The organism is Flavobacterium sp. FlaQc-48 (genome assembly GCF_044007335.1).
In the GTDB taxonomy this organism is placed as follows: domain Bacteria; phylum Bacteroidota; class Bacteroidia; order Flavobacteriales; family Flavobacteriaceae; genus Flavobacterium.
Genome location: NZ_JBIPCR010000030.1, coordinates 1 through 57,671, shown reverse-complemented (window position 1 = coordinate 57,671; position 57,671 = coordinate 1). Strand labels below are relative to the sequence as shown.

At 34.5% G+C, this 57,671-nt stretch carries 47 protein-coding genes and 1 pseudogene (1 of these 48 running past the window's edge); 35 read left to right on the top strand and 13 right to left on the bottom strand.

Annotation, left to right across the window (positions count from 1 at the left end; translation table 11 throughout):
• Together pyrE and ACHRWY_RS27270 are read left to right on the top strand one after the other, a co-directional pair.
• A protein-coding gene (gene pyrE, locus ACHRWY_RS27275) for an orotate phosphoribosyltransferase (RefSeq protein ID WP_395359131.1) crosses the window boundary here: on the top strand, positions 1–446 show its 3' portion. The gene continues 205 nt to the left of window position 1, outside the view; the window shows 446 of its 651 coding nt (coding positions 206–651); its start codon lies beyond the left edge, outside the window; it ends in the stop codon at positions 444–446.
• A 118-nt stretch (positions 447–564) separates the two neighbouring features.
• Complete coding sequence (locus ACHRWY_RS27270) at positions 565–957, top strand: SRPBCC family protein (protein WP_395359129.1); 393 nt, start codon at positions 565–567, stop codon at positions 955–957.
• 411 nt (positions 958–1,368) lie between these two features.
• On the opposite strand, the gene ACHRWY_RS27265 is transcribed toward ACHRWY_RS27270, so the two are convergent.
• The gene (locus ACHRWY_RS27265; protein ID WP_395359127.1) at positions 1,369–2,097 is read right to left on the bottom strand and encodes a biotin--[acetyl-CoA-carboxylase] ligase; all 729 of its coding nucleotides are present in this window, start codon (positions 2,095–2,097) and stop codon (positions 1,369–1,371) included.
• A 93-nt stretch (positions 2,098–2,190) separates the two neighbouring features.
• Here ACHRWY_RS27265 and rsfS point away from each other — a divergent pair, with 93 nt between their 5' ends.
• The 7 genes from rsfS to ACHRWY_RS27230 all read left to right on the top strand — a co-directional run bounded on the left by rsfS (position 2,191) and on the right by ACHRWY_RS27230 (position 7,817).
• A complete protein-coding gene (gene rsfS, locus ACHRWY_RS27260) occupies positions 2,191–2,562 on the top strand; it encodes a ribosome silencing factor (RefSeq protein WP_007809313.1) in 372 nt (123 codons plus the stop codon).
• A gap of 14 nt (positions 2,563–2,576) precedes the next feature.
• The gene (gene ftsH, locus ACHRWY_RS27255; protein ID WP_395359124.1) at positions 2,577–4,502 is read left to right on the top strand and encodes an ATP-dependent zinc metalloprotease FtsH; all 1,926 of its coding nucleotides are present in this window, start codon (positions 2,577–2,579) and stop codon (positions 4,500–4,502) included.
• A gap of 114 nt (positions 4,503–4,616) precedes the next feature.
• Positions 4,617–5,222, top strand: coding sequence for a lactate utilization protein B/C (locus ACHRWY_RS27250; RefSeq protein WP_395359122.1), 606 nt, complete (start codon positions 4,617–4,619; stop codon positions 5,220–5,222).
• 1 nt (position 5,223) lies between these two features.
• A complete protein-coding gene (locus ACHRWY_RS27245) occupies positions 5,224–6,114 on the top strand; it encodes a phosphatidate cytidylyltransferase (protein ID WP_395359120.1) in 891 nt (296 codons plus the stop codon).
• On the top strand, positions 6,104–6,757 hold the full coding sequence (locus ACHRWY_RS27240) for a phosphatidylserine decarboxylase family protein (RefSeq protein WP_395359118.1): 654 nt from the start codon (positions 6,104–6,106) through the stop codon (positions 6,755–6,757). The genes ACHRWY_RS27245 and ACHRWY_RS27240 overlap by 11 nt, the downstream gene beginning before the upstream one ends.
• Positions 6,757–7,026, top strand: coding sequence for an acyl-CoA-binding protein (locus ACHRWY_RS27235; protein WP_395359116.1), 270 nt, complete (start codon positions 6,757–6,759; stop codon positions 7,024–7,026). Before ACHRWY_RS27240 ends, ACHRWY_RS27235 begins: the two co-directional genes overlap by 1 nt.
• 8 nt (positions 7,027–7,034) lie before the next feature.
• Entirely contained in the window at positions 7,035–7,817 is a 783-nt protein-coding gene (locus ACHRWY_RS27230; RefSeq protein WP_395359114.1) for a superoxide dismutase, read from the top strand.
• A 101-nt stretch (positions 7,818–7,918) separates the two neighbouring features.
• On the opposite strand, the gene ACHRWY_RS27225 is transcribed toward ACHRWY_RS27230, so the two are convergent.
• Entirely contained in the window at positions 7,919–9,790 is a 1,872-nt protein-coding gene (locus tag ACHRWY_RS27225) for an alpha-amylase family glycosyl hydrolase (protein ID WP_395359112.1), read from the bottom strand.
• A gap of 282 nt (positions 9,791–10,072) precedes the next feature.
• Here ACHRWY_RS27225 and ACHRWY_RS27220 point away from each other — a divergent pair, with 282 nt between their 5' ends.
• The 7 genes from ACHRWY_RS27220 (at position 10,073) to ACHRWY_RS27190 (ending at position 19,127) form a co-directional block, all read left to right on the top strand.
• A complete protein-coding gene (locus tag ACHRWY_RS27220) occupies positions 10,073–11,743 on the top strand; it encodes an OstA-like protein (protein WP_395359110.1) in 1,671 nt (556 codons plus the stop codon).
• A 63-nt stretch (positions 11,744–11,806) separates the two neighbouring features.
• Positions 11,807–13,003 (top strand): aspartate aminotransferase family protein, encoded by a 1,197-nt coding sequence (locus tag ACHRWY_RS27215; RefSeq protein WP_395359108.1) that lies wholly within the window; start codon positions 11,807–11,809, stop codon positions 13,001–13,003.
• A gap of 164 nt (positions 13,004–13,167) precedes the next feature.
• Complete coding sequence (locus tag ACHRWY_RS27210) at positions 13,168–14,565, top strand: tetratricopeptide repeat protein (protein ID WP_395359106.1); 1,398 nt, start codon at positions 13,168–13,170, stop codon at positions 14,563–14,565.
• Positions 14,565–15,314 (top strand): shikimate dehydrogenase, encoded by a 750-nt coding sequence (locus ACHRWY_RS27205; protein WP_199000126.1) that lies wholly within the window; start codon positions 14,565–14,567, stop codon positions 15,312–15,314. Before ACHRWY_RS27210 ends, ACHRWY_RS27205 begins: the two co-directional genes overlap by 1 nt.
• A 72-nt stretch (positions 15,315–15,386) precedes the next feature.
• A complete protein-coding gene (locus ACHRWY_RS27200; RefSeq protein WP_395359104.1) occupies positions 15,387–16,136 on the top strand; it encodes a lipid A phosphoethanolamine transferase in 750 nt (249 codons plus the stop codon).
• A 248-nt stretch (positions 16,137–16,384) separates the two neighbouring features.
• Entirely contained in the window at positions 16,385–18,376 is a 1,992-nt protein-coding gene (locus tag ACHRWY_RS27195) for a DUF349 domain-containing protein (protein WP_395359102.1), read from the top strand.
• Positions 18,377–18,707: 331 nt separating this feature from the next.
• Positions 18,708–19,127: an OsmC family protein gene (locus ACHRWY_RS27190; protein WP_395359100.1), complete on the top strand. Its 420-nt coding sequence runs from the start codon at positions 18,708–18,710 to the stop codon at positions 19,125–19,127.
• A 77-nt stretch (positions 19,128–19,204) separates the two neighbouring features.
• Here the strand turns inward: ACHRWY_RS27190 and ACHRWY_RS27185 are convergent, their stop codons facing one another.
• Complete coding sequence (locus tag ACHRWY_RS27185) at positions 19,205–20,473, bottom strand: tetratricopeptide repeat protein (protein WP_395359098.1); 1,269 nt, start codon at positions 20,471–20,473, stop codon at positions 19,205–19,207.
• A gap of 40 nt (positions 20,474–20,513) precedes the next feature.
• Complete coding sequence (gyrA, locus tag ACHRWY_RS27180; protein ID WP_395359096.1) at positions 20,514–23,156, bottom strand: DNA gyrase subunit A; 2,643 nt, start codon at positions 23,154–23,156, stop codon at positions 20,514–20,516.
• A gap of 258 nt (positions 23,157–23,414) precedes the next feature.
• On the opposite strand from gyrA, the gene ACHRWY_RS27175 reads away from it, so the two are divergent.
• From ACHRWY_RS27175 to ACHRWY_RS27150, 6 genes are all read left to right on the top strand, one after another.
• A complete protein-coding gene (locus ACHRWY_RS27175) occupies positions 23,415–25,961 on the top strand; it encodes an ATP-dependent Clp protease ATP-binding subunit (protein ID WP_194615559.1) in 2,547 nt (848 codons plus the stop codon).
• 142 nt (positions 25,962–26,103) lie between these two features.
• Complete coding sequence (rimK, locus tag ACHRWY_RS27170; protein ID WP_395359094.1) at positions 26,104–27,474, top strand: 30S ribosomal protein S6--L-glutamate ligase; 1,371 nt, start codon at positions 26,104–26,106, stop codon at positions 27,472–27,474.
• 103 nt (positions 27,475–27,577) lie between these two features.
• Positions 27,578–28,093, top strand: a complete 516-nt coding sequence (locus ACHRWY_RS27165) for a DUF421 domain-containing protein (RefSeq protein ID WP_395359137.1) — start codon at positions 27,578–27,580, stop codon at positions 28,091–28,093.
• 106 nt (positions 28,094–28,199) lie between these two features.
• Complete coding sequence (locus ACHRWY_RS27160; protein ID WP_395359092.1) at positions 28,200–28,535, top strand: PadR family transcriptional regulator; 336 nt, start codon at positions 28,200–28,202, stop codon at positions 28,533–28,535.
• The gene (locus tag ACHRWY_RS27155) at positions 28,532–29,149 is read left to right on the top strand and encodes an HAAS signaling domain-containing protein (RefSeq protein WP_395359090.1); all 618 of its coding nucleotides are present in this window, start codon (positions 28,532–28,534) and stop codon (positions 29,147–29,149) included. Before ACHRWY_RS27160 ends, ACHRWY_RS27155 begins: the two co-directional genes overlap by 4 nt.
• A complete protein-coding gene (locus ACHRWY_RS27150; protein WP_395359088.1) occupies positions 29,146–30,456 on the top strand; it encodes a serine hydrolase domain-containing protein in 1,311 nt (436 codons plus the stop codon). The genes ACHRWY_RS27155 and ACHRWY_RS27150 overlap by 4 nt, the downstream gene beginning before the upstream one ends.
• 82 nt (positions 30,457–30,538) lie before the next feature.
• Here the strand turns inward: ACHRWY_RS27150 and ACHRWY_RS27145 are convergent, their stop codons facing one another.
• The 4 genes from ACHRWY_RS27145 to hutH all read right to left on the bottom strand — a co-directional run bounded on the left by ACHRWY_RS27145 (position 30,539) and on the right by hutH (position 35,663).
• Positions 30,539–31,912 (bottom strand): SMI1/KNR4 family protein, encoded by a 1,374-nt coding sequence (locus ACHRWY_RS27145; RefSeq protein WP_395359086.1) that lies wholly within the window; start codon positions 31,910–31,912, stop codon positions 30,539–30,541.
• A gap of 170 nt (positions 31,913–32,082) precedes the next feature.
• Positions 32,083–33,423 carry an anion permease gene (locus tag ACHRWY_RS27140; RefSeq protein WP_395359084.1) on the bottom strand — a complete coding sequence of 447 codons (1,341 nt, stop codon included), beginning with the start codon at positions 33,421–33,423 and terminating at the stop codon, positions 32,083–32,085.
• A gap of 32 nt (positions 33,424–33,455) precedes the next feature.
• Positions 33,456–34,100: a DUF47 domain-containing protein gene (locus tag ACHRWY_RS27135; protein WP_056250900.1), complete on the bottom strand. Its 645-nt coding sequence runs from the start codon at positions 34,098–34,100 to the stop codon at positions 33,456–33,458.
• 48 nt (positions 34,101–34,148) lie between these two features.
• Entirely contained in the window at positions 34,149–35,663 is a 1,515-nt protein-coding gene (hutH, locus tag ACHRWY_RS27130) for a histidine ammonia-lyase (protein WP_395359081.1), read from the bottom strand.
• Positions 35,664–36,390: 727 nt separating this feature from the next.
• On the opposite strand from hutH, the gene thrA reads away from it, so the two are divergent.
• The 7 genes and pseudogenes from thrA to ACHRWY_RS27095 all read left to right on the top strand — a co-directional run bounded on the left by thrA (position 36,391) and on the right by ACHRWY_RS27095 (position 45,063).
• Complete coding sequence (gene thrA, locus ACHRWY_RS27125) at positions 36,391–38,838, top strand: bifunctional aspartate kinase/homoserine dehydrogenase I (protein WP_395359079.1); 2,448 nt, start codon at positions 36,391–36,393, stop codon at positions 38,836–38,838.
• Positions 38,839–38,987: 149 nt separating this feature from the next.
• Positions 38,988–39,920: a homoserine kinase gene (locus ACHRWY_RS27120; RefSeq protein ID WP_395359077.1), complete on the top strand. Its 933-nt coding sequence runs from the start codon at positions 38,988–38,990 to the stop codon at positions 39,918–39,920.
• Positions 39,921–40,170: 250 nt separating this feature from the next.
• Positions 40,171–41,460 carry a threonine synthase gene (gene thrC, locus ACHRWY_RS27115; RefSeq protein ID WP_395359075.1) on the top strand — a complete coding sequence of 430 codons (1,290 nt, stop codon included), beginning with the start codon at positions 40,171–40,173 and terminating at the stop codon, positions 41,458–41,460.
• A 147-nt stretch (positions 41,461–41,607) separates the two neighbouring features.
• Positions 41,608–41,958: a hypothetical protein gene (locus tag ACHRWY_RS27110; protein ID WP_395359073.1), complete on the top strand. Its 351-nt coding sequence runs from the start codon at positions 41,608–41,610 to the stop codon at positions 41,956–41,958.
• A 178-nt stretch (positions 41,959–42,136) separates the two neighbouring features.
• Positions 42,137–42,394 carry a hypothetical protein gene (locus ACHRWY_RS27105; protein ID WP_395359071.1) on the top strand — a complete coding sequence of 86 codons (258 nt, stop codon included), beginning with the start codon at positions 42,137–42,139 and terminating at the stop codon, positions 42,392–42,394.
• A gap of 161 nt (positions 42,395–42,555) precedes the next feature.
• Positions 42,556–42,792: pseudogene (locus ACHRWY_RS27100) on the top strand (threonine synthase); the annotation flags it as partial.
• Between the two features lie 156 nt (positions 42,793–42,948).
• On the top strand, positions 42,949–45,063 hold the full coding sequence (locus tag ACHRWY_RS27095; RefSeq protein ID WP_395359069.1) for a hypothetical protein: 2,115 nt from the start codon (positions 42,949–42,951) through the stop codon (positions 45,061–45,063).
• A gap of 125 nt (positions 45,064–45,188) precedes the next feature.
• On the opposite strand, the gene ACHRWY_RS27090 is transcribed toward ACHRWY_RS27095, so the two are convergent.
• Positions 45,189–45,578: a helix-turn-helix domain-containing protein gene (locus tag ACHRWY_RS27090; protein WP_395359067.1), complete on the bottom strand. Its 390-nt coding sequence runs from the start codon at positions 45,576–45,578 to the stop codon at positions 45,189–45,191.
• A gap of 292 nt (positions 45,579–45,870) precedes the next feature.
• Between ACHRWY_RS27090 and ACHRWY_RS27085 the strand changes: the two genes are divergently transcribed.
• From ACHRWY_RS27085 to ACHRWY_RS27075, 3 genes are all read left to right on the top strand, one after another.
• Complete coding sequence (locus ACHRWY_RS27085; protein ID WP_395359065.1) at positions 45,871–47,403, top strand: S10 family peptidase; 1,533 nt, start codon at positions 45,871–45,873, stop codon at positions 47,401–47,403.
• Between the two features lie 47 nt (positions 47,404–47,450).
• Positions 47,451–47,957 (top strand): GNAT family N-acetyltransferase, encoded by a 507-nt coding sequence (locus tag ACHRWY_RS27080; protein WP_395359063.1) that lies wholly within the window; start codon positions 47,451–47,453, stop codon positions 47,955–47,957.
• A gap of 186 nt (positions 47,958–48,143) precedes the next feature.
• A complete protein-coding gene (locus ACHRWY_RS27075) occupies positions 48,144–48,692 on the top strand; it encodes a HutD family protein (RefSeq protein WP_395359061.1) in 549 nt (182 codons plus the stop codon).
• Between the two features lie 249 nt (positions 48,693–48,941).
• Here the strand turns inward: ACHRWY_RS27075 and ACHRWY_RS27070 are convergent, their stop codons facing one another.
• On the bottom strand, positions 48,942–49,511 hold the full coding sequence (locus ACHRWY_RS27070) for a Crp/Fnr family transcriptional regulator (protein ID WP_395359059.1): 570 nt from the start codon (positions 49,509–49,511) through the stop codon (positions 48,942–48,944).
• 227 nt (positions 49,512–49,738) lie between these two features.
• Here ACHRWY_RS27070 and ACHRWY_RS27065 point away from each other — a divergent pair, with 227 nt between their 5' ends.
• Entirely contained in the window at positions 49,739–50,854 is a 1,116-nt protein-coding gene (locus ACHRWY_RS27065) for a polysaccharide lyase family 1 protein (RefSeq protein WP_395359057.1), read from the top strand.
• Between the two features lie 312 nt (positions 50,855–51,166).
• Here ACHRWY_RS27065 and ACHRWY_RS27060 read toward each other — a convergent pair whose 3' ends face one another.
• From ACHRWY_RS27060 to ACHRWY_RS27050, 3 genes are all read right to left on the bottom strand, one after another.
• Positions 51,167–51,550: a DUF3037 domain-containing protein gene (locus ACHRWY_RS27060; RefSeq protein WP_395359056.1), complete on the bottom strand. Its 384-nt coding sequence runs from the start codon at positions 51,548–51,550 to the stop codon at positions 51,167–51,169.
• Positions 51,540–52,322 carry a HipA family kinase gene (locus ACHRWY_RS27055; RefSeq protein WP_395359054.1) on the bottom strand — a complete coding sequence of 261 codons (783 nt, stop codon included), beginning with the start codon at positions 52,320–52,322 and terminating at the stop codon, positions 51,540–51,542. The genes ACHRWY_RS27060 and ACHRWY_RS27055 overlap by 11 nt, the downstream gene beginning before the upstream one ends.
• Before the next feature lie 405 nt (positions 52,323–52,727).
• A complete protein-coding gene (locus ACHRWY_RS27050) occupies positions 52,728–53,588 on the bottom strand; it encodes an NAD(P)H-hydrate dehydratase (protein WP_395359052.1) in 861 nt (286 codons plus the stop codon).
• A 645-nt stretch (positions 53,589–54,233) separates the two neighbouring features.
• Between ACHRWY_RS27050 and gcvT the strand changes: the two genes are divergently transcribed.
• Complete coding sequence (gcvT, locus tag ACHRWY_RS27045) at positions 54,234–55,316, top strand: glycine cleavage system aminomethyltransferase GcvT (protein ID WP_395359050.1); 1,083 nt, start codon at positions 54,234–54,236, stop codon at positions 55,314–55,316.
• A gap of 198 nt (positions 55,317–55,514) precedes the next feature.
• Positions 55,515–57,545: a S41 family peptidase gene (locus ACHRWY_RS27040; protein ID WP_395359048.1), complete on the top strand. Its 2,031-nt coding sequence runs from the start codon at positions 55,515–55,517 to the stop codon at positions 57,543–57,545.
• Positions 57,546–57,671: the final 126 nt, after the last annotated feature.

Below are 57,671 nucleotides of genomic sequence, written 5' to 3'. Positions count from 1 at the left end.
GAAAACCGGATGTTATTGCCGGTGTTGCCACTGGAGCTATTGGAATTGGGATTCTTGTTGCCGAAAGCCTTGGATTACCTTTCGTTTACGTACGCCCGGAAGCAAAAAAACACGGAAGACAAAATCAGGTCGAAGGTTTTTTACAAAAAGGACAAAATGTTGTAGTTGTTGAAGATTTAATTAGTACCGGAAACAGTAGTTTATTGGCTGTTGAAGCTTTACGCAATGAAGGGGCTAATATTAAAGGGATGGCAGCAATTTTTACCTATGGTTTTAATGTTGCCGAAGAAAACTTTAAAAACGCCAATATCGATTTGTATACGCTTAGCAATTACGAAAACCTATTAGATCTCGCAGTTCAGAAACTATATATTACTGAAGAGCAACAATCTACCCTGCTAGAATGGAACGAGAGTCCGACTACCTGGGGTCAGGAAGAGGAGTAATTTTAGATTGCAGCTTCCTGAAATTTGGAATTTCCGGATATACAATTTTGTGTTTATAAACATCAGTAAATAAAAAAAGCGCCCTTTGCGGTTAAATTATAAAATAAAAAAATAATATATGAACTTAGAAAGTCCAAAAGTTACTGTTCAGAAATCAGCTCAGGATTTATTTGATTTATTGACTGATGTAAAGAATTTCGAGAAATTAATGCCTGACAATATTGCTAAATTTGAAGTAATTGGCGAAGACGCTTTTATTTTTGGACTGAAAGGTATGCCGGAAATAAAACTTAAAATGAAAGAAAAAGCAGCCCCAAACAAAATTGTGTTGGGAGCAGCAAGCGATAAGCTTCCATTTACTTTAACGTCAAATATTGATAGTCTTTCTGATTCAGAAAGTGCAGTTCAATTATTCTTTGAAGGCGAATTCAACGCTATGATGGCCATGATGATCAAAGGACCAATTAGCAAGTTTATTGAAACTTTGGCTAATAACATGACCAAGCTATAATTAATTATCAATGGAAAATTGTTAATCCTTAACTATAAAAAAAGCCTGATTTTCACGATCAGGTTTTTTTTTGATTAGCACGAAAACACAAAGTTTCTTATCCTGCTGCAACCTGCAAACAATTCATGCTGAGGCACGAAGAATTGCACTCGAAGCCCAGCAAAGACCAAAAAAACCAAAACAGTTTTTTTTGTGACCGTTAATATCTCAGGATGAGAAAAAGAAAAAAAAACCAATATCCTAGTAGCAAACCTTTCAACCCTTGCACCTTTGCCCCCTTGCACCTTTAACCCTTTGAACCTTTAACCCTTTGAACCTTTGTAACTTTGTACCTTTGTACCTTTGTACCTTTGAACCTTTGTACCTTTGAACCTTTGAACCTTTTGCACCTTATAACCCTTTGCCCCTCCCCTAATAAAGCATCTGAACTTCTTTGATATCGAATTCTGAAACAGAATCGTCTTCTAGCAAAATTTGAATTTTCCCTACAGGAGAAACCCCCTGAATGATTCCCATGAAGTTTTGATGCTGCAGGTTTTTAAAAGGCATTGGAACTCCTTTTCGAAATAATGAATTAAAATATTCATCCCATAAATCAGCTGAATTCTTTTCCCAGGACTGGATTTTCTCTTGTATTTTTTCGATAATTAACAAGGGCAAAGCATTTTTATCAAATTGAGTTTTACAAATCACTGCCAAAGATGACGCATTTGGCAATTCGTCAAAATTAGTCTGATTGACATTCAGTCCCAATCCAGCTACTGACACGATCCTGCCATCACTTTTTAAGGTATTTTCGATTAGTATGCCACCTATTTTTTTGGTGTATGACATAATGTCGTTAGGCCATTTTATACTTAAATCAGGAATATTTAAAGTTTTTAAGGCATCAATCACACTTAAAGAAATGATTATGCTTAGGTTAAAAACCTGTTCGTGATCAAAAACGAAATCCTTTACCAAGACACTCATAATTAAGTTTTTACCTGACTCTGACTGCCACTTCGCTCCCATTTGACCTTTGCCTTTTGTCTGATTTTCAGCTGTTACCACAGTAAAATTATCAAGTTCTTCCTGACTTGACAATGCTTTAAGAAAGTCGTTTGTCGAATCTATGGCATCGAGTTTGATTAGTTTCATCTAAATAATTTAAATAACTTAATTTAATATTTTGTTAAGGTTCAAAAATAATCACAAATTTTGGTAACTTTACAAATTCATATAAAATAATTCATGGCGAAAAAGACTATTAATAATGATGTTCTATTGGCGAACATAATCAAAGGAATTGAAGAAGTAAAAGGAAATGATATCGATATTCTTGACTTAAGAGAGATTGACACTGCTGTTTGCGACTATTTTGTTATCTGCAACGGAAGTTCAAATACACAAGTTAACGCCATAGTAAACTCCATTCAAAAAACTGTATCAAAAGATCTTAAAGATAAACCCTGGCACGTAGAAGGAACCGATAATGCAGAATGGGTCCTAATGGATTATGTGCATATTGTGGTACATGTTTTCCAGAAACACATTCGTGAATACTATAATATCGAGAGCCTTTGGGGTGATGCCAAAATAACTACAATCGAAAACAAATACTAAAGAAAATTTTTCTAATGGCTAAAGATAATAATCCAAATCCGAGTAAATTTAAAATAAGTCCCTGGTTAATCTATACTGCAATACTTTTAGTTTTTTTATTTATAAGCTTTGCAACCGGAGGATCTAACTTAAGCGAACCTGCTCAATTAACTTCTTCTAAATTCAATGTATTATTAGAAAAAGGGCAAATTGAAAAAGTAATCGTTTATAATAAAGCTGAGGCTGAAGTATATTTAAACGCTGCGGCTCTTAAAGATGCTGCCAATAAAAAAGTAGCTAAAGATATTTTTGAAAGACCTAACAAAGGCCCTCATTATACTTTAGAGATTGGTAACGATCAAATTTTTCAAACTAAATTAGAGAAAGCAGTTGGCGAAGGCAAACTGAAAGATTTTAATTTCCTGCAGAAAAATAATTGGAGCGACATCCTAATTAGTCTTCTTCCAATCATCATCATTATTGGAGTATGGATTTTCATTATGCGTAAAATGTCAGGTGGCGCTGGTGGCGGTGGCGGACAAATTTTCAACATAGGAAAATCTAAAGCTAAATTGTTTGATGAAAAAACAGACATCAAAACAACATTTAAAGATGTTGCAGGTTTAGAAGGCGCAAAAGAAGAAATACAGGAAATTGTAGAATTCCTTAAGAACCCGGAAAAATACACCAATTTAGGAGGTAAAATCCCTAAAGGAGCACTACTGGTAGGACCTCCTGGAACTGGTAAAACATTATTGGCTAAAGCTGTTGCAGGTGAAGCCCAGGTACCGTTTTTCTCTTTGTCAGGTTCTGATTTCGTAGAGATGTTCGTAGGTGTTGGTGCTTCACGTGTTCGTGACTTATTCAAACAAGCTAAAGAAAAATCCCCTGCTATTATCTTCATCGACGAAATTGATGCTGTTGGTAGAGCAAGAGGAAAAAGCAATATGTCAGGCGGAAACGACGAAAGAGAAAATACTTTGAACCAATTGCTGACAGAAATGGATGGTTTTGGTACAAATTCTAATGTCATTGTTCTGGCTGCAACCAACAGAGCTGATGTTCTGGACAAAGCATTAATGCGTGCGGGTCGTTTTGACAGACAAATTTTTGTTGACTTGCCGGATATTCGCGAAAGAGCTGAAATATTTGCAGTTCACTTAGCTCCTATCAAAAAAGTAGAAGGTCTTGACCTTGATTTCTTAGCCAAGCAAACTCCGGGGTTCTCTGGTGCTGACATTGCCAACGTTTGTAACGAAGCCGCTTTAATTGCTGCCCGTAACAACAAGACTGCAGTTGACAGACAAGATTTCCTTGATGCCGTTGACAGAATTATTGGCGGTCTTGAAAAGAAAAATAAAATCATCACTCCGGATGAAAAAAGAGCAATTGCTATTCACGAAGCTGGTCACGCAACTGTAAGCTGGATGTTAGAGCACGCTGCACCGCTTATTAAAGTAACCATCGTACCTCGTGGACAAAGTTTAGGAGCTGCATGGTATTTACCGGAAGAAAGACAAATCGTGAGAACAGATCAAATGTTAGACGAAATGTGTGCTACCATGGGCGGAAGAGCTGCTGAAAAAGTAACTTTTGACAGAATATCAACCGGTGCTTTAAGCGATTTAGAAAAAGTTACCCGTCAGGCCCGTGCTATGGTAACGATATACGGATTGAATGAAAAAATAGGTAATGTTACTTATTATGATTCAACAGGACAAAGCGAATACAATTTCTCTAAACCATATTCTGATGAAACAGCAAAAATCATCGACAAAGAAATTTCAGAATTAATTGAAGGCCAATACAAAAGAGCTATTCAAATTTTAGAAGAGAATAAAGACAAGCTAAATCAACTTGCTGATATATTAATAGAAAAAGAAGTTATTTTTAAAGATGACTTAGAAAATATTTTCGGAAAACGTACTTTTGATAAAAATTTAGAAGAAGTGGTTTCGTAAATTATTCAGCAAATATGTAATATTTTTTAAAATCTTAATTCAAAATAGCCTTTTGAATTAAGATTTTTTTATCTTTGAACGTTTTCAATTAACATGTAAAGTATTTCATATAAAATGAATTTTTTCAAAAAAATATTTGGTTCCAGCGATGCCGCTTCTGATGAAGAGAATGAAAGCCAATATGGAGGAAATCCAATTCAGGATAGTCATCTTTCTATAGACGAAAGATTCATTTTTAACTTTAAGAAAAATGGCGGGAAATTTTTGTATTGTGAAAACAAACAAGAAGTTGCAGAACAATTTGAAAACATCCTGGAAGAAAACGATTGGTTCGAAAACGAAGTTTTATGTTATGAACCTGCCCTTTTCAGTTTATTGGAAGAAAATAAATTACTATACATTTCTCCCAGAAATCCAAAATTCCTGCTTGCTACCTGCGAGAATTTAATTGCCGATGAAGGTTCTATTTTATTTTCATCAAAACAAATCAGACAAGACAAACCCAACGAATTACCGGCAAATATTGTTATAATAGCTACAACAAGCCAGATTCTTTCTATAAAAAGCGACGGCCTTAGTGCCATTAAACGCAAATACGAAAGAGATTACCCAACTAATATCACCACAATAAAATATTTCGAAAAAGCAAAAGAAGAAGATTTTACGCAATACGGAAGCGTTGCCAAAAATTTATATTTATTGCTCTTAGAAGACCTTTAAGATGAATGAAACACTCAAGAGGACCATTTCTGGTGCTGTTTATATTGCTTTACTACTAACATCTATTCTGTTTTCTACTGAAAGCTTTATTATTCTTTTTGGTATTTTTCTAATTATTACAATCTATGAATTTTCCAACTTAGTAAACCTCAATAAAATCTTTTCGATTTTGTTTGGGACTTTATTATATTCGGTGACAATACTGGTTAGCCACTACAATAAACAAACAACTTCGTATCTAAACAATTTGTTTCAGTCAAATTTTGATTTCGAAATTAATATCCAGCAACTGGATCTGGTACTTTTGGCTGTGACTATAGTGGTATCTATCAAATGTATTTTATTTCTTTTTTATGACTCTGTTCAAAAAATAAGTATTTCCTCTAAGTATTTATATCTTTTAGGATACATTACTCTTCCGTTTATTTTTATTGTAAAAATTTCATTCGGAACTAATAATTACAATCCCAAAATCATTCTTGGGTTGTTTATCCTGATCTGGACAAACGACACCTTTGCTTATCTTGTTGGAAAATCCATCGGAAAACATAAGCTATTTGAACGTGTATCTCCTAAAAAAACAATAGAAGGTTTTCTGGGCGGAGCAGTATTTGCTGCCTTTGCGGGTTTTCTAATTTCAAAACTTTACATTCAGCCCAATCCGGCTTTTAGCGGTAAATCTATTTTAATATGGACTATTATTGCTCTAATTGTAAGTGTTTTTGGAACGATTGGTGACCTGATCGAATCAAAATTTAAAAGAATTGCCGGAGTAAAAGACAGCGGTTCTATCATGCCCGGACATGGTGGTATCCTAGATCGACTAGATAGTGTTATATTTGTAGCACCAATTATATTTTTATTTTATCAAATTTTATATTATGTTTCATAAAGAAGGAGGCCCATCCATTTTATTAGGTACTGTATTTGCGGTAGCCGTATTATTAATTGCTGACAAATTTATTGATATTACCTGGCTAAGAATGCTCGTTCAAATTGCCGGCCTGGTTGTATTGGTTATTATTCTACAATTTTTTAGAAATCCTAAAAGAATTGCGATCAGAAACAGCGATCAGATTCTTGCCCCTGTTGACGGAAAAGTAGTTGTTATTGAAGAAGTTTATGAAGGTGAGTTTTTTAAAGATAAACGTTTACAAGTTTCAATCTTTATGTCGCCAATCAATGTGCACGTAACTCGTTACGCTATGGACGGAATTATAAAATTCAGCAAATATCATCCCGGGAAATTCTTAGTAGCCTGGCATCCAAAAGCAAGCGAAGAAAACGAAAGAACTACTGTAGTAATTGAAAACGAGAGTTTCGGACAGATATTATACAGACAAATTGCAGGTGCATTAGCCCGCAGAATTGTAAATTACGCAAAAGAAGGCATGCAGGTGGTACAAGGTACAGATGCCGGTTTTATAAAATTTGGTTCAAGAGTAGATTTATTTTTACCTTTAGGTACTCCTATTAATGTAGTATTAAACCAAAAAGCAATTGGTGGAAAAACCATCATCGCTACAAAAGCTTAATGATCGAAAAAGATTTAGATACTCGTTTTACTGAGGCTGTTGAAAACGCTCTAAAAATGACTCAGGCCTCGCTGCCACAAGATGTGCAGCTAAGACTTTATGCATATTATAAACAAGCAACTTTTGGAACAGCTATATACAATCAATCTGAAAATTTTGACTTAAGAAATGCTTTCAAAACAAATGCCTGGATGCAAATTAGTCATATATCGGTAGATGAGGCCAAAGAATGTTATATTGAAATCATTAATTCACTAACAATAAAATAACTACTATTATGAAGAAAAACATTGTTCGTTTCAGCATTTTAGCTTCATTTTTTCTATTATTTTCTTGTAATGACAACAATAAGCTAACTGAAGTAGTAGAAGTTCCTTTACCAACCAAAGAAGAAAAAATAACCATTGGTTCACCAAATGATGTAAAAGCAGATCCGGGTTCTTTTGAGATGACAAAATTACCTTTTGCATACGATGGTTTGGCTCCGGCGATAAAAACCCTTACTTTAGAAACGCATTATTCGAAACACTATTTAACGTATACGAATAATTTCAACAAAGAAATCCTAAATACTGAATTTGAGAATTCACCTATTGAAGACATCCTGAAAAAAATGGATCTTAGCAATGCTAAACTTCGTCAAAATGCCGGTGGATATTACAATCATACGCTTTATTTCAATATTCTGACTCCAAAAGAACAAACTCCATCAGATACTCTGGCAGGCTCTATAAATAAAGAATTTGGTTCTTTTAATAATCTTACCACGCAATTTAAAGGTCAGGCAGAAAAACAGTTTGGCTCAGGCTGGGTTTGGTTAGTTGTAGACAGATACGGAAAACTGCAAGTTACAACCACAGAAAACCAGGACAATCCTTTAATGAAAAACGCTCTGATTCCCGGTACACCAATATTAGGAATCGATTTATGGGAACATGCTTATTATCTCGATTATCAAAATAGAAAAGGAAGTTATATTGATGCCTTTTATGAACATATCAATTGGGAAAAAGTAAACGAAAACTATATAGCGGCTTTGAAGAAAGTCAAAAAAGTATAAAAACAAAAAGCTGATACAAATTAAGTATCAGCTTTTTTTTTCGTCTATTTTCATTTTTACATTGCGAACCAAATCAAATATGACTTATAAACCGGCAATCCTTATTTCAATTCATAAATAAACGATTCTGAAGGCCGTATTTTTATTCTCGACATTCCTGTTCCATTCTCTACTTTTAACTTCACTGAGCTCTTTTGATACAATTGATCCGTAAGTGTATATTCACCATCTTTCAGATTCCATTTTGAGATCACATCAGCAGGAATTTTCAACTCAAAATCACTTGTTTTCTCAGAAGAAAAATTCACAACAACGACCAATTTTTGATTTTCAGACCAACGAACATAGGAATAAAGCAATGCATCGTAACCCGCATTATTTTGACGGTTTGCACTTTGTATTTCTTCAAAACTTCCCATTAATGCCGAACTATTGATCGCAAAATTTAGTAATCGTTTATAAAAATCACGAAGGTTTTTTTCAGATTCAGACAGTTGTCCTCCATCAAACTTTCCTTCATTCATCCAGCGTTGATGATTTGGAACGCCAATGTAATCAAAAATTGAAGTTCTGGAACGACTGCCAAAACCAGCATTTTCATTTCCCGCCTCTCCTTCTTCTTGTCCAAAATAAACCATTGTTGGCGATGTACTAATGGTTGTCGAAACTACCATTAAAGGTTTCCCGCGTTCAGGAGTTCCCGCAAATTCAGGACTTGCCAAACGTTGCTCATCATGATTGTCCAAAAAATGAAGCATATTATGTTCTATATCCGACATTCCTTTTTGAATATCAGACAACCCGTCCGGAGATGATTTTCCGCGAATAACATCCTTTAACTTATCATAGGTTTCTACTTTATCATACAAGTAATCCATTTTTCCTAAACGAATATAATTACGGTATTCATTTGGATTATATACTTCTGCCAGTAAAAAAGCACTTGGGTTTTTCATTTTGACAGCAGAATTCATATAACTCCAAAACTCATACGGAACCATCTCTGCCATATCATAACGAAATCCGTCAACACCTTTTGCAATCCAATACAAAGCTATCGATTTGAATTTCTTCCAGGAATCAGGTACATCCTTATCCTGCCAGAAAGCAAAATGCTCCTGATACGATTTTTGATCAAATCCAGCCGGAAGTTCCGGAAAATCTTTAGAACCGTCAGGACGAATTCCATAATTTACTTTTACTGTCTCGTACCAGTCATTTTGATCCGGTTTTACCTTTCGGGATCCGTTTCCTGTCCATTTTGCCGGATTTTCATCAAAGACCCCGTCAACAAGAGGATTTTTCTCTCCGTTTAGAGGAATATCACCATCCGGAATTTCAAAGTGTACTTTTGGAATATAATAGAAATTATTATCTCTCTTATACTCCAGGTTCACATCATCATCAGCTCCAAAATCTTTTACACCTTCGGGATTATTTAAACCTTCATACTTTCTTGCAATGTGATTGGGTACAATATCAATAATTAATTTTAAATCTGCCTTGTGCGTTCTTGCTATCAAAGCTTCAAATTCCTGTAATCGGTTTGCTGGATTTACAGCCAGATCAGGGGTTACATTATAATAATCCTTTACAGCATAAGGGGAGCCGGCACGACCTTTTACCACTTCCGGATCGTCATCAGAAATTCCGTAAGCTTTATAGTCCCGAACCAAGGCATGATGCGGAACCCCTGTATACCAAATATACGTTACCCCTAAATCTTTAATTTCATGAAGCGCTTTATCTGTAAAATCATTAAATTTTCCAACACCATTTTCTTCAATTGTCCCCCAGGGTTTGTTGGTAGTATTTTTATTTCCGAACAAACGGGTAAAAACCTGATACACTACCACTTTCTTTTCAGCAGCAGCTTCTTCTTTAATTGTATTCATTTTTAAATCTTTGGTTTTACATGCCCCGGACAGCATGGCTACAGCCAATCCTGCAACAAAAACTTTTTTATTTATCATATTCATTTTATAAACTAATTCTTTTCTGAATTAAAGAGCCGATCCATAATTCAGAAACCATTTTCTAAATTTAGGATAAATTTTAAATGCAAAAGAAACTAAAATCATTTTTGGCAAAATTGTACTTTAGAAAATTAAACTACAACGAAAGAGTACCTGATTTTGTTGATAAATTAAATTTCAAATTATTATCTGCAGCCGTCTGTCATTTGACGTATAAATAAATCTTAATATCCGTAAAGGTTGTAACCTTTTTCATAAATTTGACAAAAATTTAATCAATTGAAGAAATCACTGTTTTTCATATCTTATTGTTTGCTTTTATTAAGCGTACAATTCATTTTTGCACAAGCGCCCAAAACAAAAACAAAACAAATCGTACTTGAGAAAACGGACTTTGCAGAAGTTAATCAGGCTCTAGTACCGGATGGATTGCTTTTAACCGGAAATGTAAAATTAAGTCATGATGGTGTTGTACTAACTTGTAACAAAGCTTATTTTTTTCAAAAAGAAAATTACCTTAAAGCTTTTGGAAATGTACAATTAGTACAAGGTGATACTTTGTTTTTGAATAGTAAATACGCTGAATATAGTGGCGATTTAAAAAAAGCTTTTGCAACCGGAGATGCTGTGATGAGTTCTCCAGATGCTACTTTACAAACAGATACCATTAATTTTGACCGAAATGTTCAACAGGTATTTTACAATACAAAAGGTACAATTGTCAATAAAGACAACACATTAGTAAGTAAATCCGGCAGGTATTTTGTAGAAGAGAAAAAATTTCAATTCCTGACAGAAGTCACGATTACCAATCCAAAATATGTTATAAAATCAAATCATTTAGATTATTACAGCAATTCCGGACACACCTATTTGTTTGGTCCATCGACCATTACCAGTAAAGCTAATTATATCTATACCGAAAAAGGATTTTACGATACCAAGAAAAACCTGGCGCATTTTCTAAGAAGATCGTATATCAAATACGATGACCGGCTTATAGAAGGAGACAGTTTATATTATAACCGTAATATCGAGTTTGCCTCGGCAACCCGAAATGTAAAAATCACAGATTCTATCAATCGCGGAATCGTAAAAGGACATTATGCCGAGATCTACAAACTAAAAGATTCCATGTTTGTAACAAAAAGAGCGGTAGCCATAAATCTTGTTGAAAAAGATTCGGTTTACATTCACGGTCAGAAATTAATGGTTACCGGAAAAGAAGGCGAACGCATTTTGAGGGCCTATAAAAATGTCCGTTTTTATAAAATAGACATGAGCGGAAAATGCGATTCGATACATTCGAATTCAAAAACTGCTTTAACAAAACTGATTGGAAATCCAATTTTATGGAATGGTGAAAGCCAAATTACCGGAGACCTTATGCACTTAATTGGCGATAACACGACCAAAAAACTCGATTCCTTAAAAGTCCTCAACAACACTTTTATAGTCTCGCGGGATACTCTCGGAACTGGTTATAATCAGGTAAAAGGACTCAATTTATTTGGCAAATTCAAGGATGGAAAGCTACATGACGTCGACGTTATTAAAAATACCGAAGTCGTTTACTATATGCGGAATGACGACAATGAACTCATCGGAATCAACAAAAATGTAAGTAGTAAAATCAATCTTATTTTAGAAAATAATGACATTCAAACCATTACCTTTTTTAATAAGGTAGACGGTGATGTATATCCTGAGGCCGATTTACCAGAAAATGCCCGTAAACTAAAAGGATTACGCTGGCGGGGAGATGAACGGATAAAATCAAAAGATGATATTTTTACCGCCGAAGACAATGAACTTAATGATAAATTAGTTCAGGAAGGAAAAGATCAGGAAGCCAAAGACAAAGACGCTCCAATGAAAGTGAGAGAAGAAACCCTGAATTACGATAAAAAGGCACCCGCAGTTAAAGCAAAAACTAAAACTAAAAAATAGTTTTCAGTCCTGTTTTTCAGTCAGCCTGAAACCTTAAACCTGAAATTTTTAAAATAAACAACAGTGAATTCAGATTTTATAAAATACCAGGCGCAAACTTCTCCATATCCTTTGGGAATGGAAGTTTCACACGCCATTGGATCCTATATTTACGACACAAACGATAAAAAATATTTAGATTTTGTAGCCGGAGTTTCGGCATGTACACTCGGGCATCAGCACCCGAGAGTGAATCAGGCCATCAAGGATCAGTTAGACAAATATTCCCATGTCATGGTTTATGGCGAGTATTCACAAAGCCCGGCCGTACAATATTGTAAATTACTGGCTTCACTCCTTCCGGAATCTTTAAACAAAACATACTTAGTCAATTCAGGTACTGAAGCTATTGAAGGTGCATTGAAACTGGCCAAACGAACAACAGGACGCAGTCAGCTTATTTCCTGTCATAACGCTTATCATGGTAACACTATGGGGTCCATGAGTGTTATGGGTTTTGAAGAGCGTAAACAAGCCTTTCGTCCATTACTTCCCGATGTTGATTTTATTACCTTCAATAACGAAGACGACTTACAAAAAATAACCACCAGAACAGCAGCGATACTTTTAGAAACAATTCAGGGAGGTGCCGGATTTATTCAGCCTCACGATAATTTTCTGCAAAAAGTACGTAAACGTTGCGATGAGGTTGGAGCTCTAATGATAGTCGATGAAATTCAACCCGGATTTGGAAGAACCGGAAAACTATTTGGCTTCCAAAACTATGACGTAGTTCCGGATATTGTAGTTATGGGAAAAGGAATGGGTGGCGGAATGCCCGTTGGTGCTTTTACAGCTTCGGCTGAAAAAATGGATCTCCTGACCGAAAACCCTAAACTGGGCCATATTACCACTTTTGGAGGTCATCCTGTCATTGCGTCAGCATGTCTGGCTACTTTGCAGGAATTAACTGAGACAAATTTAATGCAGGAAGCTTTAGACAAGGAAAAACTCTTCAGATCGCTTTTGGTACATCCTTTGATAAAGGAAGTTAGAGGAAAAGGATTAATGCTTGCCGCTATGACCGAAACCGCAGAAATAACCAATCAGGTCATTTTAAACTGCCAGGACAAAGGGCTCATTTTATTCTGGTTGTTGTTTGAAGGATGCGCAATTAGAATAACACCACCATTGACCATTTCTAAAGAAGAAATAAAAGAAGGTTGTGCCATAATTTTAAACGTTATGGATGAAATTTTGAAAAAAGAAAAAGAAGTTTAAAATAATCCAATTAATCTCGATATATCTAAGATTAATTACTAAAAACAGAAAAGAAATTCTGTCCATATTGTTAATTAAATTGTTCACAACAATTAATTTTCATTCCTCACAACAATAATATGGTTGCCTAAATTTATAACAGGCTAATTTCAAATAAAGACAGTATGCAATTAAGCAACGAAGAAGAAGATTATAACCTATCCCTATCCAAATTTGAGTCGATGTTAAAAACTAACAAAGTACTCTTTTTTGATTCTGAAGAATTTGAAGAAATTATTCTTCATTATTTAGACATAGGCAAGGCTAATTTAGCAAAAAAAGCCTTGAAACTTGCATTAGACCAGCACCCAAAATCTACGGGCTTAAAATTAGTACAAGTAGAAATGCTGGTTTACGACGACAAACTGGAAATCGCCGAGAAACTCTTAAACGAGTTATATGCAATCGAACCTAATAACGAGGAAATTTATATCCAAAAAGCAAATATTTGTTCTAAAAGAGACCAACACGAAAAAGCGGTAGAATTGCTTAAAATTGCCCTGCAATATACAGATGACTACGCTGACGTGTACAACTTAATTGGAATGGAATATCTTTTTATGGATAACCTTGAGATGGCAAAAGACAGTTTTATCAAATGTCTTGAAGAAGATTTAGAAGATCAGTCTGCCTTATATAACGTGGTGTATTGTTTTGAATTTTTAGATCAAAACCAGGAAGCCATTGTTTATCTTAACGATTACATCAACAAAAACCCATACAGCGAGATTGCCTGGCATCAGCTTGGCCGCCTGCATTATGGCGTAAAAGAATATGAAAATGCGATTCGCGCTTTTGATTACGCCACCCTGATCGACGATGAGTTTTTAGGCGCTTTCATGGAAAAAGCAAAAGCATACGAGCGTTTAAAAAAATACGGTGAAGCTATTGAAAGCTACAACCGAACTATCGAGTTAGACGATGCCACCTCTTACGCCCTGTTGCGTATTGGAAAATGTTACGAAAAACTGGGCAATTCGGCCAAAGCCTTACAATATTACAATCAAACGGTACACGAAGATCCGCTTTTAGATAAAGGATGGATTGCCATTACTGATTTTTATGTTCGTCAAAAAAACTTTCAAAAAGCCCTGTTTTTTGTCAATAAGGCATTAGCTATCGACAATCAAAATCGTTTGTACTGGAAGCGTTATGCCACCATTAACAAACAAATGAACTTTTTTGAAGAAGCTGAATTTGGTTATAGAAAAGCAGTAGAATTTGGAGATTATGCTCTGGACACCTGGTTGTTTTGGGTTGACATTCTTCAGTTTTTAGGTGAATTCGAAAGTGCTATTCAAACCCTATTGCAAGCTTCTGAATATTTTCCGGAAGAAAACGAAATCGAATATCGTTTGGCAGGTTTGTATTTCATGATTCAGGACACTACCAAAGCTAAATTTCATTTAAGCAACGGTTTGCGTTTAAACTTCGATAATTACATTTTAATCGAAGATTTATTCCCGGTCGTATGGTCAAAAAAAACGGTTAAAAATTATATTGAAAAACACAGAAAACAATAATGATTGATATTTTAAGAAGACGTTTTGGCTTGTTAGGCCGTAATATTAGTTACTCATTTTCGAAAGGATATTTTACAGAAAAATTTAGCGATGAAGTTTTTGCCGGTAACAGCTACGAAAATTTTGACATTGCAGATATTAACCATTTAACAGGGTTGCTTAAAAACAATCCTGATTTAAAAGGATTAAATGTAACCATTCCTTACAAAGAGCAGGTCATCCCCTTCTTAGATAAACTTTCAAAAAAAGCAGCTTTAATTGGCGCTGTAAACACCATTAAATTTACCAAAAACGGGAAATTAAAAGGATACAATACTGATTATTATGGTTTCAAAAAATCATTAGAGCCATTATTAGAACCACATCACAAAAAAGCACTTATTTTGGGCACCGGAGGTGCATCAAAAGGCGTTGCTTTTGCTCTTGACGAGCTGGGAATCCTATATACTTTCGTTTCCAGAGAAGCCAAAGAAAACATCATCGATTACAATCTAATCAACGCTACGACTTTTGATAATTTTCAAATTATCATTAATTGTACGCCTGTTGGAACAAGTCCAAATATCGAAGCCTGTCCTGATCTTCCTTATGAGTTTTTTACAGAGAAACATATTGCATACGATTTAATATATAATCCTGCAGAAACCCAATTTTTAAAAAACGCCAAAGAAAGAGGCGCTGTAATAAAAAATGGTTATGATATGCTTATTTTTCAGGCAGAAAAGGCATGGAAAATCTGGAATAAATAAAATCAATTAAAAAATACACTAAAATTTAGTGTATTTTTTTTTGTATTTTAGACTACTCATTAATAAGCAGTTATGAATATATCACAGCTTTTTTATTTAGTAATCTTTTTAATTACTTTTTCAGCAAAAGCTCAGGATAATTTAGAGCCTAAAAAAAATCCATATACTGAGGCGAGGTATCATTACTATTTAAAAACTATTTTACTCTTTAATGAGTACTTAGATACTGACTCAGGATCATATAACACTACTGAGCTCCGTTTCTTACATCCTATTGCTAACAAAGCCTGGAATTTAAGGGCAGACCTGCCTTTCATATCTTCCAATACAACTTCTGTCAATACAACCGGAATTGGTGATATTGGTGTTGGTATAAGTTACATTCCCTATTTAGAAAATAGCAAAGGGCTTGCTTTTAGAGCCAGGATCATTTCAAACTCAGCTTCAGATCCAGCTTTAGGAACCGGTAAATGGGTCTTTGCTCCTGCGATATTTTATGGCGCTTACATAAAAGAAAAAAAAGTACTTTGGATTGCCTCTTTAGAAAATCAAATGAGTTTTGCCGGATCAGATAATCGAAATGATATCAATACCACAGCGCTTGAAAATTACTTTATGTATATTCTTGGAAAAAACTGGATCGCTGCCGATGTTGCCTTCAGATATAATGCAACAAACAAAGGTTATCCCAATAATGCTTTCGTAGAATTGGGCAGAAAAATTACGCCAAATAACATGGCTTATATTCATCCCAGTATTGCTTTTGGCCGTGAAAAAACATACAATTACGGAATTGAAGCCGGGGTTTTGATTCTTTTTTAAATCGAAATAAAACTACAAAACCACTCTTAATACTATTATATTGATTTCATTTTTCTAAAAATTATAATAATTCAGAATTTAAATTTATTTTAAAAAATCAGCAAAAAAATCGATATCATATTCCTAAATTCTTTGAACAAATAGGAATTTCATCTTAAAATAGCGTATAAACAAACGATTTATTTTGTATTTAGAAACACCTTTACTATCTTTCGCTCTGTTTAAAATAAAAACCTTATACATTTAAGATGTTAGAAGAAAAGAATGATAACCTGCAGGAAGCAGACGGAAAATTAGAAATCGAAATTAGCGATTCTGCACAAGATAATGCACCTGAAACAGCGGAGTCTGAAACAGCTACTGAAAATACAGCTTCAACTACAGCAAATGAAGCAGAAGAGACAGCAGAGGCTACAGAAACCAATCATCAGACAGCATTAGATGCCATAACAAATTCGAATGCCGAAGAAAGTGAAGATGAAACGCTAAAAGAGCGTCATGACATTCCTATGCAGGATTACGATACTTTCTCTTTGGATGCGCTTGTTGATGAGCTTAAAAAATTGATCAACACAGATAAAGTAATGTCTGTAAAAGACCACATAGAGGAAATTAAAAAGTCATTTTTATTACAATACAATCACCTTATAGAAGAGAAAAAAGAAGAATTTAATGCTTCCAAACAAGATCCGAATGAAGAATTCGAATATCATTCTCCGCTTAAATCTAAATTTGACGAATATTATAATGTTTTTAGAGAAAAAAGAAATGCCCATTTCAAGCATTTGCAAACAAATCTAAAATCAAATCTGGAAAACAGACTTGCCATAGTTGAAGAACTTAAAGAACTTATAAACCCGCAGGAAAACATTAAAGATACCCTTAAACATTTTAATGATTTAAGAGAAAGATGGAAAAATGCCGGAGCAATTCCAAAAGACAAATACAATCACGTTTGGAATAACTACCACTTTCATGTAGAAAATTTTTACGATTATCTGCACTTAGACCGTGAAGCAAGAGATTTAGATTTTAAATACAATTTAGATCAGAAACAAAAAATAATTGCACGCGTTGAAGAGTTAGTGAATGAAACTGACATTAGCAAATCGTTCCGTGAATTACAGGATTTACACAGAATCTGGAAAGAAGATATCGGGCCAGTTTCTAAAGAACATCGTGACACCATCTGGAATAAATTTAGCGAACTGACTAAAAAAATCCATGATAAAAGAGAGGTGCTGTTCGAAAGCCAAAGAGCAAATGAACAACAGAATCTTGAAGTAAAAAAACAGATCATTGCTACATTAGAGGTATTGGGTACTGAAAAAGTAGGTTCTCACTCGCAATGGCTGGTACAAATTCAGAAAGTAGAAGCACTTAGAAATGAGTTTTTTGCTGCCGGAAAAGTGCCGTCAGAAGTTAACGAAGAAACCTGGGCTGCCTTTAAAACTGCCGTTAGAAACTTTAATTCTTTTAAAAATTCATTTTATAAAGACATTAAAAAAGACCAGAACGACAATTTAAATAAAAAAATGGCTCTTGTGGCAAAAGCCAAAGAATTACAGGAAAGTACAGATTTTGGTGCCACTACTCCAATCATGAAGCAAATTCAGGAAGAATGGAAACAAATTGGTCACGTACCTAAGAAATATTCAGATAAAATCTGGAAAGAATTTAAAGATGCCTGTAACCATTATTTTGATAAATTAAAAGAGCATAAATCAGAAGAAAATGGCGATGAAGTAGCTGCTTTTGATAATAAAAAAGCATACCTGGACATTTTAAGAGCTTATCAGCTTACCGGTGATCACAAAACGGACCTGGATGCAATAAAAGCTCATATCGAAATCTGGAAAGGGTATGGAAAAGTGCCTTTTTCGAGACGCCATATCGAAGGAAAATTCAATAAAATCCTGGATGCCCTTTTTGAAAAATTAAGTTTGAGTAAAAAAGAAACCGAAATGATGCGTTTCTCTAATCGTATTGATTCTTTATCAGACAGCAACGATACCCGTAAATTAGACAACGAAAAGATTTTCTTAATGCGTAAAATTGAAGAGGTACAAAATGAAATTTTCCAATTAGAGAATAATATTCAGTTTTTTACGAATACTAAAAATGCTAAAAAAGAAAATTCAATTGTTCTTGAAGTACGCAAAAATATTGCCATCCACAAAGAAAGTCTTGAACTTTGGAAAGATAAACTGAAACAGTTACGTAACCTGGGTCAGGAGTAATTAAAATACTGAAACTGCAGTGAGATATTCATTGCAGTTTTTTTTATACTGTTCGCATTTTACCGCAAAATGCACAAAGGTTTACGCAAAGTTCGCAAAGCTAAATACAAAGCTTTGCGAACTTTGCGTTTTATTAAATTCCAGTATATTAAAAAACTTTGCGTGCTTTGCGGTAAAATCCACCCCAACATTTATCTCATTTCAACCCAAAGCTTAACAATGTATTATAATTTCATGAAAAAGTTTCTGTAAAATATTGATTATATTTGATAAACCACATTATCTATTGATAATCAATAAATTCAATTATTAATCCTAATAACAACGAAAAATGAAATTTACAAGAAAAGCAAACGCCAACTGGCAAGGAACCGGTATGGAAGGAAAAGGAACTATCAGTACTCAAAGTACAACTTTGGATAAAGCTCAATTATCATTTAAAACCAGATTTGCAGATGGCGTAGGTACAAATCCTGAAGAACTTGTCGCTGCAGCACATTCCGGCTGTTTTACAATGCAATTAAGTTTTTTATTGAATGAGGGAGGTTTTACAGCAGATGATTTAAATACAGAAGCGACAGTAACTTTTGAAGACGGAACCATAACCCTGATTCATTTAGATTTAAAAGGAAAGGTTCCGAACATCTCTCCTGAAGAATTTGAAAAAACAGCTGCCAAAGCAAAAGAAATATGTCCGATTTCTAAATTGCTAAATACCACAATTACACTTTCAGCTACTTTAGTAAGCTAAAAAAAGCTTTTAAGCATAAAAAAACCATCCCGTTCTGGAACGGGATGGTTTTTTATTATTTCTAAATTTCTTCAGAATTACATTGTAGCTTTTAGTGCTTTTGCTTCAGCAGTCATTTCTAACGCTTTGTAAACACCTAATAATGTTTTAGAAACATCTTCGTTTTTAGGGTCTAATTCATTTGCTTTTTTAAGATAAGGAATTACTCCTTTAAAAACATTCTCTCTTTGTGCTTTCAACACATCGTAACGCTTCATATCTTTTGCAGAAGTACCCAATTTATTCATCTCATCAATGATTGGCTTTTCAGCTTCTAATTTTAAAGCTGCAAGATTAAGATAAGCATTTGCATAGTTTGGGTTGATTTCGATAGCTTTTAAGTAGTATTTTTCAGCATCTGCATTGTTCTTTGCGTTTGCACTAATAACACCTAAATTAAAAACTAAATCAGCATTTTTTGGATCTTTTTCCAAAGCTTCACCCACTAATTTTTTGTATGTTTCATAATCTTTAGATTCTAAATACAGGTTAGCTTCACTAAGAATCAAAGAACTATCATCCGGATTCGCTTTTCTGGCATCGGCGATTGCTTTTTTAGCATCTTCGCTACGTCCTTTTTGAACTAAAATCAAAGCTAAATTTTTATAAATTTCACCTCTTTTAGAAGGAATAGCTTCTGTTTTAGGTTTTTCGTGAGTTCCTAATTTTACGGCTAAATCTCTTTCGCTTGCAGTATTAAAACCATCTTCGTTACCTGAAATTTTATTTACTGCTGTATAACTAGTTCCTTTTCCTGAATAATTTAGTTTTTTCAATTCTTCATACATTGGTAAAGCAAGATCAAAATCCTGAGCATTTACTGCTGTAGAAGCCGCATAATATAAATTGATTGTATCCTTTTTATCCAACAAATAAGCATCGTACAATTTTTTTGCACCGTCGGCATGTTTACTGGCCTGAGAATCTGCAATAGCAGAATTAATCAATTTCCCTTTAATTTCAGTAATTGAAGTGGCAGCCTGAGTTGAATACTTTTGTTTTCCAGATGCTTTTTCAACATCAATTAGCTTTTTATAAGTCTCTGCAGCAAGTGATAAGTTTTTACTCTCGTCTACTTTTTTATTTGCTAAATCCAAATAAGCATTAGCCTGTACAAAATAGTACTGGGCCTGTTCTACATCTTTGGCATTTACTACCAAATTTTCAGCATCTTTTAATATAGCAAGTGCTCCTTGGGCATCTCCGCCTTTTAATGCTTTCTCAGCACTTTTAATCTGATCTTTTTGAGCAAAAGTAGCTACTGAAATCAATAATGCTGATGCAAGTATTACATATTTACTTTTCATAGTATTCAATTTGTATATTTAATTATAAGTGGTTTACTTTTTACTCTTCAGATTCTTCTTCTTCAGAATCATCTTCGTCTTCTGCTTCTTCTTCCGTATCATCGTCATCATCATCTTCTACAGGACCTTCGTCTTCAAGAACTTCTAAATCCGGTTTTACTCTTTCGATAGCTGATTCAATAACATTTCCGTCTTCATCAACAACAACTTCTGCAACATCATCTTTCATAACTTTTGTTACAGCAGCAATAGAATCTTTACCTTTTAGGTTAATCAATCGAACACCTTGTGTTGCACGGCCCATTACACGTAAATCTTCAATCGCCATTCTGATTGTCAATCCGGATTTATTGATGATCATCAAATCATCAGCATCCGTTACATTACTAATAGAAATTAATTTTCCGGTTTTCTCCGTGATATTAAGTGTTTTAACACCTTTACCTCCACGATTTGTGATTCTGTAAACATCTTCTCCATCGTCATCAACTAATTTGGTACGTTTACCGTATCCGTTTTCAGTTACAACCAAAATCTGGGTATCGTTTACATCCTCTTTATCAACCGTAACCATACCAATTACTTCATCGGTATCATCTTTTAAGGTAATTCCACGAACTCCTGAAGCTGTTCTTCCCATCGGACGTGTTTTTGTTTCCTCGAAACGAACCAATTTACCAGACTTAACTGCCAGGATAATTTGGCTTTCACCGTTAGTTAATTTTGCTTCAAGTAATTCATCACCTTCTTTAATGGTAATGGCAGCAACACCATTTACCCTTGGTTTAGAATATTTCTCTAAAGAAGTTTTCTTCACCTGACCTTGTTTGGTTACCATGACAAGGTTATGACTGTTGATGTAATCTTTGTCTTTTAAATCCTGTGTACAAATGAAAGCTTTTACTTTGTCATCACTTTCAATATTTACTAAATTCTGAATTGCTCTTCCTTTTGCCGTTTTGCTTCCTTCCGGAATTTCGTAGACACGCATCCAGAAACATTTTCCTTTTTGCGTAAAGAACATCATATATTGGTGATTAGTTGCAACGAACATGTGTTCAAGGAAATCCTGATCTCTTGTTCCTGCACTTTTTTGTCCAACCCCGCCTCTGTTTTGAGTTTTGTATTCTGTTAAGTTGGTACGTTTGATATAACCTGCGTGAGAAATGGTAATCACTACATTTTCATCCGCAATCAAATCTTCAATACTTACATCCCCACCAGAATATTCAATTGTAGAACGACGCTCATCTCCGTATTTCTCACGGATTTCTTCAAGCTCTTCTTTAATTAAATTCGTTCTTAAATCTACATCAGCTAATAAAGCTTTCAAATGCTCAATTAACTTCATTAATTCTTCGAATTCTGCTCTTAACTTATCTTGTTCCAGACCTGTCAACTGACGCAAACGCATCTCAACAATAGCACGGGCCTGAATATCGGACAATTTAAATCTTTCGATTAATTTCTCACGGGCTTCCTCTGTATTTTTAGAACCTCTAATGATAGCAATTACTTCATCAATATTATCAGAAGCAATAATCAAACCTTCTAAAATATGTGCTCTTTCTTCTGCTTTACGCAATTCAAACTGCGTTCTGCGTACTACTACATCGTGACGGTGCTCAATAAAATAATGAATCATATCTTTCAGATTCAACATTTGCGGGCGGCCTTTTACTAATGCAATGTTATTTACACTAAAAGAAGATTGTAATGATGTGAACTTGTATAAGGTATTCAAAACTACGTTTGGCGTAGCATCACGTTTCAGGATATAAACGATACGCATACCGTTTCTGTCAGATTCGTCACGGATATTCGCAATACCTTCAATTTTTTTATCGTTAACCAAGTCAGCCGTACGTTTGATCATTTCGGCTTTGTTAACCTGATATGGAATCTCGGTTACAATAATACATTCTCTTCCGTCTACCTCTTCAAAACCAACTTTCGCACGCATTACAATACGTCCTCTACCGGTTTTAAAAGCTTCGCGAACTCCTTCATAACCATATATTACACCACCGGTTGGAAAATCCGGAGCTTTAATATGTGTCATTAATTCGTCTACTTCGATATCATTATTTTCAAGATACGCTAAGGTACCATTGATTACTTCAGTTAAATTATGTGGAGGCATATTGGTTGCCATACCAACCGCAATACCCGTTGCTCCATTGACCAATAAGGTAGGAACTCTGGTTGGCATTACTTTAGGCTCATATAAGGTATCGTCAAAGTTTAATTGAAAATCAACTGTTTCTTTTTCGATATCTGCCATAATATCTTCAGATATTTTGCGCATTCTCGCCTCAGTATAACGCATTGCTGCAGGGCTATCGCCATCTACAGATCCAAAGTTACCCTGACCGTCCACTAATAAATAACGCATACTCCATTCCTGAGCCATACGAACCATTGCATCATAAACAGAGGTGTCTCCGTGTGGGTGATACTTACCCAGAACCTCTCCTACGATTCTGGCAGATTTTTTGTGGGCAGATCTTGAAGTTACACCTAAATCATACATTCCGTAAAGAACTCTTCGATGCACTGGTTTCAAGCCATCTCTAACATCCGGAAGCGCTCTCGATACAATTACTGACATCGAATAATCGATGTAAGCTGATTTCATTTCATCTTCAATGTTAATAGGAATTAACTTTTCTCCTTCAGACATAAGTTGTTATGTTTAAATAATTATATTAGTTTCAAAGCGTGCCAAGATACGTTTTTTTGGAATTTTTTCAGCTATTTCCTTACACTTATTTCAATGATTTATTAACAACTTTATTTTAGGTTTTAGTTAATAAATTAAGCGTATTTTAACGCTTTTATTGTTATTTTTTTTGTCTCTTAGCTGTCAGGAGATCTCGAAGGGTACGGTTTTTGTTTTTCCAACAGTAATTCACTAAATTTACAATACCAATTATATATTATGGATGATAATTTTTCACCAAGAGTAAAAGATGTTATTACCTACAGTAAAGAGGAAGCCTTGCGTTTGGGCCACGACTTTATTGGTACTGAACATCTAATGCTGGGCATTTTAAGGGATGGAAACGGAAAAGCTATTCATATACTTAATAACCTTGCAGTCGATCTAGATCATTTGCGCAGGAAGGTAGAAATACTGAGCCCGGCCAATCAGAGCGTTGAAGTAAATGCTGAAAAGAAAAACCTTCATCTCACGCGTCAGGCCGAAAGGGCACTGAAGACCACTTTTCTGGAAGCTAAAGTATTTCAAAGCTCGTCAATTAGTACGGCACACCTGCTTTTATGCATCTTACGAAACGAAAACGATCCAACAACCAAGCTATTGAATAAACTAAAAATAGATTATGACATAGCTAAAGAACAATATTTAAACATGACTCCAAACGAAGAAGAATTCTTAGAAAACTTGCCAAGAAACGAATCGTATAATGACGATTCAGGACAAGATGACAGTCTTAAAGAAAGTAGTTTTAATAATCCCGCCAATAAGTCAAACAAAAAATCCAAGACTCCGGTTTTAGATAATTTTGGGAGAGATTTAACAGAAATGGCTGAGGAAGGAAAACTAGATCCGGTGGTAGGGCGCGAAAAAGAAATTGAACGTGTCTCACAAATTCTAAGCCGTAGAAAAAAGAACAACCCACTTCTTATTGGAGAACCAGGAGTTGGTAAGTCTGCTATTGCAGAAGGACTTGCACTTCGTATTATCCAAAAGAAAGTATCACGTATTCTTTTTCACAAACGTGTTGTAACTCTTGATCTGGCCAGTTTAGTTGCCGGAACAAAATACAGAGGACAGTTTGAAGAAAGAATGAAAGCCGTAATGAATGAGTTGGAGAAAAATGATGACATCATTCTGTTCATTGACGAAATTCATACTATTGTAGGTGCCGGCGGAGCAACAGGTTCACTTGATGCTTCAAATATGTTTAAACCTGCTTTAGCAAGAGGCGAAATTCAATGTATTGGTGCTACAACACTTGATGAGTACAGACAATATATTGAGAAAGACGGTGCTTTAGAAAGACGTTTTCAAAAAGTAATTGTGGAGCCAACTTCTGTTGAAGAAACTATTGCCATTTTGAACAATGTAAAAGACAAATACGAAGATCACCACAATGTGACATACACTCAGGAAGCCATTGAAGCCTGCGTTAAATTAACAAACAGATACATGTCTGAGCGTTTTTTACCGGACAAAGCTATTGATGCTCTTGATGAAGCAGGGTCCCGCGTACATATAACTAACATTGATGTTCCAAAACAAATCTTAGATTTAGAGCGTCAGTTAGAAGAAGTTCGTGAAATGAAAAACATGGTAGTCAAAAAACAAAAATACGAAGAGGCTGCCAAACTTCGCGATGATGAAAAACGCATTGAAAAAGACCTTGCTGTTGCACAAGAACAATGGGAAGAAGACTCTAAAAACAACCGAATTGAAGTTACAGAAGATAATGTAGCCGATGTTGTTTCTATGATGACCGGAATTCCTGTAAACAGAATTGCACAAACAGAAAGCAACAAACTGGCTAAATTACCTGAATTGATTCAGAACAAAGTAATTGGTCAAAACGAAGCGGTTTTAAAAATTGCCCGTTCTATTCAACGTAACAGAGCCGGACTTAAAGATCCTAACAAACCAATTGGTTCATTTATTTTCTTAGGTCAGACTGGTGTTGGTAAAACCCAATTAGCAAAAGTTTTAGCAAAAGAATTATTTGATTCTGAAGACGCATTAGTTCGTATCGACATGAGCGAATACATGGAGAAATTTGCTATTTCCCGTTTAGTTGGAGCGCCTCCGGGATATGTTGGTTACGAAGAAGGAGGTCAATTGACTGAAAAAGTGCGTAGAAAACCATATTGTGTTGTGCTATTAGATGAGATCGAAAAAGCGCATCCGGATGTATTTAATATGATGCTTCAGGTTCTTGATGATGGATATTTAACAGATAGTTTAGGTCGCAAAATCGACTTTAAAAATACTATCATTATTATGACATCTAATGTCGGAGCGCGTCAGTTGAAAGATTTTGGACAAGGTGTAGGATTCGGAACCGCTGCAAAAGTGGCTCAGGCTGATGAAAACTCAAAAAGCATTATCGAAAATGCATTGAAAAAAACCTTCGCTCCAGAATTCTTAAACAGAATTGATGATGTAATTGTATTTAATGCTTTAGAAAAAGGCGACATCGATTTGATTATCGAAATCGAACTTGCAAAACTATATTCCCGTATTGCTGAATTAGGATACAAGCTAAATCTTACTGATAAAGCCAAAGCATTTATTGCTGAAAAAGGTTTTGACAGACAATTTGGAGCAAGACCTCTAAAAAGAGCGATTCAGAAATACGTTGAAGATTTGCTGGCAGAAGAAATCATAACTTCAAAAATACATTCAGGTGATGAAATCTTAATGGATTTAAAAGATGATTCTCAGGAACTTTCAGTAGAAATACACAAAGCAGAGGAGCCAACTAATCAATAAATTAGTTTAAAATCATAACAAATTTAATTTACCCGTTACGTTTTCATAACATAACGGGTATTTTTTTTAGATAAATTAGTATCTTTAGTAAAAGCAAATAGCTATTTTTGGCTATTAATCTCTAAAAAACAAATAATAACGTATGCTTCAAAACAAAGTCATTTTAGGTAGCGAAGAATGGTGCTCATTTCCAGAACTAGGAATTCCGACAATCAAAGCTCGTGTAGATTCCGGTGCTAAAACTTCGGCAATGCACGCTATAAACATAGCTCCTTTTATAAAAAATGATGCCAATTGGGTGAAATTTGATATTAATCCAATTCAGAATAATATTAAAACCATCATTCATTGCGAAGCTCCGTTGGTTGACAAAAGAATTGTAAAAAGTTCAAGCGGTTTTAGAGAACATCGTTACGTTATCCAGACCAGCATTAAACTTGGCGATGTAAAATGGCCAATAGAAATGACGTTGACAAACCGTGATTCTATGGGATTTCGTATGCTTTTAGGCCGCGAAGCCATGAGCGGACGTGTATTAGTTGATCCTGAACAAAAATACATGTTAGGACAGCCAACAGCCGAAGCATTAAAAGAATTATATCAAAATTCAGAGAAAGCAACTTCCGGTTTACGAATTGGACTTTTAGCCAGTAATCCTGAATTATACAGCAATAAAAGAATCATGGAAGCGGGTGAAATGCGCGGTCATGAAATGCATTTTTTGAACATCAAGGAATGTTACATGAAACTGGACGCCAAAACTCCGGAAATTCATTATCGTGGCGGAAAAATTTTGAATCAATTTGACGCTATTATTCCCAGGATTCGTCCAAGTATTACTTTTTACGGCTGTGCTTTAACGCGTCAGTTTGAAGCTTTGAAGGTTTATGTTTTGAATTCGGCTACAGCCATCACACAATCGCGGGATAAACTATATTCATTGCAATTGCTTTTGAATAGCGGAATCGATATCCCAACAACTGGTTTTGCCAATTCACCTTTAGATACTGACAATTTAATCAAAATGGTTGGAGGTTCGCCTTTAATCGTTAAATTACTGGAAGGAACACAAGGAAAAGGTGTTGTTTTAGCAGAAACCAAAAAAGCAGCAGAAAGTGTTATCAATGCTTTTAAAAGCTTAAATGCTAATATCCTTGTTCAGGAATTTATTAAAGAAGCTAACGGAAAAGATATTCGCTGTTTTGTAATCGACGGAAAAGTAGTTGCTGCCATTCAGCGTGAAGCAATGCCAGGAGAATTCAGAGCAAATATTCACCTTGGCGGAACAGCTTCTGTTATCAAAGTAACTGCCGAAGAGAAAAAGATCGCTATAAAAGCCGCAAAAGCTATGGACTTAAAAGTAGCCGGAGTTGATATTATTCGTTCTTCAAAAGGGCCATTATTACTGGAAGTAAATTCTTCGCCAGGTCTTGAAGGAATTGAAGGCGCTACAAACAAAGATATTGCAGGGGAAATGATCAAAGCAATTGAAAAGAATTTTAAACTCATATAAGTAAGTTCACTAAAACTTAATAAAATACAATTAATTTTAACAGCTTTGTCTAAGTTCACAACTTCGACAAAGCTTTTTTTAAATTTAAATCCTATAAAAAATGATGCTAAATCCCTATTTAGATATTATTGCAAGAAGTGTTGCCGTTTATTTTTTTATGACCATTGCCTTGAGGATTTTTGGTAAAAAAGAACTTTCGCAATTAAATACAGCTGATATCATTCTGATCCTGCTAATCAGCAACTCGGTTCAAAATGCAATGGTCGGTCCCGACACAAGTCTCTCAGGAGGTTTAATTGCTGCTTTGGCTTTATTTATTATCAATTATATCATCAAAAAGCTGACCCATAAATACAAAGGCCTTAATGATTTATTACTGGACAAACCTGAAATCCTGATTCACAATGGAGTATTGGATTTTAAAGCCTTAAGCAAATTAGACATTTCGCACGAAGAACTGAAAGAAGCGGCACGCGAACATGGTTTAGAACACCTGACCGATATAAAGCTCGCAATGCTTGAAATTGACGGTACTATAAGTGTGATCTCTGAAGACAAAAAAAATCTCAAACAAACGCACTACAAACGAAAACACAATCGTAAAAATTTACAAAAGTAATTCCTAAAAAAAAATAAATATCTGAAAATTAAATAGTTAGATATTTATTACAAAAAACTTAGCTATATACTTTGTTATACTATGTATTTTGTTATACATTAGCCATATGAACGAAACATTTGTAACAAACTGGAAATCGCAGGTAAAGAAAGGTACCTTAACCTTCATTATCCTGAATGTACTCAGGAATCATGAGTACTACGGTTATGAACTTATCGAACAAATAAGAAAACATACCGAAATAGAAATTGCAGAGGGAACACTTTACCCCTTGATGAATCGATTAAAAACAGAAGAATTAGTTGATTCTAAATGGGTAGAACAAGAAACCGGTATTCCAAGAAAATATTATTCATTAACCGAAGCCGGAACAGAAACCCTAAGCCAGATGAATATTTACTGGGAGAATCTGGAAAAATCAATTAAAAAAATCATTCAATGAGAATAGAAGACATCAAATTCGAACAAAAAGCTTCGCAGAGGATTTATAATGATTATATGAAGCGTATCAGAAAAGCAACAGCTTCATTATCTAAAATGAATCAGGATGATATTTATATGGAATTTAACAGCCATATTTTTGAATCCATCCAAAACAATAAGGAGAAAAACGAAATAGATTCTCTTTTGGATATTATTGAAAAGCTAGGCTCACCTGAAGAAGTTCTAAAACCGCTTGTTGCGGATAAGAAACTGGAACAGGCAACAAAAACATTTAATCCCATTCATGTTTTCAGAGCTTTGATCTTAAACTTTACAAATGGCATTTCGTACATATTTTTCTTTGTCTTATACCTTTTTTTATTTGGTTTCGTTTTCTTGATTTTTGCAAAAATATTTAATCCGTCCCTGGTGGGACTTTATATGAAAAAAGACTCCTTTTCTGTTTTTGTCCTGGGAATAATCAATCCGGAAGATCAAATAAAAAATCAGACTTATGAAGTTCTTGGCAACTGGTTTATTCCGGCAATGTTACTATCAATCGTATTTTTCTATTTACTGATAACCCTATTATTAAAGTTTAAAAAATCAATCAATCAAAAAACATTATCATGAAAAAAATTATCACCGGTTTATTTATTCTCGTAATTACGAGTACATTTTCTCAAACTTTCAATGCAAAAAGACTCGACAGCTTGTTCCTGCTTCTGGAAAAAAACAACCGATACATGGGAAGCATTGCCATTTCTGAAAACGGAAAAACAATCTACACCAAATCAATTGGATTTGAAGATATTGCGACTTCAAAAAAATCAGGCATAAACACAAAATACCGAATTGGGTCTATTTCAAAAATGTTTACAGCCTCTCTTATTTTTAAAGCTGTCGAAGAAAACAAAATCAATTTAAATCAAACTATTGATAAATATTTCCCAACAGTAAAAAATGCCAAAACTATCACAATAAGCAATTTACTAAACCACAGAAGCGGTATTCACGATTTTACCAATGAGGCCGATTATTTAAAATGGAATACTCAATTGCAATCCAGAGCCAAAATAACAGAAAGAATAGCTGCCGGAGATATTGTATTTGAACCTGACACAAAAGGTCAGTACAGCAATTCTAACTACGTTTTGTTGTCATTTATACTGGAAGACATTTACAAAAAACCATTTAGCGAAATTCTAAATCAGAAAATTATAAGTCCATTAAAACTTAAGAACACTTATTTAGGCAGTAAAATAAGCTTAGCAAACAACGAATGCTATTCTTATACTTTTGACGGGAAATGGAACAAAGAAAACGAAACCGATATGTCGATTCCGCTTGGAGCAGGCGGAATTGTTTCTAATCCAACTGACCTGAATCTATTCATTGAAAGTCTTTTTGCCGGAAAAATTGTTTCTATCGAACATTTAAATGAAATGAAAACAATAAAAGACAAATTTGGAATGGGACTTTTTGAGTTTCCTTATTTCGAACAAAAAAGCTACGGTCACACTGGAGGAATTGATGGTTTCAAATCTGTTTTAAGCTATTTCCCAGCTGAAAAACTAGCATTGGCCATCACTTCAAACGGAATTAATTATGACAACAACAGCATCTTATTATGCGCATTAAGTTCGTATTTCAACAAGCCATATACAATGCCTTCTTTTAACAACATTGCTGTTACTACAGAGACCCTGAACCCTTATTTAGGCACTTACAGTAGCTTGCAAATTCCGTTAAAAATAGATATTACCCAGAAAAACAATACATTGATCGCTCAGGCAAACGGACAACCTTCTTTTCCTTTAGAAGCTACTGCTATCAATATCTTTAAATTTGATGCCGCAGGTATTGTTCTGGAATTTAACTCTGATAAAAAAGAAATGATCTTAAAACAAGGCGGAAAAGAATTCTTGTTTACCAAATAATAAATCCGCAATAATCACTTCACAAAAAAGCTAGTTTCTCTAAAGAAACCAGCTTTTTTTTATTTCTAAAATTGATTACTTTCTAGTTCTCAATTTCAAAATCTGTACTTATCTTTTTAATGGTTTTATTAGTTAGACCATATGCCTTTAGCCTATGATTCAGATTAACTAAAATGTAATCTTTTTCTTTAGGGAATTTTTCAGCTATTACTTTATAATGCTTTAAAAGCTTTTGATCTTCTACCCCGTCTAATGCCTGCAAAGTGGCATGAATAACCCTGTTCGAACTATCACTGAGACCTTTGATAAAAACATCTGTAAAATCGTTTTTATTTTTGAGCTGCCCAAGTGAATAATAAGTACTAATTCTTATATTTTCACTTTCATTAGAGGCAAATGGCACAATGATATCTCCATAATCCAGATTCATTTCCTTTAATAAATAAGTACAAAAACGAAAAGTTTCCTCATCGTTAATATTTTCAGTATTCCATTTAATAACATCTAACCAATCCGAACTTTTATCTTTTGCATACCAGAATACAAACTGAAAAACATCTAATAAACTTTCTTTAGTAAAATCTGCCAAATAAGGATAAGCTCTTTGGTAATCAAACTTGGTAAGGATTTGAAGTATCTTTTTTTGAATTGCCCCTGAAGTCAGTCTATACTGGGATTCTAAAACGTCAAGCGCTTCAGCACCTATTTTTTCTTTTTTTAAGATCCCGTTTAAGCTTTCGACCTTAGTTTCATTATCATTTGTAGAAAAATATACTTCTAAAATATAATTTACACTCCCTCCTAAGGTATACCTAAACAAATCAGGTTCATTTATCATTACATTTTCAGGTATAATTTCGTCAAGCCATCTTTCGTACCAATCTAAGAAATTAGATTCAAAAGTAAAGTATGGTTTTTGCCTGTCGCAATCGACATTCACAACCCTTCCTTTAAACTCCCCATTTAAAACAAGTGCATGATAATAGCTGCAGCCTTGCGTACCAACAGGCAATAATCCCGAAAATATTTTTCCTAATTCAAGATCAAAATCTTCGGTAGAAATAGCATCATTATCTTCTATATTTTTGTTGAGATCAGACCAAAATTCATCTGACATTTTTGGATGAATCTTAGCTTCCTCTTTTAAATACAATTCAGTATTCTCATATATCAATTCGTTGGTATTCTTTCCTAAAGGATAAATTCCGTAACCTGGTCCGGCAGCAGAATCAGCAAACGAAATTCCACCATTACCAATATGAAGTAAAAAAGCTTTGTAATCCTCAGGAAGCTCGATAGTATAATCTTTTTCGAACTTTAAAATTTCTTCGTTATTGACAGTTTCTCCCACAAAGTATTTGTGACTGTCTGCACCAAATACTTTTAAATCTTTATCTGTATTTTTTGCTATAACTAACTTCTTTTTTATTCTTTCGATCTGATTTAATTCATCCATTTCTTAAACTTTATCTCTTCTTGTATTATAAAGTAAATGTAAATACATTATAACTTTAAAACAACCCATAATACCCAACAAAAAAGCCGGTTTCAATAAAGAAACCGGCTTTTTTTTATCTGTTTTAAAATGCGATTTTACCTCTCACATTTTACAAAAATATTTTACTATTATATAAATACACTTAAAATGTAATATACTAAACCTGCCAATATTGCTGAAATTGGAATGGTTAATATCCAAGCCCAGATTAAGCTTACAGTAACTCCCCAACGAACGGCAGATACACGTTTTGTTAATCCAACCCCAATGATAGAACCTGTAATAGTATGCGTTGTACTTACCGGAATTTTTAAATGCTCTGTAAAATAAAGCGTTAAAGCTCCCGCAGTTTCAGCAGCAACACCTTCAAAAGAAGTTACTTTTGTGATTTTAGAACCCATTGTTTTTACAATTTTCCAACCACCACTTAAAGTTCCTGCAGCAATTGCAGAATAACATGCTAAGGGAATCCAGCCCGGCATTACTCCTTTTACTCCTAAATCATCATTTGGCAACACAACATCTAACCAGGAATCCATGTGAACTCCAGGATTTGTATTGATATAGACTGCTACAGCAGCTGCAATGATACCCATTACTTTTTGAGAATCATTACCTCCGTGACCTAAACTAAAAGCAGCAGAAGATAATAATTGCATTTTTTTCAAAGCAGCATCAGCCTGATGAAGGTTTAAACTACTAAATATCAAACAAAAAGCACTAACTGTTAATATAATAAAAGCTACTAAAAACCATTTAATATTATGCGGATCAAAAGCTACACTCCAAAAATGAGACTCGAATCTGGGTTTTCCATGCTCAACAATCTCTTCGTAAGGAACCATTAGATTACTAACTATCCAAATCGTTGCAATCATTAAAGCAACAGTAAAAATTTTAGGTCCAATACTTTTTCGGGAAGCATTCAGCAACCAGATCGAAATTAAATAAGAAGCTAATGCTCCTAATAACGGTGCTAAAACAATAAAAGCAATGATAATAAGAACTCCCGAAGGCATTCCACCATCTTTTCCGGCTTTATACCAGCTGACTATTTCATACCAGTAATGAGTAGCTCCATCGGCATCAACATAACCTGAAAAACCATGCACAGCGATAGCATGAGCCACTGCTGCTCCTGCAAAACCACCAATTAAGGTATGCGATGAACTGGAAGGAATTCCTAACCACCAGGTCAATAAATTCCAACAAATTGCTGCAATAACCCCGGCAAGAATAACAACAAGGTTAATCTCCATAGTGTGCGCTGTTTTTGCAACAGTATCTGCAACACCAAATCCGAAAACCCAATAAGCCAGAAAGTTAAAAAATGCTGCCCAAAGAACTGCCTGAAAAGGCGTTAAAACCTTTGTGGCAACAACAGTTGCAATAGCATTTGCCGCATCATGAAAACCATTGATGTAATCAAAAATTAAAGCTAATACTATAATAATTATAAGTAGCGTCATAAATTATAACTTCAGAATAAAATAAATTGAATTTAAGAATGTTTTACAGAAATAGATTCCAGTATGTTTGCAACACTCTTACATTTATCTGTTGCTGATTCTAAAACAGATAACACTTCTTTATATTTAATAATATTTTTAGCATCTGTTTCGTTTTCAAAAATTTCAAAAACTGCTTTGTTATAAACGTTATCTGACTTGTTTTCCAGTTTATTAATTCTGGCACAAGCATCTTTAATGACTTTGAAGTTCTTTAAATTTCTCAATTCTTTTACCGCACTGTCAATGTTCTGACAAGCTTCAAGATTGATCTCAGTCATTTTTCTGATCGATTTTGTAATCTTATCAACCTGATACAATCTCATTCTGCTTGCTGCACCGTGCAAATAATCTGCAACGTTGTCAATAGAAGTAATCAGGGTATGAATATCCTCTCTGTCAAACGGAGTAATGAAGTTTCTGCTCAATTCAAGATTGGTTTGACGTGTAATGTCTTCTCCTCTTTGCTCTAATTCATCAATTTTTTGAAAAAGAACTTCTCTTTCTTTTAATGGAAGATTTACAGCTTCGTGTAAATTAGAAGCTAATTCAATTAAATTGCTTGAAGCCTCTTCAAAAAGTGGAAAGAATTTCTTGTCTTTCGGCACTAAAAATTGGAAAATACTGTTTATTGACATTTTTATATTTTTGATAGTGCAAAATTACTTCATTAATATTTTACAATGTTAAGCCATTGTTAACAAATCGTTTTCAATTTGGAAACTGTCAAGAAATTCAACGGTTTTCTCAATGTCATAATGCAGGATTCTATCCTCCTTAACCAGCGGAACGACTTCTCTGTAACTGCTCAGAAACATCTCGATAAAATCACTCGATTTCAGCGGTTCTCTGTACGCGATTGCCTGCGAAGCATTCATTAGCTCGATCGACAGAATGCGTTCTAAATTATCCAGAACCCTTAATGCTTTTGTTGCTCCGTTTGCTCCCATACTTACGTGATCTTCCTGTCCGTTGCTCGATACAATACTATCTACACTTGATGGGGTTGCCAATTGCTTGTTTTGACTTGCAATACTCGCGGCTGTATATTGCGGAATCATAAAACCTGAATTTAATCCCGGATTATCAACCAAAAATGCCGGAAGATTACGTAGTCCTGAAATCAATTGATAGGTTCTTCTTTCTGAAATACTTCCTAATTCGGCCAAAGCAATTGCCATGAAATCCAAGGCTAAAGCCAAAGGCTGTCCGTGAAAATTTCCTCCTGAAATAATCTGGTCGGCTTCTATAAATATATTCGGGTTATCCGTAACCGAATTAATCTCGGTCTTGAATACTTTTCGAACATAATCGATGGCATCTTTTGAAGCACCGTGAACTTGCGGCATACAACGGAAAGAATACGGATCCTGAACATGTTTTTTCTCCTGGGCAATAATCTCGCTTCCCTCCAGAAACTCATTAATACGCTGCGCGGTAATAATTTGTCCTTTATGCGGACGTATATAATGAATCAATTCGTTGAAAGGTTCGCTTCTTCCGTCAAAACCTTCTAAAGAAATTGTTCCAATAAGATCGGCCAGATAAGAATATTTATACGCTTTTATCAAAATATGAGCCCCGTAAGCACTCATAAACTGGGTTCCGTTCAACAAAGCCAAACCTTCTTTTGATTGCAAAATGATGGGTTCCCATCCAAAATGTTTTAAAACTTCGCCTGATGTTACTTTTTTTCCTTCAAACAAAACTTCACCTTCACCTAATAGCGGTAAAGACAAATGTGCCAAAGGTGCCAAATCTCCCGAAGCTCCTAAAGAACCCTGAGTATAAATAATGGGTAAAATATCATTATTGTAAAAATCAACCAAACGATTTACGGTTTGCAGCTGAATTCCGGAATGTCCGTAACTTAACGATTGAATTTTAAGCAACAACATCAACTTCACAATTTCAGCAGGTACTTCTTCTCCGGTTCCGCATGCATGTGACTTTACCAGGTTTTCCTGAAGCTTTGATAAATTCTCATTTGAGATTTTCACATTACATAAAGATCCAAAACCTGTATTGATACCATAAATAGGTTCAGAATGTGAAGCCATTTTTTTATCTAAATAATCACGGCATTTCTGAATATTTACTTTAGCTTCTTCTGATAATTCAAGCGCTTTTTGATTCACTATGATTTCTTGTAAAGCTTCTAAACTTAAGATTTCAGTACTTATATAATGGATTTCTCTCATGTTGTTTGTATTTTAAGACATCAAAATTCAGCAAATCAATATTAAAAAGCAACATTTGTTCGTAATAATTAAAATTTGTCCCATTTCGCTTCCTCTGTTTTATTTATTTCATAATCATTATCAGACAAAAAATCAGTTCTTTATTGATCGGGATTTCTATTTTAGAATTTATTCTAAAAAAAATCAAAAAAAACATTTCCTACTTAGTATATAGGACAAATTCGTTTGTTTTTTATCTCCTTTTTAATAAAATCAATACTATGGAGATTTTAAAGCCTTAACAAAAAAAAGCGCTAAATATATGAATAAGCCATCTTTAGAGTTTTAATTTTAACAATAGCTCAATATTAAAATCCTTATATTTGAATTATTGAAATATTCGTAAAAAGGATTTTCGGTTTTTTAACTTTTATAAAAAACTGTACTTTTGAAAAATCAAAATGAAAAGTAACAGCGCAAAATATCAATCTACAATGACAACTCCATCTAGAGTTGCAATTGCTGCTACTACAATTTCTACTACAACAACTACTACCCCTTAGGGGTATACATTTTACATATAAACCTGGGTTATCTATACTTTTTTCATGAAAGAAGAAAGACGATGGATACATAAAAAACATTTACAAAGAAAAAAAATAGTCGCAGTTTTCAGTTTCAGTTCACAGTTGATAACCTTTGAACCTTTGTTACTCAAAATCTTTGCACCTTATTAAAAAACATCAAAATGAAAGTATTAAAATTTGGCGGAACTTCGGTTGCCAATGCTCAAAATATAAAACTCGTTCTCGAAATCATAAATCAGAATTCTAAACAAGATAAATTAGTAGTTGTTGTTTCAGCTTTAAGCAAAGTAACCGATTTATTGCAGTTGGCAGCGGCAAAAGCAGCAGCAAACGACGAAAGTTTCAGGGATATTGTGGCTGAAATCGAGAAAAAACATCTTGATACATTAAAAGATCTTATTCCGGTAAGTGAACAAAGCAGTTTATTAAGTCACGTAAAAAGAATCATCAATCACCTGGAAACTTTATTGGACGGCTGTTTTTTATTGGGCGAATTATCTCCAAGAACTGCCGATACAATTTTAAGTTTTGGAGAATTGCTTTCGTCTTATATCATTGCGCAGGCGTATCAGCAAATTGACAAAAACGTGGCGTATAAAGACAGTCGCGAATTAATTAAAACGAACAATAACTTTAGCAAAGCGGTTGTGAATTTTGAAGTTTCGAACCAACTGATTCAGGAGTATTTTGGCGGAAACCAATCTCAAATCAATATTTTACCGGGATTTATCGCTCAGACTCCTGACGGAATCACTACAACTCTGGGCCGTGGCGGTTCTGATTATACTGCGGCTATCATTGCCGGAGCACTTCAGGCATCACAATTAGAAATCTGGACTGATGTAAACGGAATGTTTACTGCAAACCCAAAAATCGTGAAACAAGCGCAGCCAATCGCCAACATTTCGTATCAGGAAGCGATGGAGTTATCCCATTTTGGTGCCAAAGTGTTGTATCCGCCAACGATTCAGCCGGTTTTAAGAAAAAACATTCCCATTTTAATCAAAAATACTTTTGAGCCGGAAGCTTTAGGAACTTTAATTTCCAATCAGGTTTCTTCAAAAGATACCGTTGTAAAAGGAATCAGCCATATCGATAATATCTCGTTGGTTACACTTGAAGGCCCAGGAATGATTGGGGTTTCAGGTTCATCAAAACGTTTGTTCGAAGTATTATCTCAGGAAAAAATTAATGTTATTTTTATCACTCAGGCTTCTTCTGAGCATTCTATTTGTATCGGAATATTAAATTCGGATGCTGAAAATGCCGAAGCAGCCATCAACAAAGCTTTTGAAGTTGAGATTTTACAAAACAAAATCGATCCTGCTATTGTAGAAAAAGACCTTTGCATTATCGCTTTGGTAGGTGAAAACATGAAAAACCATCAGGGTTTAAGCGGAAGAATGTTTAGTACTTTAGGAAAAAACAACGTAAATATCCGTGCTATCGCGCAAGGTGCTTCTGAACGAAATATCTCTACTGTAATCAACGAAAGAGACGTAAAAAAAGCATTGAATACTTTACACGAAAACTTCTTTGAAGAAAATACCAAACAGCTGAATTTATTTGTAATGGGAGTTGGAAATGTGGGTGAAAAATTCATCGAACAAATTCACAATCAAAGAAAGTTCTTAAAAGAAAATCTAAAAATCAATGTTCGTGTTATCGCTTTGTCAAATTCACGAAAAATGCTTTTTGACGAAGATGGAATTTCTTTAAAAGACTGGCAATCGGCTTTAGACAAAGGTGAACATGCGATTCCGACTGAATTTATCGCTCGCGCCAAAGAACTGAATTTACGTAATAGTATTTTTGTGGATATTACTGCCAATGCAAGTGTTTCTGAAACGTACGAAAAATTCCTAAAAGAAAGTATTGCGGTTGTAACCTGTAATAAAATTGCCTGTTCATCAGCGTACGACAATTATAAAAAACTAAAAAGTTTATCACGTCAATATAACGCTCCGTTTTTGTTTGAAACCAATGTTGGTGCAGGATTACCCATTATCGACACGGTAAAAAACTTAATTGCTTCAGGCGATAAAGTGCATAAAATACAAGCGGTTTTATCAGGAAGTTTAAACTTTATCTTCAATAATTTTGATAAGAACAACTCTTTTCATGATGTGGTAAAAGAAGCAGGAGTTCAGGGATTCACAGAACCGGACCCAAAAATCGACTTAAGCGGAATTGATGTGGCACGTAAAATCCTGATCTTAATTCGCGAAAGCGGTTACGAAATGGATATTGACGCCATTGCCAACGAATCGTTCCTGCCAGCCGAATGTTTAGCAACAACAAACAACGAAGACTTTTTTGCCTCGTTAACCAAACATGCTGCTCATTTCGAAAATATCTATAAAGAAGCATTAGCCAAAGATTCAAGATTAAAATACGTAGCACAATTCGAAAACGGAAAAGCAAGCGTTGGCCTGCAATTCATTCCAAAAGATCATCCTTTTTATAATCTGGAAGGAAAAGACAATATCGTTTTGTTCTACACAGATCGTTACGTAGATCAGCCTTTATTGATCAAAGGCGCCGGTGCCGGAGCAGCTGTTACAGCATCAGGAATTTTTGCTGATGTAATTAGAATAGGAAATAATTAAAATGAGGTACAAAGGTACAAAGGTGCAAAGGGACAAAGTTAAAAACCTTTTCGCCTATGGACCTTTGCCACTTTGAACCTTAAAATAAAAATAATGATTGGCAAAACCTTTGAACCTCTGAGCCTTTGCCCCTCTGAACCTTTAAAAAAATGGAAATAAAATTATTCTGTCCCGCTACAATTGCAAATTTATCATGCGGATTTGACGTACTTGGACTTTGCTTAGACAATGCGGGTGATGAAATGATTGTTCGAAAAACAGATCAAAAAGGAATTCGCATTACTAAAATTGTCGGTGCCGATTTGCCTTTGGAAACGGAGAAAAATGTTTCGGGCGTGGCTGGTATTGCAATGCTTGAAGCTTACGAACGAGATTTTCAAGCAATAAATTTTGGATTTGAAATCGAAATTTACAAAAACATCAAAGCCGGAAGCGGCATTGGAAGCAGCGCCGCAAGTTCTGCCGGAGCGGTTTTCGGGATAAATGAATTATTAGGAAAACCCTATTCCCGTAAAGATTTGGTGCAATTTGCCATGCAGGGCGAAAAATTAGCGAGCGGAAACGCACATGCTGATAATGTTGCCCCTGCCCTTTTGGGAGGTTTTACTTTGGTAAGAAGTTACGCTCCGCTTGATATTATCAGGATTGATAGTCCGGAGGAATTGTTCGCAACGGTGGTTCATCCTCAAATCGAGTTAAAAACTTCTGATGCGCGTTCAGTATTAAAACAAACCGTTTCCCTAAAAAGCGCGATCATGCAATGGGGAAATGTAGGCGGATTAATCGCAGGTTTATACACCAAAGATTATGAATTAATTGGAAGATCGCTTCATGACGAAATCGTAGAACCTTTACGAAGCGTTTTGATTCCGGGTTTTGATTTAATCAAACAAACAGCTCTTGAAAACGGCGCTTTAGGTTCCGGAATTTCAGGTTCTGGTCCGTCGATTTTTGCTCTAAGCAGAGGAAAAGATACCGCAGACCAAATCGCCAAAGCCATGAGCGATGTTTACGAAAAAATGAATTTACCGTATGAAATTCACGTTTCGAAAATTAATCCCGATGGTGTCCGCATTTTGTAAAATGTGAAATGTATTAAGTAAGAAGAATTAAGATAACGTTTGTCATTCCGAGGAACGAGGAATCTCCACAAGTAACTCCGTAATGTGAGTCAATCTTTGTCGAGCTTCTCGCGGAGATTCCTCGTTCCTCGGAATGACAAAAAAACCGAATAATAATTATTGAACTTTAAAAACCACAAAGCTTTGCGAACTCTGCGTTTTCAAAAGAAACTAATTCCTTGCGTCCTTTGCGGTTAAATAATAAAAAACCATGAAATACTACAGTTTAAACCATAATGCCCCGGAAGTTTCTTTTAAAGAAGCCGTAATACAAGGATTAGCGAGTGATAAAGGATTGTATTTTCCTCAAACCATTACGCCATTAAATCCTGCATTTTTTAATGTAATCGAAAATCTAAGCCATAACGATATCGCTTTTGATGTGATTCAGCAATTTGTGGGCGATGAAATTCCAGAGGACAATTTAAGAGAGATTATAAAAGAAACTTTATCTTTTGATTTTCCGGTTGTTGAAGTCGAAAAGGGAATTTATTCATTAGAATTATTCCATGGGCCTACAATGGCTTTTAAAGATGTTGGAGCACGATTTATGTCACGTTGTCTGGCGTATTTTAACAAAGACAAAAAAGACAGTAAAAACACCGTTTTGGTTGCCACTTCCGGAGATACCGGGGGTGCTGTTGCCAGCGGATTTCTTGGCGTTGACGGTGTTGATGTTGTGATTTTATATCCGTCAGGAAAAGTGAGCGATATTCAGGAAAAGCAATTGACGACTTTAGGCAAAAACATCAAAGCCCTTGAGGTTGACGGTGTTTTTGATGATTGCCAGGATATGGTCAAAAAAGCGTTTTTAGATGAAAGTTTAGCGCATAAAAACCTGACTTCGGCAAATTCTATCAATATTGCACGTTGGTTACCGCAAATGTTTTATTTTTTCTTTGCTTATAAAGCTTTGAAAAGCCAAAACAAACCATTGGTTTTCTCTTGCCCAAGCGGAAACTTCGGGAATATCTGCGCCGGAATTATGGCTAAGAAATTAGGTTTGCCAATTGAGCATTTCGTTGCGTCTACAAACGTAAACGATACTGTACCAAGATTCTTAGAAAGCGGACAATACGATCCAAAACCTTCTAAAGCAACAATCTCTAACGCCATGGATGTTGGAAACCCAAGTAACTTTATCAGGATTCAGGAATTATATAATAACGATTTAAAAGCTTTCGAAAAAGATTTCTCTTCTTATAGTTATACGGATGAAGAAACGCTTGAAGCTTTAAAAGATATTTACAGCAAAAATGGTTATATCGCAGAACCACACGGTGCTGTTGGTTATTTAGGTTTGAAAAAAGAATTACAAAAACATGAGAATGCGATTGGTGTTTTCTTAGAAACGGCACATCCTATTAAGTTTTTGGATGTTGTTGAGCCTGCTTTAGGGATTACACTTCCTATTCCGGAACAAATTGAAAGTGTTATTAATGAGGACAAAGTAAGCGTTAAGATTTCTAGTTATGAGGAATTGAAGGCGTTTTTGGGATAGCAAATTTATATTATAATAAACGGCTGAGATTTATTTCAGTCGTTTATTTGAAATTAACCTTACCATATTTATATTCCTGAACAATTTGAGCATAGGATGCAATTTCCATAATTTGAAATAAAATTTTAAAAATAAAGAAACGTCCTAATGAATTCAATAGAAGAGCTTAAGAAAGAATTAGAAAATAAAACTTTAACAGTTAAGTGGAAAGTTCTTTGTGATATTGGTCCTGACTGGATTGGAAGTAGTAGAAGCATAACTTTTTATTTAGATAAATTACAATTTGAAGATAGCGACTTTTGCAATTTCATGACTGATAAACTAATAGAAGTAATGGAAATTCCTTCAACAAATGAAGATCACGTAATAAAAGGGTTTGGAGTTTTTATTTTGGAAGATTCTGATTTAATCATTCAGTATGAAACAGAAGCTAATATACCCTATGATGATAAATTCAATTTTGAAAACGGTATAAAAACGTTCATGACAAACATATAATCATTGTAACCTGGTAAATCGTATGATCAAAATAGATTTATGGAATGAACTGAGAATAAATAAATCTTCGCTAAAAATAAAAATAGAGGAAGAAGGTATTTTGTTTTCTATAAATAAAAATAACCACAAGCTATATCTAAGTAGAATAATTGAGATTGCAGTTTATAAGAATGATCATATGTCTTTTGACACATTAATTCTAAGAATATCAACAGACAATGAGATTTACGAGATTCCGTACGAAATTGAATATTCGGAATACTTTAAAATTGACGAACATTTTGTTATTCCAAAATTTGATATTATATCAATAATTCCTGAGTTTAGAAATATTATTAATTTTCTTCAACGAAATCTACAAGAGATGAGTTTTCATTGGCTGGACGAATTAAGAATTATAGACAATAATAATATTGTAATAAATTTTAAAAGATAAATAAAGCCACAAAATATCTTCATTTAAACATAAAAAAGAGATACCCAAGCTATGCGAAGTATCAAGCGCTGTGCGAAGTCTCCCGACTTCGTACCCGTTCCAGTTATGCAATGTAAATGGAAAATAGTAATGTGTACGAAGTCGGGAGACTTCGCACAGCAGGGGCTGTGGATTATTTAGGTTTGAAAAAAGAACTTCAAAAACACGAGAATGCGATTGGTGTTTTCTTAGAAACGGCGCATCCTATTAAATTTATGGATGTTGTTGAGCCTGCTTTAGGGATTACACTTCCTATTCCGGAACAAATTGAAAGTGTTATTAATGAGGATAAAGTAAGCGTTAAGATTGGGACTTATGAGGAGTTGAAGGTGTTTTTGAGGTATATTTCTCACATTTAGTTTCGTGTAATTTGTTTTTTTTTAGATAATAATTTAACTAAAAAAATACACTTTATTTAAAAATATCAACATATAAATGTTCATAATTTAAATCTATTTTCTCAGCTAAAGATAATTTAAATTTTTATGTTTGAATTATTACAATAATAAAACGCAATGGTAGAAAATAAAGCAATTACTTATAGTCTTTTAGCACATATCAGAAATTCAGGAGCTTTGATGAATGGTCCTGTTGATGTTTTTGTACCTCTTATTAAAAGAGCACTGCATAAATTAAACGCTAAAGGCATTTTTAAAGGAGAATCATTAATGGAAATTCAATGCGAAGCACAAAAGCTTTATTCAATTGATTTTCCACTTCCTGTCTTAAAAACTATATGTGTACAAATTGCAAATGAAATTAATACTATTGAAGAACATAAATTTACAGTAAATAATGATAATTCATTTATGTTAAACTCATTTTATTTCGAGGATTTTGAATACAAAATTCAGGAAATAAAACGAGAAACAATCAGTTTAGAGAAAATTTTTGAAGACTTTTGCAAAATTCATAACCTAGAAAGAAAAGATAATACCTCTATTTTCAATTTTATTGATAAAAATAAGCTTTCAATTTCTAGGTATCTATCGAATGAAGTTGCACCAAATGGATATGATTATAGTATTGAAGCTCATTTTGTCGATTTTTTTAAAAAAGTACCTAAAGTTTTTGATATAGTTAGACGAATATATTTAGGATCTATTATCTCTAGTTTTCTTGAATATAAAACCGAAAATTTGAAACTAGAAATTGAACTGCTCTTTGATACAAATTTTATAATAAGTCTTATTGATTTAAATACCCCTGAATCAACAAATACATGCAAAAAACTGATTGAGGTTGGAAAAAATCTTCAATTCAAGTTTACAATTTTAAACGAAACAGTAGAAGAAATTAGATTTCTAATTCGTAAAAAGGCAGAAACATTAGACAATTCATTTTTATCACGAAGAGTTAATCCTGAAGACATTTATAACGCATGTGAAAGGAGGAATCTAAAATCTAATGATCTCGAAAGAATTGCTGACAATCTAGATGAGACAATAGAATCTTTTGGTATTTCCATTAACATTTATACTGATGCACTAAAGGCGAAAGCAAATAAAAGTCAAGAACTTGAAAATTTTAAAAAAATTAGATCATCTAACATCAGTGCCTTACATGATACAATTGCAATTCTTTATGTAAAAGAAAAAAGAACGAAAAAAATTAGAGAATTCGAAAAAGTAAATTGCTGGCTTGTAAATAATTCAACTTCCCATGAAATATATGATATTCGTGAAGAACAAAAAACAACATTTGAGTATCAAAAGGAAACAATTAAAGTAGATGAATTACTTAACATTTTATGGCTAAGTCAACCAAGAATAAATTCAAGTCTAGATAACGATGACCTCATAGAGATTGGATTATCTTCTATTGTCGCATATACATTAAATGAATCATTACCTAAAGCAAACATTATTAGGGATCTAGAAAAAAACATCCAGAAATATAGAGGCGAAAATATTTCTGATAGAGATATCTTAAATATATCAACCAGAATTGCCAATAAACAAATAAAGAATGTTTCAGAACTTAACAAACTAGCTGACACCGACACAGCCGAATTCGTTTCAAAACTTAAAGTTCAAGCAGAAATACAACAAAAATTTGAAGACGAAAGAGTAGAAAAATTTGAAGAATTATTCAAAAAATTTGAATCGCAATTATCTGGTCTACAAAAGGCCAGATCTAAAAATACACATAAAGAGGAGCAATTAAAAGAAAAAGAACTTTTACTTGAACAATCAGTAGAAAAAATGAATCAAGAGTTTGAGCATGACAAATCATTGATTGATAATTTAAGTGAAGCGCTTAAAACTGAAAGAAATGAAAAGCTTCAACTATTGGATCAATTAAAAAATGAAAAAAAAGAAAAATATCTCCAACAGCAAGTTAAGAAATGGAGAAGAAAATCATGGATTCAATGCTCAATTCTTCTAATACTATTTATTTGCTCGATTTTATACGTTTTCAATCTTGCCAATTGGGAAATTGACAAAACAAATGAAATTTTAACAAAATATAAATCAAATCTTTTAATTTCAGGATTGTTTTCATTGTCCACATTTGTATTTACTTTTTATTTTGCAAAAAATCTTCGTGATAAGTATTCTAATCATTCCAATATTAAAGCATTTCGGGATTTAGTTAAAATTCCACATGATCTATCTGATAAGTTTTAATAAGTTTTTTTGAAAATTAAAAACTTATTAAAACTCAATAAAAAGAGTTTATCACTTAAGAAAATCAAGAATAAAAAAAGAGATCTTATAGATCTCTTTTTTTATTTAATATATGTTTAAAAACATTATTTCCCGTTCAATAATTTCTCTAAATATTCAACTTTATCTTTTTCAGCCTGCACCAAACGTTCATAAAGTTCAACTACTTTATCTAAAGGATTAAAATTGCAATTGTAATTACCTGTCGTAATACTTCCGTGATCTTGAAAAGTATTTCCAATAATATTAAAAACTGCTTCCTCTGAAAAGTTTTTAATCGCTTCAACAGAAACCTCAAGAGCTTTTGCTATCTCAATTAGTCTTTGTTCGTCTACAGTTTCGCTGTTTTCAATAGCCGAAATGGTCTGCTGACTTGTCCCTAAAGCATATGCCAGTGCTTCCTGTTTCATATCTTTAAGCTCTCTGATACGGCTTATATTTCTGCCGATATGTTTTGGTTTTATTGCTGTACTCATAATTCAAAGATATTTAAAATTCTTAAACGAAAATAAATTTAGGTAAAAAACAAACTGTTTTTGTAAGATACTCTTTTCATAATTATATAAACTGACAAATTGGGCTTTAGCCAAAACGGAAGGTTATTCAATAGAAAATCAAAAACTTCCTTACTAAACACTTTCATAAAATATCCTGGTCTTCTTAAAGACTAAAATCATCACTTACTATTTTTTTATATCTTTAAAAACTCTAATTCTAGTCAACTGTTTAGAACATCAAAATACCCAATAATAACATACCCATACTTCTATGAAAAAAACTTTAATTTCATTCCTTTTAGTTGGATTTTTTACTTCATACGCGCAGGAGTCAAAACCAAAAGCAGCCGATAAACCGCCGGTTGCAAAAGAAGAAAGCTCTACTGCTAATCTTACTTTCAATCCGGATTCTCAGGTTATCACAAATCACACCACTACAATAAAAGGACAAAAAATTCCTTATAAAGCAACAACCGGCACGATGCCTGTCTGGGACGAAGACGGAAAAGCAATTGCCGGATTATTCTATACGTATTATGAGCGCTCTGATGTAAAAGATCGGGATTCACGTCCTTTAGTTATTTCATTTAATGGTGGTCCGGGTTCTGCTTCGGTTTGGATGGAGATTGCTTATACGGGACCAAGTTTGTTAAATATTGATGATGAAGGATACCCTGTACAGCCTTACGGAATAAAGGAAAATCCTTATTCTATTTTAGATGTTGCTGATATCGTTTTTGTAAATCCTGTCAACACAGCTTATTCAAGACCTACAAGCAAAGAAATTCCTACTACAAAGTTCTTCGGCGTAAATGCCGACATCAAATACTTAGCCGATTGGATCAATGGTTTTGTAACCCGCTCTAATCGTTGGGCTTCACCTAAATACCTGATAGGAGAAAGTTATGGTACAACGCGTGTTTCGGGATTAGCGCTTCAATTACAAAACAATCAATGGATGTATCTAAACGGAGTGATTTTGGTATCCCCTACTGATTTAGGGATAACCCGTGGCGTTGTTTCTAACGCTGCCCTTAAACTACCTTATTTTGCAGCTACTGCCTGGTATCACAAAATGCTTAGTCCTGATCTTCAAAACAAAGATTTAACTGCTATGTTACCCGAGGTTGAAGATTTTACTATCAACGAACTTCTTCCTGCATTAAGTAAAGGAGGATCTTTGGAAGAACAAAAAAGAAAAGAAATTGCCTCTAAAATGGCACATTATTCTGGTATTTCTGAGAAAGTGATCCTGCAAAATAATTTAGACGTTCCGTATGATTATTTTTGGAAAGAACTGTTGAGAGATAAAGGTTATACAATAGGAAGACTTGATTCAAGATACAAAGGAATTGACCGTAAGGATTCTGGTGAAAGTCCGGATTTTAATGCCGAACTTACGTCTTGGCTACATTCCTTTACGCCTGCCATCAATATGTATGTTCGTAATAATCTTAATTACAAAACGGACTTTAAATACAATATGTTTGGTTCTGTACATCCTTGGGACAGATCTAATGATAAAACCGGGGAAAACCTGAGACAAGCCATGGCTCAAAATCCATATTTACATGTCATGGTGCAATCAGGATATTATGATGGTGCCTGTGACTATTTTAATTCTAAATACAATTTATGGCAAATGGATACAAGCGGAAAACTAACCGATCGAATGTCATGGAAAGGCTACAGAAGCGGTCATATGATGTATTTAAGAAAAGCTGACTTAGAAGCTGCAAATGAAGACATCAGAACATTCATAAAGCAATCATTGCCTAAAGCTGGCGAACCTGCAAAATATTAAAGCTAATTTCTAATTTTAAAGAAGCTAAATTACAATTACTATAATTCATGATCACAAAAGCAGCATTACAAGACATTCCATCATTAAACATATTAATAAACTCAGCCTACAGAGGCGAAACTTCTAAAAAAGGCTGGACTACAGAAGCTCATTTATTAGAAGGAAAAAGAACAACCGAAGAAGAATTAACAGCAATCATTTTAGATCCTAAAAATACATTCCTGAAGTTTACTGAGAACGGCCAAATTATTGGTTCGGTTTTATTGGTCGAGAAAGAACATCAATTGTATGTGGGGATGTTAACTGTTTCTCCTGAATTACAAAATAGCGGTATCGGAAAAAAGATGTTGGCAGAAGCTGAGGTTCATGCTAAAACTTTGGGATTGTCTACGCTTAGTATGACCGTTGTTTCGGTTCGTGCAGAACTTATTGCCTGGTACAAACGTCACGGCTATGTGGATACAGGCGAAAGGGAACCTTTTCCTTCAAGTGATATTCATATTAATATTTCTGATAAGCCTTTAGAGTTTATTCATCTGGAAAAAAGGCTTTGAGAGTTTAACCGCTAAGGCCGCAAGGGTTTACGCCAGGTTCGCTAAGATTTTTATAGCCTGACTTTTATAATCTCGCAAAGTCGCAGAGACGCAAGGTTTTTTTACCATATAAGTGATATAAGCTCATTTAAAAACAGGGTTAAAGATATATTTGGAAACTTGAAATCTTATTAAAATATTCAATAAATGAACATAATTCTTTTGCCTAAAAAAGATAGCAAAGCCTCTATTTGGAGTGGCGGATTGACGTATGAATATATGATCTATCCCAAAACAGCAAACTATACTAATAGAGATTTTGTATTCAGGATAAGCAGTGCTACAATAGAGGAAGTTCCTTCAGAATTTACCCGATTTAAAAGCTATTACCGATACCTGGTTATGCTTGATAACTCCCTGCATATTGAGGTAAATAAAGAAAACAAAATATATGAGAAATATGAAATCATGGAATTTAATTCGGATGATGAAGTGACTTCTTATACAAAAGGCATTGATTTCAATTGGATGGTTTCTGAAAAAACAGGCCATCACAAACTGAAAATAGCGAATAGCCACCAAAATTATAATGCTGAAATAATAATTATATTTTCTTTACAGACAACAGTTACTAAAATTAATGAGAAGCCCTACTATCTGGAACCTTATGATTTATTAGTCATTGAAAATCAAAAAAAGGAAAATATAAAGCTTCATTGTTCTAATGAATGCCTCGCTGGAATATTGGATTTTTAAAATTTAGTTTTATTGGTTTCGGGTTTCATGTTTCATGTTTCATGTTTAACCGCAAAGGCCGCAAGGGTTTACGCCAGGTTCGCTAAGTTTTTATGTAATATTTTTTTAATCGCGTAAAGACGCAGAGGCGCAAAGTTTTATTTTTCTTTGCGACTTCGCGCGATTTTTTTCAATAATAAGTTAGACGCACTGCTGTGCGCCTCTACGGAAAACCTTTGAACCTTTGTTGCTGTGTACCTTTGAACCTTTTTAAACCCTTTTTTTAATCTTCGACAAAAACTCGTGCGAGACACCGAGATAGGAAGATAAATTTCTGTTGTTGATTTTATCAACTTTGTGCGGGTACTTTTCGATAAACTCCAGATACCTTTGCTTGGAGGTTTTGTTTAACACATCTATAAGCCGTTGTTGAATAGCGATGTTGGCTTTTTCGACCATGATGATATGAAACTGTATTAGTTTAGGCACTTGTTCGAATAAGATAGCTTTGTTTGTTTTACTAATGACTAAAATCTCGCTGTCTTCAATTGCCTTGATGTTGTAGGTTGTAGGCTTTTGATGATAGAAACTTTCGAGATCACACATCCATTCGTTTTCGAAAGAAAAGAAAATGACGCTTTCGGTGCCATTGTCATTCAAAATGTAGGTTTTGAAAGCACCTTTTAAAATAAAGCCTTCATAAGAACTGTTTGAATCCTGAACTTGCAGGTATTCATTTTTCTTGAGCTTAATAAACTCTGTTTTTTCAACGACAAATTTCCATTCTTCATCTGTTAACGGAATTTTGCGTTCGATACTTAATCTGAGGGGTTTGTACATGTGTTTTTACTTTTATTCTTACTTGGGGCGTAAGTTTTGAATGAATTAAAAAAAATGTAATCGATTACGTAAAAGTAGCCTTTTTATACATTTTTGTAAATTAACAACTGTTAAAAAAACACTTTTGATCAATTTATTTTCAAAATATTGAACTTGTTCAACTTTTTACAGAATATTTATAATCAGTTTTGCATTGTTAAATTAATATAAACCCCCAATTTATTATTATGAAATTAAAATCCACATTGTCAGTGTTCCTACTAACACTGGTATTCGGTTTTACAGCTTGTAACACCGAAGAAATTGCTACTCCAAACAATGAGAGTGCTATTATTGAAACTATTACTCCTGCTTCTGGCAGTTTAACTGCAAAAGTTGGAAATTGTGCTGCAGTTCCAGGATGGGCTTCACAAAACGGAGGTACAACCGGAGGAGGAAGTGCTGCTGAAACAACTGTTACTACCTATGCTCAGTTGAAATCTGCAATTGAAAACAGCGCCGTAAAAGTGATCAAAGTTAGCGGTACTATTACGGTAACTACAAGATTGTCATTTCAGGACCAAACCGGTAAAACGATTTATGGTGCAAGCGGTGCCAAATTGGTTTCGACTAACCAAACCAAAGATGCGTCTGGTATTATCAACATCAAAAGATGTAAAAACATCATCATTAGAAATCTTATTTTTGAAGGACCTGGTGCTTATGACACTGATGGCTGGGACAATGCTATTCTGGACGAATGTACAAACGTATGGGTTGACCACTGTGAATTTAGAGATGGTGTTGACGGAAACTTTGACATCAAAAATAAATCTGATTATATTTCAGTTACTTATTCTAAATTCCATTACCTGAAACCACCAAAAGCAGGAGGTTCCGGAGGTTCTGATGACCACAGATATTCTAACCTGATTGGTTCAAGCGATGGTGCTACAGGTGATCGTGGAAAATTGAGAATTACTTTTGCCCGTTGCTGGTGGGCTCCCGGATGTAAAGAAAGAATGCCAAGAGTTCGTTTTGGAAAAGTACATATTATCAACAGTTACTTTAATAGTACAGTAAGTAACAAATGTATTGCCGCCGGTTTTGAAGCTGATATTAAAGTAGAAAATAATGTTTTTGAAGGAGTAAAAACACCTATCGATTTAATGACGGGTTACACAGCTGTTACAGCAGTTGGTAACGTATTTACAAATACGAGCGGAAATACTGCAGGAAGTAAAACTTCTTTTACTCCTCCGTATTCCATCGTAACACTTGCTGCTTCAGCGGTTAAAGCTGATATTACTGGCGGAGCCGGAGCTGGTGCAACTTTGGGTGGAAATGTTTGCGGTTCTTTTTAATTGACAAACATCTTTAAAATTCCATAATTTCAAATTATTTGCCTGAAAACTATAGTTTTGAAAAGAACGAGAGTTAGTTTAGTTGAAAACCACGGATTACAGTTTAATGTAATTCGTGGTTTTTTCTTTTTTTTTAACCGCAAGGTGCGCAAGGATTTACGCAATGCCCGCTAAGTTTTTTTTAGCTTGTGTGGGATTTTGCGCGCAAAGACGCAAATTCATAAAGCTTTGACAGATAAAAAAACTTAGCACCTCAGCAACTTTAAAAAAACCTCTGAACCTTTGTTGCTTTGAACCTCTGAACCTTTTTTTCTAAAGAACCAGTTCTTCAAACAAACGCTGAATGGTTTTTTCTAAATCTTCAGATAAACCTGTATGCGGTCTTGAAGTCTGAATGGCTGAACTTCGAATGGCTGTTAACCAGCGAAAACGTTCCGGAATATCCATTTCGCCAATGGGACCGCCATCTTTGGCCCCGTTTGTGATTTTTTCTAATGCGGTTATATTACAATGCAATTGCTCAAGGTCAAAATCATTGGACAGCGCTTCGATTTTAGCATCGTTTATGTGGTATAAAACTTTTATAAATTTGGCTTTTTTACAAAACATAATGATTCCGATATTCAGGAATTCTTCACGCTCCACTCTGGGCACCACGCGAATTACGGCATACTCATATAAGTGACTATCTTGCATTTTGGGCTTGGTTTACAAAGATTTCGGAATGATTTAATCTGGTTTGCAAAAACTGTAAATAAACGTTTCGCAAGGCTTCTGGTGTTTCATCGGTATCTTCCCAATCCAGCCATTCAAGCGGAATTGTATGAACAATTTCTTCCAGAATTTCATTAGTCAAAATCGCTTTAAATTCCGCATCAACTTCTTTTAAAAGTGAGGCTTGCGGCAATAAAACGTGATCTTTTATCAATGCAAAAGGACTTTTGGCGTGTTGCTCCCAATTGTTCCAGGAATGATGAAAATACAAACACGCTCCGTGATCAATAAGCCATAACTCTTTATGCCAAATTAGCATATTGGTATTTCTAAACGTACGATCGACATTGGTAATATAGGCGTCTAACCAGACTATTTGCGAAGCTAGTTTTGCGTCAACTGTTGTTACAACGGGATCAAAGGTTATGGCTCCGGATAAAAAATGCAGCGCCAGATTTAAGCCCTGACTCCCTTGCAGTAAATCCTGAATTTCTTCGTCACCTTCACTTCTTCCAAAGGCTTCATCAAGATTGGCGAAAACCAGTTCGGGTAGTTGTAGTTTTAAGGCTTTTGCAATTTGTCCGCCCACTAATTCGGCTATTAGAGCTTTTACGCCATGACCGGCCCCTCTGAATTTTAGTACGTATTTAAAATCGTCATCGGCTTCTGCCAAAGCGGGTAAAGAACCGCCTTCGCGCAAAGGTGTTATGTATCGTGTAACGTTTACCGTTCTGAGATCGAAATTGTTTTTCATAAGCAGTATTTACTGAAATACAAACTTACTAATTTAGATTGTTAGATTTTTAGACTTATTAGATTTCTTAGATTTGCTTCTTTAACCGCTAAGAGCAAAACTTTATGCGAAAAATGTATGCGGATGAAACGTCCCGAGGCTTCGGGAGCTAAAGCGAAAACGCGGAAAAAGGCGGATTTTTTATTTTTATCTGTGATATTTTGATCAAAAGTTTATGATAAAAAATTCCAATTGAAAAATTCCAAATTCCAATTGTCGTCATTTTTGTCATCCTGAGCGATCCCGAGGCTTCGAGAGAAGGCGTAGCAATTGAAACGTGGGCTTCGACTTCGCTCAGCCTGACATTAGATGCTTAATAAAATCATTAAAATTAAGAGCTAAAGTCTCAATTATCTCATTGGCAAATTATCTCATTGGCACATTTTCTATCTCCAAAAACGCCTTTCCTAAGTTCTCAATAATATCAGAAGCAATAAACGACTGATAACCGGTTTGTGGCAAAGCCATATCAGCGGTTAGACCATGAAGATAAACGCCAAGTTTTACAGCGTATCTGGGTTCGTAACCCTGCGCTATAAAACTGGTTATGATTCCGGTTAGCGTGTCGCCGCTTCCTGCGGTGGCTAATGCAGCATTTCCGGTCGTATTTTCATAGATTTCGGTTTTGTTGATAATGTAGGTTGGTGCACCTTTCATGACGATAATTACTTTATATTTTTCAGAAAAAGCGATTGTTTTCTGAAATTTTTCAGATTCAGAATTCCATTTGCCTATTAAGCGTTCGAGTTCTTTAGGATGTGGTGTAAGAACCGTATTTTCAGGGACTAATTCCAGCCAGGATTGATTTTCTGATAAGATGTTCAGTGCATCGGCATCGAGAACTAATGGGACTTTATTGATTCTTAAAAATTCGAATAATGCTTTTTGTGTACCTAGCTCCTTCCCTATCCCGGGGCCGATTCCGATTGCTTGTGCTTGTACTGGAAAATGAATATGGGTAATGAAATTCGCATTTTCATCGGTAACAACCATCACTTCAGGAATGGAGATTTGCAGAATCTGATAGCCGCATTTTGGCGTAAAAGTCGTTACGAGTCCGCAGCCCGATTTTAAACAGGATCTTGAGGATAAAACCGCAGCCCCTATTTTACCATAACTTCCGGCAATAATCACGGCATGCCCCTGAAGTCCTTTGTGTGTATGAGGATTTACGGGTTTGTAGAATTTTAGAATTTCTTCTTTGGTGATTAAAAGCGGATCTTTCATTTGGGTTTGTTTTGTCTAATTGTTTATTTTTTTAATCCCCTTTGGGTTCAGGCTGATGCTTATTTATAACACGGATGAAACGGATTTACTTCGAAAAAACGCGGATAAAAAGAGATTTTTAATTCGCTGTCGTCTCTATCTTTTGTCGTCTTTAATAATAAATTAATACATCGCGTATATTTTTTTAAACACATAGAAACATAGAATGATTGAATTCAAAAAAGGCGTTTCACTTGCATTAATACACATAGCTATGAGTGAGAAACTAGTTTCTTTTGATTTACTTTTTCAAAATCATAAAAGTTATGTTTCTATGTGTTTAATTAATTTTTTATTCATTACACCCACGGATTGAATTAGGTTATTAAAGTTACATAAAAAAGGAAAAGGAAATTGTTTCTTGTTACCGGAATTTCATAGCCCGGATTGTAGTGGAAAGCCCGGAGTAAAAAAAGCAAAAATTTCTTGTTCTAAAAAAGCGACCAGCGGAAGCTCTTTTTAGAACATTAGAAATTTTGCTTTTTTTATGAGGACTTGTAACGAAAAGCGGGAATTGCTCCTAATCATTGCGAAATTTATAATTTAGACTATCATTTTTAGATATTTTTTGAATAAATTTGCCACACAATCTTATAAAACAACACAATGAAAAATACTGCGCTTACGCACATACATGAGAGTTTGGGAGCGAAAATGCTGCCTTTTGCCGGTTATAACATGCCTATTACTTACGAAGGCGTAAATGCTGAACACGAAACAGTTCGTACTAGTGTGGGCGTCTTTGACGTTTCGCATATGGGGGAATTTTTGTTAACGGGTCCAAATGCTTTGGCCCTGATCCAGAAAGTGACTTCAAATGATGCTTCGACTCTGACTATTGGAAGAGCACAGTATTCTTGTTTACCAAACAATGAAGGCGGAATCGTGGATGATTTGATTGTGTATAAAATGAAAGAAGAGCAGTATTTACTGGTTGTAAATGCTTCGAATATTGAAAAAGACTGGAACTGGATTTCATCTCATAACGATTTGGGTGTTGAAATGAAAAATCTTTCTGATGATTACTCCTTATTGGCCATTCAGGGACCAAAAGCAGTTGAAGCAATGCAGGCTTTATCATCTATCAATTTATCTGCAATACCTTATTATCATTTTGAAGTTGGTGATTTTGCAGGAATCGAAAATGTAATTATCTCGGCTACAGGATATACCGGTTCCGGAGGTTTTGAAATTTATTGCAAAAATAACGAAGCAGAACAAGTTTGGAACAAAGTTTTTGAAGCTGGTGCAGCTTTTGGCATTAAACCAATTGGTCTTGCTGCCCGTGATACTTTGCGTCTGGAAATGGGATTCTGTTTGTACGGAAACGATATTAATGATACGACTTCTCCGCTTGAAGCCGGATTAGGATGGATTACCAAATTCACAAAAGATTTTACTAATTCTGAAAGTTTAAAAAAACAAAAAGAAGCGGGTGTTACTAAAAAATTAGTGGCTTTTGAAATGCAGGAACGTGCGGTACCAAGGCATGATTACGAAATTGTTGATGCTCAGGGCGAGGTAATTGGTATTGTAACATCCGGAACTATGTCGCCTTCTATGAATAAAGGTATTGGTTTAGGATATGTTACGGTAAACAATAGTGCTGTTGACAGTGATATTTTTATCAGAATCAGAAAAAATGATGTTCCTGCAAAAGTGGTAAAACTGCCTTTTTACAAGAAATAGTTTTTAAATACAGATATTTAAAAATGCGTTACTTAAAAAGTAGCGCATTTTTTTTGCAATGAATTCAGGATCAGAGCGAAGTCATAACTGAATTTCTTACTAAAAACAAATTGTTCTGATGTAAGAAATTTTACAAAAAATGTAACTTTTTATCAAAAAATAAAATGTAATTTTAGGCTAAACGAAGATATTCGATTTATGAAAAAAATAGTACTCGTATTGATATTAGCTACAAATGCTCTATTTAGCCAAAATAGTAGCAGCACCTGCGAGATCGTCAATAAAATAAATGCACTTATTCAGGCAGAACATATTAGGCCAAAACCGGTAGACGATAGTTTATCGATTTTTGTTTTTGATAATCTTATAAATGAACTGGATCCTTCCAGAAATATATTTTTAAAAACAGAATATGACGAACTGGCCGATAAATATCGTACCAATCTCGACGATCTTATTCTTAGCGACCAATGCGACTTTTTAGCTGATATTACTGATAAATATAAAACCGGCCTTTTGAGAACCAAAGCCGTTCTTGAAAAGATCCAAAAAAATCCTATCGATTATAATAAAAATGATACCATCCGATTTTATAAAAAATCTTTTCCTTTTTATCTTAAAAAAGAAGATGTAGAAAAAGTATGGCTTAAAAAAATCCGTTATCAGATTCTGGATGAAATTGCTGAAACGAGCGATAATTTAGACTCTATTAAAACGAATTTTAAGTCTATCGAACTAAAATCAAAAAACTTAATTCTTTCTAATGAAATTTGCCGTATTAACACACTTTTAGAAACAAACCTCAAACAGGAAGAAAAGCTGTATAATTTCTTTTGTACTTATTTTGATCCGCATACAGCCTATTTTAGCGATGATTCTAAAACGAGTTTTGTAGCGTCGTTATCCAAAGAACATTTGTCTTTGGGCATGACCGTTAACCTGAACGAAAAAAATGAAATTATAATAGCCGAACTTGATCCAAATGGTCCGGCGTATCAAACAGGGCAAATCAAAAAAGGCGATCAGATTGTTTCGATCTCCAATCAAAAAGAAACCTTGCAGGTTTCATGTGCCTCTTTAGAATCTATTTCAACCATGATCTTATCAGAATCTAATAAAAATATCACCCTGACGCTAAAACGAAACTCAGGCAAAAGCTTTGATGTTTCTGTCGAAAAGCAGGTGATGAAGGATGAAGATAATTCTGTTTTTAGTTTCATTATCGGAAAAGACAGCAAAATTGGTTACATCAAAATTCCGAGTTTCTATGCTGACTTAGATGGAAATAGCCGAAAAGGCTGTGCCGATGATGTTGCCCGCGAAGTGATAAAACTGGAAAGGGATAACATCAAAGGACTTGTAATTGATTTAACTGACAACGGTGGAGGATCGATGGAAGAAGCGATTAAGTTAGCCGGAATGTTTATCGATTATGGGCCTCTTTCTATTGTTGTGGATAACAGAGAGACCAAGTCGGTTATTAATGATCCTTATAAAGGCTTGATTTATAAAGGGCCGATTGTTATTCTGGTCAATAGTAATACAGCTTCGGCCAGTGAGTTTTTCTCTTCTATACTACAAGATTACAATCGTGCCTTGTTAATAGGAAGCAATACACTTGGAAAAGCTACCATGCAAACGATTCTTTCGCTGGACGAAAGTAAAAATACCGATTTCCTAAAAATTACGATTAATAAATTTTACAGGGTTACCGGAAAAAGCCATCAATATATCGGAGTAAAACCGGATGTGGTTTTACCTGAATTCTATGAAGGTGTTTATCAAAAAGAAAGTGATTTTCCAACTGCCATTAAAAATGACAGTATTCAGCCGTTTTTAAAGTATAAACCGTATGTAAAAAGAAGCCTTATTGATAAACTGGCAAAAAACAGTACAACAAGATTGGCCGATAATTACTTTTTTAATAATATAAAAAAAATCAATGTAAAAATTGATCAACTGGTAAATACGCCTAAAGCAGAACTCCCAATGACTCTGGATGCTGTTTTTAAACAGAAAAAAACGGTAAATTCACTTTGGACTGAAATCAATACTTTTAATGATGAAAATAATCCGCTGGATGTTTATAATTCCAGTGTAAATCAATTTTTGCTGGGTGTTTATCCTAATGACAAAACGATAAATCAATACCAGATCGACAACTTAAAAACCAATCCGTACCTCAACGAAGCAGTGAATATTATTAATGAATTTAATGCCGCGAAATAGGGTTTCAGGTTTCAGGTTTCAGGTTTCAGGTTTCAGGTTTCAGGTTTCAGGTTTCAGGTTTCAGGTTTCAGGTTTCAGGTTTCAGGTTTCAGGTTTCAGGTTTCAGGTTTCAGGTTTCAGGTTTCA

Coding starts and splice junctions, on each gene's coding strand:
- ACHRWY_RS27270 (WP_395359129.1), top strand. CDS start 565: ATGAACTTAGAAAGTCCAAAAGTTACTGTTCAGAAATCAGCTCAGGAT.
- ACHRWY_RS27265 (WP_395359127.1), bottom strand. CDS start 2,097: ATGAAACTAATCAAACTCGATGCCATAGATTCGACAAACGACTTTCTT.
- rsfS (WP_007809313.1), top strand. CDS start 2,191: ATGGCGAAAAAGACTATTAATAATGATGTTCTATTGGCGAACATAATC.
- ftsH (WP_395359124.1), top strand. CDS start 2,577: ATGGCTAAAGATAATAATCCAAATCCGAGTAAATTTAAAATAAGTCCC.
- ACHRWY_RS27250 (WP_395359122.1), top strand. CDS start 4,617: ATGAATTTTTTCAAAAAAATATTTGGTTCCAGCGATGCCGCTTCTGAT.
- ACHRWY_RS27245 (WP_395359120.1), top strand. CDS start 5,224: ATGAATGAAACACTCAAGAGGACCATTTCTGGTGCTGTTTATATTGCT.
- ACHRWY_RS27240 (WP_395359118.1), top strand. CDS start 6,104: ATGTTTCATAAAGAAGGAGGCCCATCCATTTTATTAGGTACTGTATTT.
- ACHRWY_RS27235 (WP_395359116.1), top strand. CDS start 6,757: ATGATCGAAAAAGATTTAGATACTCGTTTTACTGAGGCTGTTGAAAAC.
- ACHRWY_RS27230 (WP_395359114.1), top strand. CDS start 7,035: ATGAAGAAAAACATTGTTCGTTTCAGCATTTTAGCTTCATTTTTTCTA.
- ACHRWY_RS27225 (WP_395359112.1), bottom strand. CDS start 9,790: ATGATAAATAAAAAAGTTTTTGTTGCAGGATTGGCTGTAGCCATGCTG.
- ACHRWY_RS27210 (WP_395359106.1), top strand. CDS start 13,168: ATGCAATTAAGCAACGAAGAAGAAGATTATAACCTATCCCTATCCAAA.
- ACHRWY_RS27205 (WP_199000126.1), top strand. CDS start 14,565: ATGATTGATATTTTAAGAAGACGTTTTGGCTTGTTAGGCCGTAATATT.
- ACHRWY_RS27200 (WP_395359104.1), top strand. CDS start 15,387: ATGAATATATCACAGCTTTTTTATTTAGTAATCTTTTTAATTACTTTT.
- ACHRWY_RS27195 (WP_395359102.1), top strand. CDS start 16,385: ATGTTAGAAGAAAAGAATGATAACCTGCAGGAAGCAGACGGAAAATTA.
- ACHRWY_RS27190 (WP_395359100.1), top strand. CDS start 18,708: ATGAAATTTACAAGAAAAGCAAACGCCAACTGGCAAGGAACCGGTATG.
- ACHRWY_RS27185 (WP_395359098.1), bottom strand. CDS start 20,473: ATGAAAAGTAAATATGTAATACTTGCATCAGCATTATTGATTTCAGTA.
- gyrA (WP_395359096.1), bottom strand. CDS start 23,156: ATGTCTGAAGGAGAAAAGTTAATTCCTATTAACATTGAAGATGAAATG.
- ACHRWY_RS27175 (WP_194615559.1), top strand. CDS start 23,415: ATGGATGATAATTTTTCACCAAGAGTAAAAGATGTTATTACCTACAGT.
- rimK (WP_395359094.1), top strand. CDS start 26,104: ATGCTTCAAAACAAAGTCATTTTAGGTAGCGAAGAATGGTGCTCATTT.
- ACHRWY_RS27165 (WP_395359137.1), top strand. CDS start 27,578: ATGCTAAATCCCTATTTAGATATTATTGCAAGAAGTGTTGCCGTTTAT.
- ACHRWY_RS27160 (WP_395359092.1), top strand. CDS start 28,200: ATGAACGAAACATTTGTAACAAACTGGAAATCGCAGGTAAAGAAAGGT.
- ACHRWY_RS27155 (WP_395359090.1), top strand. CDS start 28,532: ATGAGAATAGAAGACATCAAATTCGAACAAAAAGCTTCGCAGAGGATT.
- ACHRWY_RS27150 (WP_395359088.1), top strand. CDS start 29,146: ATGAAAAAAATTATCACCGGTTTATTTATTCTCGTAATTACGAGTACA.
- ACHRWY_RS27145 (WP_395359086.1), bottom strand. CDS start 31,912: ATGGATGAATTAAATCAGATCGAAAGAATAAAAAAGAAGTTAGTTATA.
- ACHRWY_RS27140 (WP_395359084.1), bottom strand. CDS start 33,423: ATGACGCTACTTATAATTATTATAGTATTAGCTTTAATTTTTGATTAC.
- ACHRWY_RS27135 (WP_056250900.1), bottom strand. CDS start 34,100: ATGTCAATAAACAGTATTTTCCAATTTTTAGTGCCGAAAGACAAGAAA.
- hutH (WP_395359081.1), bottom strand. CDS start 35,663: ATGAGAGAAATCCATTATATAAGTACTGAAATCTTAAGTTTAGAAGCT.
- thrA (WP_395359079.1), top strand. CDS start 36,391: ATGAAAGTATTAAAATTTGGCGGAACTTCGGTTGCCAATGCTCAAAAT.
- ACHRWY_RS27120 (WP_395359077.1), top strand. CDS start 38,988: ATGGAAATAAAATTATTCTGTCCCGCTACAATTGCAAATTTATCATGC.
- thrC (WP_395359075.1), top strand. CDS start 40,171: ATGAAATACTACAGTTTAAACCATAATGCCCCGGAAGTTTCTTTTAAA.
- ACHRWY_RS27110 (WP_395359073.1), top strand. CDS start 41,608: ATGAATTCAATAGAAGAGCTTAAGAAAGAATTAGAAAATAAAACTTTA.
- ACHRWY_RS27105 (WP_395359071.1), top strand. CDS start 42,137: ATGTCTTTTGACACATTAATTCTAAGAATATCAACAGACAATGAGATT.
- ACHRWY_RS27095 (WP_395359069.1), top strand. CDS start 42,949: ATGGTAGAAAATAAAGCAATTACTTATAGTCTTTTAGCACATATCAGA.
- ACHRWY_RS27090 (WP_395359067.1), bottom strand. CDS start 45,578: ATGAGTACAGCAATAAAACCAAAACATATCGGCAGAAATATAAGCCGT.
- ACHRWY_RS27085 (WP_395359065.1), top strand. CDS start 45,871: ATGAAAAAAACTTTAATTTCATTCCTTTTAGTTGGATTTTTTACTTCA.
- ACHRWY_RS27080 (WP_395359063.1), top strand. CDS start 47,451: ATGATCACAAAAGCAGCATTACAAGACATTCCATCATTAAACATATTA.
- ACHRWY_RS27075 (WP_395359061.1), top strand. CDS start 48,144: ATGAACATAATTCTTTTGCCTAAAAAAGATAGCAAAGCCTCTATTTGG.
- ACHRWY_RS27070 (WP_395359059.1), bottom strand. CDS start 49,511: ATGTACAAACCCCTCAGATTAAGTATCGAACGCAAAATTCCGTTAACA.
- ACHRWY_RS27065 (WP_395359057.1), top strand. CDS start 49,739: ATGAAATTAAAATCCACATTGTCAGTGTTCCTACTAACACTGGTATTC.
- ACHRWY_RS27060 (WP_395359056.1), bottom strand. CDS start 51,550: ATGCAAGATAGTCACTTATATGAGTATGCCGTAATTCGCGTGGTGCCC.
- ACHRWY_RS27055 (WP_395359054.1), bottom strand. CDS start 52,322: ATGAAAAACAATTTCGATCTCAGAACGGTAAACGTTACACGATACATA.
- ACHRWY_RS27050 (WP_395359052.1), bottom strand. CDS start 53,588: ATGAAAGATCCGCTTTTAATCACCAAAGAAGAAATTCTAAAATTCTAC.
- gcvT (WP_395359050.1), top strand. CDS start 54,234: ATGAAAAATACTGCGCTTACGCACATACATGAGAGTTTGGGAGCGAAA.
- ACHRWY_RS27040 (WP_395359048.1), top strand. CDS start 55,515: ATGAAAAAAATAGTACTCGTATTGATATTAGCTACAAATGCTCTATTT.